Here is a 55,526-nt window from a genome sequence, read left to right as displayed (position 1 = left end):
GACTTCCGGGACCTCAAGATCTCCGTCAAGCACAACGACCCGGTCGTCATGATCGAGGCGTACCGGCAGCTCGCCGAGAGCTGCGACTACCCGCTGCACCTGGGGGTCACCGAGGCGGGCCCTGCGTTCCAGGGCACGGTCAAGTCGTCCGTGGCCTTCGGGGCGTTGCTGTCGCGGGGCATCGGCGACACGATCCGCGTCTCCCTGTCGGCCCCGCCGGCGGAGGAGGTCAAGGTCGGCATCCAGATCCTGGAGTCGCTCGGTCTGAGGCAACGGCGGCTGGAGATCGTCTCCTGCCCGTCCTGCGGCCGGGCCCAGGTCGACGTCTACAAGCTGGCCGAGGAGGTCACGGCGGGCCTGGAGGGCATGGAAGTGCCGCTCAGGGTCGCCGTGATGGGGTGTGTGGTCAACGGTCCGGGCGAGGCCCGGGAGGCCGACCTGGGAGTTGCCTCAGGCAACGGGAAGGGCCAGATCTTCGTCAAGGGCGAGGTCGTCAAGACCGTCCCCGAGTCGAGGATCGTGGCCACGCTCATCGAGGAGGCGATGCGGCTCGCCGAGCCGACCAGCCCCGCAGACAAGTGAGTTGAGGCAGAGCACGGACCGAGAGGGGGCCCTACGTGACCATTCTGGAGAACATCCGGGGACCGCGTGACCTGAAGGCGCTGTCCGAGGCGGAACTCGGCGAACTGTCCGAGGAGATACGCGAGTTCCTGGTGCACGCGGTGGCGCGGACCGGCGGTCATCTCGGGCCCAATCTGGGGGTGGTGGAACTGTCCATCGCGCTCCACCGGGTCTTCGAGTCACCGGTCGACCGCATCCTGTGGGACACCGGCCACCAGTCCTATGTCCACAAGTTGCTGACAGGGCGTCAGGACTTCTCCAAGCTGCGCGGCAAGGGGGGACTGTCCGGCTACCCCTCACGCGAGGAGTCCGAGCACGACATCATCGAGAACAGCCACGCCTCCACCGCGCTCGGCTGGGCCGACGGCCTCGCCAAGGCTCACCAGGTGCAGGGGGAGAAGGGTCATGTGGTCGCGGTCATCGGCGACGGCGCGCTGACCGGCGGCATGGCCTGGGAGGCGCTGAACAACATCGCGGCCGTCAAGGACCGCCCGCTGATCATCGTCGTCAACGACAACGAACGCTCCTACGCCCCGACCATCGGCGGCCTCGCCAACCACCTGGCCACCCTGCGCACCACCGACGGCTACGAGAAGGTCCTCGCCTGGGGCAAGGACGTACTGCTGCGCACACCCGTCGTCGGCGCCACCCTCTACGAGTCCCTGCACGGGGCGAAGAAGGGCTTCAAGGACGCCTTCGCCCCGCAGGGCATGTTCGAGGACCTGGGCCTGAAGTACGTCGGCCCGATCGACGGGCACGACATCAAGGCCGTCGAATCGGCGCTGCGCCGCGCGAAGCGCTTCCACGGCCCGGTCCTGGTCCACTGCCTCACCGAGAAGGGCCGCGGCTACGAGCCCGCCCTCCTCCACGAGGAGGACCACTTCCACACCGTCGGCGTGATGGACCCGCTGACCTGCGAACCGCTCGCGCCGTCCGGCGGACCTTCCTGGACCTCCGTGTTCGGTGACGAGATCGTACGGATCGGCGAGGAACGCGACGACGTCGTCGCCATCACGGCGGCCATGCTGCACCCGGTCGGGCTCGCCCAGTTCGCCGAGCGCTTCCCCGACCGCGTGTGGGACGTGGGCATCGCCGAGCAGCACGCGGCCGTCTCCGCGGCCGGGCTCGCCACCGGCGGGCTGCACCCGGTCGTCGCCGTCTACGCCACCTTCCTCAACCGCGCCTTCGACCAGCTGCTGATGGACGTCGCGCTGCACCGCTGCGGAGTCACCTTCGTCCTCGACCGGGCCGGCGTCACCGGCGTCGACGGCGCCTCCCACAACGGCATGTGGGACCTGTCCATCCTGCAGGTCGTCCCCGGTCTCAGGATCGCCGCCCCGCGCGACGCCGGGCAGCTGCGCGCTCAGCTGCGCGAGGCCGTCGCCGTGGACGACGCGCCCACCCTGGTCCGCTTCCCGAAGGAGTCCGTCGGCCCGGACATCCCGGCGATCGGCCACGTCGGCGACATGGACGTGCTGTACCGCGGCGAGCGCCCCGAGGTGCTGCTGGTGGCCGTCGGCGTGATGGCCCCGGTGTGTCTGCAGGCCGCCGATCTGCTGCAGGCGCGCGGCATCGACTGCACGGTGGTGGACCCCCGCTGGGTCAAGCCCGTCGACCCCGCACTGCCGGGCCTCGCGGCCGCGCACCGCCTGGTCGCCGTCGTGGAGGACAACAGCCGCTCCGCGGGCGTCGGTTCCGCCGTGGCGCTGGCCCTCGGCGACGCCGACGTGGACGTGCCGGTACGGCGGTTCGGCATCCCGGAGCAGTTCCTCGCGCACGCCAAGCGCGGCGAGGTGCTGGCCGACATCGGTCTCACGCCCGTCGAGATCGCCGGGCGGATCAGCGCGAGCCTGGCCGTCAGGGACGCGGACGGCCCAGCCAAGGAGAAGGAATGAGCACGGAGTTCGACCTCGGCGCCCTGCTCGCCGAGCGCGGAGCCGAACGCTACGAGCTGCACGCGAAGTACCTCAACCCGCAGCTCCCGCGCATGCTGCACACCATCGGCTTCGACAAGGTCTACGAGCGGGCCGAGGGCGCCCACTTCTACGACGCGGACGGCAACGACTATCTGGACATGCTCGCCGGGTTCGGGGTGATGGGCCTCGGCCGTCATCACCCGGTCGTCCGCAAGGCGCTGCACGACGTGCTCGACCTGAACCTCGCCGATCTGACCCGGTTCGACTGCCAGCCGCTGCCCGGCCTGCTCGCCGAGCGACTGCTCGCCCACAGCCCGCACCTGGACCGGGTGTTCTTCGGCAACAGCGGCACGGAGGCCGTCGAAACGGCCCTGAAGTTCGCCCGGTACGCCACCGGCAAGCCCCGTGTCCTCTACTGTGACCACGCCTTCCACGGCCTGACCACCGGCTCCCTGTCGGTCAACGGCGAGGGCGGCTTCCGCGACGGCTTCGCCCCGCTGCTGCCCGACACCGCCGTACCCCTCGGCGATCTCGACGCCCTCGCAAGGGAGTTGAAGAAGGGCGACGTCGCCGCCCTGATCGTCGAGCCGATCCAGGGCAAGGGGGTGCACGAGGCCCCGCCCGGCTATCTGCGCGCCGCGCAGGAACTCCTGCACCGGCACAAGGCACTGCTGATCGCCGACGAGGTGCAGACCGGCCTCGGCCGCACCGGCGACTTCTACGCCTACCAGCACGAGGACGGCGTCGAACCCGACCTGGTGTGCGTGGCCAAGGCACTGTCCGGCGGGTACGTCCCGGTCGGCGCCACGCTCGGCAAGGACTGGATCTTCAAGAGGGTCTACTCGTCCATGGACCGCGTGCTGGTCCACTCGGCGAGCTTCGGTTCCAACGCCCCCGCGATGGCATGCGGCCTCGCCGTGCTCTCGGCCATGGAGAACGAGCAGATCGTCGCGGGCGTGCGCAGCACCGGGGACCTGCTGAAGTCCCGGCTGACCGCGCTGATCGACACGTACGAACTCCTCGCCGACGTCCGCGGCCGGGGCCTGATGATCGGCATCGAGTTCGGCAAGCCGTCCTCGCTGAAGCTGCGCAGCCGCTGGACCATGCTGCAGGCGGCGCGCAAGGGCCTGTTCGCGCAGATGGTCGTCGTACCACTGCTGCAGCGGCACCGGATCCTCACCCAGGTCTCCGGCGATCATCTGGAGGTGATCAAGCTGATTCCGCCGCTGATTATCGACGAGGCGGACGTCGACCGGTTCACGGACGCCTTCACCGCCGTGATGGACGACGCACACAGTGGCGGCGGCCTGATGTGGGACTTCGGCAAGACCCTGATCAAGCAGGCGGTGGCGGGCCGCTGAGCGTCACCGGGGCGCCGGCTCTCACGCGACGTAGAACGGAACGAACAGGAAGAGGACCAGGGGACAGGCGAACCCGATCCCGCCCAGCACGGCTCCCGTGGCGGCCATCCACATCCGGCCGATGCCACGGAAGGCGTAGTGGATCCCCGCGAGGCCGAGGGTGAAGGCGAGTGCGCCGCAGATCAGCATCACGGGGATCAGGCCGAACGTGAGCCACGGACACAGGCCCGCTGCCGCTGCGAGGCCCAGCCCGAGTGCGGTGGGGCCCAGTAGGACGGCAGGCGAATCGGCCCCTTGGGATGCGGCGCTCCTCGACATGACGTTCCCCCCTTTTTTTTGAACGTGTTCAAATCCTGGGGCGAGCGTAGCAGGGCAGGGGCGATCGTGTGTTCTTGCCTCTTCTTGCCTCGCAGGCAAAGAAATTGCCAGACGGGCACAGCAGGCGCCTGAATGGAGGCATGAACGCCTCAGACGCCGGACCACCGGCGGGCCCGGACGACGAGCTGCCGGCCGTCGCACCGCAGTTGCGGGCACTGCGCCGGCGCACCGGCCTCACCCTGGAGGCCGCGGCCCGCACCGCAGGGCTCTCACCGGCCCATCTGTCCCGGCTGGAGACCGGCCGGCGGCAACCGTCGCTGCCGCTGCTGCTGGCTCTCGCCCGCATCTACGGTACGACCGTCTCCGACCTGCTGGGCGAGACGGTCGCCGACCGGGACGCGATCGTGCGGGCCGGCGACATGGAGCCGACCCGGGCGGGCGGCTGGACGTACTTCCAGGCCGGGGCGCCCGGCCGAGCCATGCAGGCGCTGCGGGTGCGGGTGCCGCACGGCTCGCAGGGCGACATCGTGCGGGTCCATCCCGGCGAGGAGTGGGTCTACGTCCTGCGGGGCCGGCTGCGGCTGCGCCTCGGTGACACCGCGCATCTGCTCGGGCCGGGCGACAGCGCGCACTTCGACTCACTCACCCCGCACCGCCTCGCCGCCGAGGACCACGACGGCGTCGAGCTGCTGTTCGTCCACACCCTGCTGCAGAGCCCCACGGCCACGCTGTGCCTGGGGCCGCTGACCGGAGAGCTGCCATGAGCAACTTCGAGACGAAGTTCCCCCGTTCCCTGTGGATCCGCCTGATCATCTACATCGCCCTCGGCCATGTCCTGGCCGGATTCCTGTACTTGCTGTTCGCGTTGGGCGCGAAGGGCTGAGACGGCGGGCGGGGCTGCCGATACCGGTCGTCCCCGCCGCCGGCCAGGGACCGGCCGAGACAGCCCCGCAGGTCCCGGGTGACCCACCGCCGTCAGCGCAGCCCGCGCGGTGCGTCCCCGGTTCGCTCAGTCCAGCAGGCGTTCGCGCAGGTGGTCGCGGGCGGTCGGGGTGAAGCCAAGGCCCTGCTCCAAGTAGGTGTCCACGCCGCCCCAGGTCTGCTCGATGGCCTCGAACGCCGCCTGCAGGTACTCGGCACGGGCGTCGAAGAGCGGGCTGAGCAGCTCCATGACCTCGGGGGTGTAGGCGGTCTCGGTGCTGCCGCTGCGGCGGACCTTGTAGCGCCGGTGCTTGGCGTTGGACTCCAGATAGTCGGCGACGATCGCCTCGCGCTCCACGCCCAGCGCGAGGAGCGTCACGGCTATGGAGATGCCCGCGCGGTCCTTGCCCGCCGCGCAGTGCATCAGGGCGGGCACGCTGTCCTCGGCGAGTGCCCGCAGCACCCGGGAGTGCTCGGCGGTGCGCTCCTTGACGATCGACCGGTACGAGGCGATCATCCGAGCCGCGCCCTTGCCGTCGTCGAGGATCCCGCGCAGCTGGTCGAGGTCGCCGTCGCGGACCATCTTCCAGAACTCGGCGCCGTCCGCCGGATCGCTCAGCGGCAGGTTCACGTTCCGCACGCCGGGCAGCTGGACGTCCGGGCCCTCCAGCTTCTGGTCGGCCGCGTTGCGGAAGTCGAAGATCGTGTGCAGGCCCAGCGAGGCGAGGAACGCCGCGTCGTCCTCGGTCGCGTGCGCCAGGTGCCCGCTGCGGAACAGCACCCCCTGCCGCACCCGCCGTCCGTCCATGGTCGGCAGTCCGCCCACGTCGCGGAAATTGCGTACACCGGCCAGCTCCGGCTCGGTCGACGGGACGTGCTGCGTCACGGGGGCTCCTCCCGATAGGACCCCGCCGTCGCGGCTCGTCGGCGGGCGCTCTGTCGACCATACGACATCGGTTTCCTCGGGCAAGGAGTTGTCCACAGGCATTGTCACCAGGAGCGCCGAGCCCGATGATGTTGGCACTTGAGCGGATCTGTTGGCACCTGTGAGGTCTTACGTGGTGGACATCGCCGAAGACGGTCGTACCTGGCTCCTCTCGGGGCCCACCAGCAGTTATGCCCTGCATCTCACCGACGCGGACGAGCTGCTCCACCTGCACTGGGGGCCGCGGATCGCCCTCGCGGACGCGCAGGCCCTGGCCGAGGACCCGCTGCCCGGCTACTGGCCCTTCGAGTCCCCGCTCGACGGCCGCGAGGAGTACCCCGTCGAGGGCGGCCCCCGCTTCGTCCGCCCCGCCCTGTCCGTGCGCACCGAGGAGCGCCGCGGCACCGAGTGGAGCTTCCAGGCGTACGAGACGGAGGGCGACGAACTGCGGCTGCGCTTCGTCGACGACGGCCTCGCCGTGATCCTGCACTACCGGATGCGTGGTGACGTCGTCGAGCGCTGGGTCACCGTGGCGAACGGCGGGCACACGCGCGTGGAGCTGCTGCGGGCCGACGCGGCCACCTGGACCCTGCCCGACCGCGACGGCTGGCGGCTGTCCCAGCTGCATGGCCGCTGGGCCGCCGAGTCCCGTCTCACCACCGCCCCGCTCACCTACGGCGAGAAGGTCATCGGCAGCCGTCGCGGCCACACCGGCCACCAGCACCTGCCCTGGGTGGCCCTCGACACCGACGCCACCGAGGAGCGCGGCGAGGTCTACGGCTGCGCGCTCGGCTGGTCCGGCTCCTGGCGTATCGCGGTCGCCCAACTCCCGGACGCGCGCGTGCAGATCACCGGCGGCGCCGGCTACGACGACTCGGGCCTGTTGCTTCTTCAGCCGGGGGAGTCGTACACCACTCCCGTCTTCGCGGGTCTGTGGAGCGACGGCGGCTTCGGCGGCGCGAGCCGCACCTGGCACGCCTACCAGCGCGCGTACGTCATCCCGGACGCCGAGCGGGACCGGCCGGTGCTCTTCAACTCCTGGGAGGCGACGAACTTCGCCATCTCGGAGGAGCAGCAGCTGACGCTCGCCCGCCAGGCCGCCGACATCGGCGTGGAGCTGTTCGTGGTGGACGACGGCTGGTTCGGCGCCCGCACCGGCGACCGTGCCGGCCTCGGCGACTGGACCCCCAACCCCGACCGCTTCCCGCAGGGCCTCAAGCCCCTCGCCGACCAGGTGCACGGCCTGGGCATGCAGTTCGGCATCTGGGTCGAGCCCGAGATGGTCAACCCGGACAGCGACCTGTACCGCGCGCACCCCGACTGGGTGCAGTACCAGCAAGGACGCAGGCGGACGGAACTACGCAATCAGCTCGTCCTCAACCTCGCCCGCGAGGACGTCCAGGAGTACCTCTGGGAGCAGCTGGACACCCTGCTCTCCAGCGCGCCGATCGACTATGTGAAGTGGGACTTCAACCGCTGCTTCACCGACGCCGGCTGGCCCGGCGAGCCGTATCCGCAGCGCCTGTGGGTGGACCACGTCCGTGCCCTGTACGCCCTGGTGGACCGCCTGCGCGCCGCGCATCCCCAGGTGGCCTTCGAGTCCTGCTCGGGCGGCGGCGGACGGATCGACCTCGGAGTGCTCAGCCGTACCGACCAGGTGTGGACCTCCGACAACACCGACCCGCTCGACCGGCTCGCCATCCAGCACGGATTCAGTCAGATCCATCCCGCGCGCGTGATGGCCGCCTGGGTCACCGACAGCCCGAACACCCAGCTCAACGGCCGGGCCAGCACGCTGCGGTTCCGCTTCGTCAGCGCCATGGCGGGCGTACTCGGCGTCGGCGGCGACCTCACCGAGTGGACCGTGGAGGAGCTCGCCGAGGCCCGGCAGTGGGTCCGGCTCTACAAAGAGATGCGCCCGGTCGTCCAGCACGGCGAGCTGTACCGGTTGCGGCCTCCGGCTGGCGGCCTAAGTGCTGTGCAGTACGTCCGGGGTGAGGAGACGGTGGTCCTCGCCTGGCTCCAGGCGCAGAGCTACGGCGAGCCGGTGCCGGCGCTGCGGCTGCGCGGACTCGACCCGACGGCGTCGTACGAATGCCATGAATCGGGCGAAGTTCACCGGGGAGCCGTCCTGCTGCACCACGGGCTGCGCACCGGACTCACCGGCGACCTGGATGCGACGGTGCTCCGACTGCGTCGCATGGACTGAAGGCATTCAACCCGCCTGAGGTCAGTGCTATTCCTGATGCGCAAACTATTTAAGAGTGTCTCTTCTCACCGTTCGTCAACCCCTCCTTACGGTCGCGTAGGTCACACCCGAAGGTGAATCATGGTGCTTCGTGGTAGACGATTCGAAGAATGACAACAGATCAGTGATCGGGTCGTACGTGGCGGTGGGGGACAGCTTCACCGAGGGCGTCGGCGATCCCGGGCCCGACGGGGCGTTTGTGGGCTGGGCGGACCGGTTTGCGGTACTGCTCGCCGACCGGCGGCCCGAGGGGGACTTCAAATACACGAATCTCGCGGTCCGCGGGAAGCTGCTCGACCAGATCGTGCAGGACCAGCTCCCGCAGGCCGTCGAACTCGCCCCGGACCTCGTGTCCTTCTGTGCGGGCGGCAACGACATCATCCGCCCCGGCACCGACCCGGACGAGGTGGCCGAGCGCTTCGAGCGGGCCCTGGCCCAGCTCACCGGGGCCGCGGGCACGGTCATGGTGACGACCGGCTTCGACACCCGTGGCGTTCCCGTGCTCAAGCATCTGCGCGGCAAGATCGCCACGTACAACGGGCACGTCCGGGCCATCGCGGACCGGTACGGCTGTCCCGTGCTCGACCTGTGGTCCCTGAAGTCCGTGCAGGACCGCCGGGCCTGGGACAACGACCGGCTCCACCTCTCGCCCGAGGGGCACACGCGCGTGGCGCTCCGCGCCGGCCAGGCCCTCGGCCTGGAGGTCCCGGCCGACCCCGAGCAGCCGTGGCCGCCGCTGCCGCCCCGGGGCACCCTGGACATCCGTCGCGACGACGTCCACTGGGCCCGTGAGTACCTCGTCCCGTGGATCGGCCGCCGCCTGCGCGGCGAGTCCTCCGGCGACCACGTCACGGCCAAGGGCGCCCTGTCGCCCGACGACATCAAGCACCGCATCGCCTCGGTGGCCTGACCCGACCCCCCATTACCCCCGTGCCCCGCACCGCGCCGCATACGGTGGGGGCACGGGGGTGTTCGGGGTCAGTGCGTCTCCGCGCGGACGCGCCCTGCACCGGGCTCGGGGTCGGCGTACATCGGCCTCGGGCCGGGCGTCGCGACGGGGCGAACGTTGCCCGTTGGGGCACTAGCGTTCCGTCAACGCCTTCCGGTCCAGGCCCAGTTCCCGGGCGAGCGCGTCGTCGACCCAGTCCTGCGCGCGTGTCCGCGGTACCGAGCCCGGGTACGACGTCAGCTGTACGGCCAGCCCGTCCAGCAGTGCCGTCAGCCGCAGCGCGGCACCGGCGGGGTCGGCGCAGGCGAACTCGCCCGCCGCCACGCCCTCGGCGATGACGTCGGTGAGCGCCGCCTTCCACTGCCTGTCGAGGTCCCGGGTGACCTCCCGGAGGGCGGGCTCGCGCAGTGCAACGGCCCAGCCCTCGATCCACAGCCGCCAGCCCTTGGCCTGTCCGGTCGGCGCGTACCACCGCACCGCGGCCCGCAGCCGGCGCAGCGCGGACGTCCGCCGGCCCAGCAGCTGGCGCAGATGTGCGAGATCGTCCTCGGCCGCATAGGTGAACGCGGCCGCGACCAGCTTCTCCTTCGTCGAGAAGTGGTACAGCACCAGCGCGTTGCTCACCCCGAGCGCGGCGGCCACGTCGGCGATCCTGACCGCCGCCACGCCCCGCGCCTCGATCTGCCCGATGGCGGCCCGCAGCAGCTCCTCCTGCCGCTCGGCCACGCTCAACCGCACTCTCGCCACGCGGTCACCCTACACAGCCGCCCGGACACCCGCTGACGACCTCTTGACACCCCCGTGCGGCCGGGGCCAAAGACAGGTGTGGGTCAACGGTTGTTCGCCATCGAGTGTTTGCCAACCGGTGTTGACCCAACCCCGCCGCCTCCGCGAAGCCCGCCGACCCTGTGCCCGCCGCGTGCGCCGCTGCCAGCACCGGGGCCAGCCCCGGCGGCGGCCGTCACGGAAGTCCTCCATGTAGGCGGCGAGAACCCGGGTGGGGCGTGATCGACGAGCGCCGGAGTTCACTGCCCGTGTCGACCAGGCCCATGCAGTGGGGCCCGAGCAGTCGGGCGCCGTGCGCGAGCGTCTCACGAGCCGGTGCCCGCTCCTCGGCCGGGTCCCCGCCGGAGGTGATGACGGTGAAGCAGTGGGCGCCGGCCGCCAGGCCCTCGGTCACCACGGGCCGTACCTGCGCGGGCGGTACGGTCACCACGACGTGCTCGCGGCCGAGGCGCCCCCGCCCGGCCAACGCCCCCTTGGCCGGCCAGTAGCCCACTTCCCGGGCCGTGTCGACGCACCGACGACGGCGACCGGGGCCGGGTCGAAGAGGGGGGAGAGACCGGAGGGGCCGGAGAGTTCGGGAAGGTGGGGGAGATCGCTGCGCGCGTCCGGGGGTGGCTCCGCCGGACCCGTCACCGGTGCCACCCGAAGCGTTCCGCGATCATCGGGAGGCGGTCGGTCACCAGGGCGTGGGCGGCCGCGCGCGGGGTCGTACCGTCGGCGTCCGCACGGTCGAGCATCAGGTCGGCCAGGGCGCGCATGGAGCGCCGGATGTGGGCGAACGCCTCCTCGGCGTCGGCGCCGATGTCGCCGAACAGGGTCCACCACCACCAGGCGTTCGTCCCGGAGTTGACCACCACGTCCGGCAGCACGGTCACCCCGCGCGCGGCCAGCAACTCCTCCGCCGCGGGCAGCACGGGCATGTTGGCGGCCTCGACGATCCAGCGGGCGCGTATCCGGTCCTGGTTGGTGGTGTCGATCGCGTACGACACGGCCGCCGGGACGAGCACCTCCGCGTCGGCGGACAGCCAGGCGTCGCCGGGCAGTTCGCGGTCACCGGGGCGGAGCACACGGCGGTCGACGGTGCCGTAGCGGTCCCGCGCTGCCAGCAGTGCGTCGATGTCGAGCCCCGCCGGATTGGCGATCGTGCCCTTGATGTCGGCGACCGCCACGACCGTCAGCCCCGCGCGGGCCAGGAAGCGCGCGGTGGCGCCGCCCATCGTGCCGAGCCCCTGCACGGCGACCCGGGTGCCCGGGTACGGCACGCCGGCCCGGTCCAGCGCCGCGAGCAGCGACTCGGCGACCCCGCAGCCGCCGGCCAGTTCGTCCAGGCCGATGCCGTCCACCTCGACCGCGAAGGCGTCCGCGAGCCGCTTGCGGGCCGTCGCCTCGTCGTCCAGCAGCGGGTAGACCGCCTGGACGGTGGAGACCAGGCCCGCCTCGGCCGCCGCACGATCGATCAGGTCCTGGGTGAGGCCGAGGTCCTCGCCGGTGGTCCAGAAGCTCTCGATGTACGGCCGCATGGCGCGCAGATAGCGCACCAGCAGCCCGTACGCCCCCGGGTCCCGGGGATCGCAGTCGATGCCGCCCTTGGCGCCGCCGAGCGGGACGTAACGTGCCTCGGGGTCGTAGTGCAGAGCCTCCTTCATCGTCATGCCGCGGGCGAGCCCCGTCACCTCCTCCAGCGTGCAGCCGGGGCGCATCCGCAGCCCGCCGCTGGCCACGCCGCGCACCAGCCGGTCCACGACCAGGAAGCCCTGGCGGCCGGTGACATGGTCGGTCCACACGAGCGACATCAGGGGAGCACGGGCGGTCATGGGGTCTCCTCGGGGACGGTGATCAGGGTGGAGCCGGCCCGGTCCGGGGCCGCGGTGAGGGCACCCGCCGGCGCGGCGGGACCGCACGCGCGCGTGCCGTGTCCTCCGTAGGCGCGGGCCAGGGCGGTCAGATCGACCGGTGGGAGGTCCACCGTGGCCGGGACGTCGCCCCGCGCCCGCGCCCGCATCTCGTCGCGGATCTCGCCATAGCCGCCGTTCGCGAACACCACTATGGGCAGCGGAAGTTGAAGCCGCACGGCGGTGGCCAGTTCCTGCACCGTGAACTGCCGCCCGCCGTCCGAAGGCGCGGGCGAGATCGACGATGTCGCGCTGTTCGGGGTGCAGCGCTCTTCTGGTGGATCTCTTCTGGTGGGTCGAATTACTGAATCGCGAGTCAGTATCAGGAGTCGGTTCGCGCCCTGTCAACGTGCTGTACGGAGATTCAGTAGCGCGGGCCGGGGCTGCGATGGCACCCCGGCGGACCCGGGCTGTCGGAGGGGCCGACCATAATGGGGAGCCTCACCCACTCCACCGGGAGGTACCGTGACCGGATTGCGTTCCTCGGGCTCCGGGCTCCGCGCGCTGCGGCCGACGGCGTTCGGCGCGGACCCGAGCGGTGAGCGCCTGGCACGCATCCGCCGCTCCCCCCACTTCAAGGACGGGGTCTTCCAGAACCCGGGCGGTGCGGCCCGCACCCGCCCCTCCGGCTCACCGCTGGACCTCGCCAAGGCGTTCCTCGACAAGGACACCCGGCCGCTGCGCGCCCCGGAAGGCACCGTCCCGGTGCACCCCACGACCTTCGCCGACCTGGCCAGACCGCCCGCCACGGGACTGCGACTGACCTGGATGGGCCACTCCAGCGTCCTCGCGGAGATCGACGGCCACCGCGTGCTGTTCGACCCGGTCTGGGGCGAGCGCTGCTCCCCGTTCCCCTTCGCCGGCCCCAGACGGCTGCACCCCGTGCCGCTGCCGCTGGCCGCGCTCGGCGAGGTCGACGTGGTCGTCATCTCGCACGACCACTACGACCACCTGGACCTGCCCACGATCAAGGCGCTGGCCGGCACGGACACCGTGTTCGCCGTGCCGCTCGGCGTCGGCGCACACCTCGAACACTGGGGCGTCTCCGCGGACCGGCTGCACGAGGTGGACTGGCACGAGTCCACCCGGATCGGCGGGCTCACCCTCACCGCCACCCCGGCCCGCCACTTCTGCGGTCGGGGCCTGCGCAACACCCAGCACACCCTCTGGTCGTCCTGGGTCGTCGCCGGCGAGGAGCACCGGATCTACCACAGCGGTGACACCGGCTACTTCGACGGCTTCAAGGAGATCGGTGCGGCCCACGGCCCGTTCGACGCCACGATGATCCAGATCGGCGCTTACAGCGAGTTCTGGCCCAAGAACCACACGGATTCCACGCCGCTGCCGGGCGCGTGGCCGGACATCCACATGAACCCCTCGCAGGGCGTCCAGAGCCACCTTGACCTGCAGCAAGGCCGGCCGAGCGGGGTCATGCTGCCGATCCACTGGGGAACATTCAATCTCTCGATCCATCCCTGGGCCGAGCCGGGGGAGTGGACGCTGGCCGCAGCCGGCGCGGTCGGACAGGCGGTCGCCGTCCCTACTCCGGGCCAGCCCTTCGAGCCCGCTGGGGTTCTCCCCGCGCACCCCTGGTGGCGGGATGTGTCCCAGCCGCTGAACCGCAAGTGGCCCGTTCCGGAGGTCACTCCGGTGGCGCCCCGGGACGACCTCGACCTTGTGGGCGAGGGCTGACCGCGGACGAGCTGAAGCGGGCGACGCTGGCAGTCAGGATGTGTTCAGGTACCCGATGGCACAGTCGGGCAGCATGACCTATGAAACGTCTGAGAGTCCTGTGATTCCAGGGGCAGGCACCCAGCAAGGAGACCAACAGCGAGCCGGCCGGCAGCCTGGCGGGGCGGCCTCTCATCGCCGCCACTCCGGGAGTCCTCGGACGCCTGCTGGGCAGATGCTGAACAAGGTTCCCGAGGTCACGATCTGGTTCTGGATCATCAAGATCTTGTGCACCACGGTTGGCGAGAGCTTCGCCGACTGGATCAACATGAACCTCGGTGTCGGCCTGATCAATACGGCACTGATCTTCACCGTCGTTCTGGCAGGCGTCCTGGGCTGGCAACTCGGCACCAAACGCTACATTCCGTTCGTGTACTGGCTCACCGTCGTGGTCGTGAGTGTGACCGGCACTCTCTACACCGACATCCTCACCGACAGCCAGGGCGTTCCCCTCGCACTGAGCAGTAGCGTGTTCGCCGGCGTCCTCGCCCTTGTCTTCGGAATCTGGTATGCGCGCGAGCGGACCCTGTCGGTCCACAGCATCACCACCCGTCCCCGCGAACTCTTCTACTGGCTCGCGATCCTGGTCACTTTCGCCCTCGGCACCGCCACCGGCGACTGGACCCTGGACCTGACCGGCTGGACCCCGGGCGTCTCCGTGCTCCTGCCTCTCGGGTTGATCGTCGCGATCGTCCTCGGATGGCGCCTCGGCGCCAACGCGGTGCTCTCCTTCTGGCTGGCCTACATCCTCACTCGCCCGCTCGGCGCCAATCTCGGCGACTGGCTCGGCTCGCCCAGCGGCGACGGCGGCCTGGCCCTCGGCACCGCGGTGACCAGCGTGATCTTCCTGGCCGCCATCCTCGCCACGGTCGTGTACCTCACGCTGAGCCGGAGCGATGTCATCGAAACCCAGGACGCGACCGATGCCTCACGAGCGCTGAACCCGGCGCGTGAGCGGATCATGCTCGGCTACTACGTCGTCGTAGCGGTCGCGACTGCGGCGCTTCTCGTCTGGGCACACAACCAGCCCCACGCGGCCGCGGCCAGCGAGTCCGACGCGCCCGCACCTGTCACCACCCACCTCACCCCGAAGCAGGCGACGGCACCCTTCCCGCCAGCTGAGATCGCGAAGTTCCGCACGATCACAGCTGACACCCTGGCCAAGCTCAACTCGGGCAACCAGTCGGCCGCGACCACCCGAGTGACCGACCTGGAGACTGCTTGGGACGACGGCCAGCCCACTCTCGAGCCCAAGAGCGAGCAGTCGTGGCACTTCCTCGACAGCGAAATCGACCAGGTCCTGAAGGCGCTACGTGCCCCGAACCCCGACAAGGCCGCCGAGGTCAAGGCACTCAACACGCTCCTCACCTCGCTCGGCTGACCAACCGAGACGACGGACTGCCCCGACACATCCCCTATGTCGGGGCAGTCGGCATTCCCGAGTTTCACTCGGCTCGCCGACTGCCGCGGTCGTCAGGTCGGCCAAGTGGCTGACCGCGATTGCCGATGGGCCGCCACCGAAGCGGGTGTGGCTGTCAGGCAGGGGCGCACCAGTGTGCGGGATCGCATCATGAGGCCCCGACCGCGCCGGCCGCTGACCGGGGCGCAGGTGGTGGCCGGCTGTGGAATCGCGCGGTCGTAGTCCGTGGGGGCGCTCGGCAACCGGCCCACGGCGCCGAGCCGGCCTCGGTGCCGTCGTCCGTCGGCGGTCCTGCCGCCGGACAACGCGCTCTCCCGGCCTGGCCGGCGCAGCAGGCGCGAAACGCCACACGCACACCGACTCTGACGAACTCCTCGCACGCCCGAGGAGGTACTGGCCGGATGCCGGATGCCCGAGTGCCGGGCGGCCGCACCAGCCGGAAGGGCACGCCGCGTTGGCCAGGGACTCTGCGCAGCTCTCCAGAGGTCTTGGCAAAGTCTTTAAACAGGGTGCAGGCGTGCGGAGCCTGGTACTGGCGAGCAGCCCGGCAGATGACCGAACGGCTCTCTCGTCGCCTGTCGCAACGATGTAGCAGCGGCGACCGTTGTGCCCATCAGTCGGAACGGTGAAGAGTTCGGCCTGCGGGTTGGTCGCTGCCCTTCCAGGTAGCAGCCGATCCGGCGGAGCCGTGCACAGCGCCGCCCTGACGCATACTGCCGCGCCCGCAAGGTGATTCCAGGGATCGTCCGTGCGCGGAAGAGCCATGACCGAGTACGACTCAGAGGCTGACCTTGACGACTGACAACGACGGATGGGTTCTTCGCCCTGCGGGCCGAGGCAGGGCGGCCGCATACGGGGTTCGAACCGAAGACGGAGAGCCCTGGCCCCGCGCAGCCCTGTCGATGGCCGGGGCAAGCGTCCTTCTGTTCGGGCTGGTCGGTGCGAGCGCGCCCAACCGCAACACCCTGAGGACGCCGATCACCTGGTTCCACCTGCCTTCGATGTCCGGAGCCGTCTCCGAGGCAGTCACGTCGGTCGCCATAGTGCTGTCCTGTGCGGGAACACTCCTTCTGCTCCACGCCCACACCCAAGGATGGCGGCCTGACCCGCGCACTCTGTTTCGTGCCGGAGCATGCGCCGTGCTCCTGGTCGCGGACCTCACCCCGATCGGCTCCTCCGACACGGCCAGTTACGCCGCATACGGCCGTATCGCCGCTCTGGGCGGTGATCCGTACGTGACGACGCCCGCCCAACTCGGCGGGGTATATGCGCATCTGGTCAGTGACGCGTGGCGGAACACCCCGTCGGTGTACGGGCCGGTCGCCACGTGGTGGCAGGCCGCTGCGGCGTTCGTCGGCGGTGACCAGCCCTGGCTGACGGTATGGGCACTGATGCTCACCAACGCAGCTGTGTTTCTCGGCACCGGCTACCTGTTGATCCGCACCGCCGCCGACCCGGTCCTGGCGGCGCTCCTTTGGAGCGCGAATCCCTTGCTGATCGGCGTGTTGGTCGGGGGCGGGCATCTGGACACCCTCGTAGCGATCCTGGCCGTCAGCGCTGTCCACTTGGCGCGCAAGGCACGCGGATGGCACGCGGACCTGGCGGTCGGCGGACTGGTCGGCCTCGTCTGCGCCGTCAAGATCAGTGCCGCTCTGGTCGGTGTGGGGCTGGTGTGGCCGTTGCTGCGCGGCGGCGCCTGGCAGCGGGCCGTTCGGGTGGCGGGCACGGCCGTGCTCACATCGACCGTCCTGTACGCCGCGTACGGTCTGCATGCCCTTGCCCCGCTCACCGCGGCCTCGCACATGGTGTCCAAGCCTTCGTTGTGGGCCGTGTTCGACGACTTCGCCACCGCCCTCATGGGGCCTGGTGGGGCTGCGGCAGTCGTCAGCATCCTCTGGCCCACGCTGATGCTGGGGCTGGCCGTGGTGCTGCACAGGCACGTCCCCGCGGATGCCTCTCCCCTGGTCACCGTTCCGTTCGTGCTCACCTTCGCCTGGATTCTCACGGCACCGTGGTCGATGCCGTGGTACGCAGCGCTCGCCTGCGCGCTGACGGCGCTGTGCTGCCAACTCCGCCTCACCCAGGCGCTCATCGCGACCACCACCGTCCTGGCCCTGTTGCACAACAGTGGCGGCCATGGCTGGTGACAGCGCGGAGACACATGCCTGCATACACTGCGCTGTCGGCCGCCGGGCCAGCCGGGGCGGGAAACCGCGCAGTGCATCGGGCTCTTGCGGCAGCTTCTTGAGGTGGGAAACGTGACGTCGAGCGCGGCATCTCTGGTACCGGTCAACACGACCCTTGGCATCCTGCTCACCGCTCTGCTGTTGCTGGCGGCGGCGGTCGCGAGCTGGTGCCATCTCGATCCGCACCCCTACAAGAGCCGCGCTCGGGAACTCCTCGTCGCCGGCTTCCGCGCCGCCGTCCAGCTTGCCTTGGTGTCCATGGTCATCGCCTGGGCCGTTGAGTCGATGGCGGGGCTGCTGGTGTTCCTCGTCGTGATGTTCACGGTGGCTGTTCGCACCGCCGGACGGAGAATCACCAGCAACCACACGTGGTGGTTGACGGCCGCCCCGATCGCCGCCGGTGTGGTGCCGGTCGTCGCGGCGCTCCTCCTCACCGGTCTCGTCCCTTTGCAGGGCATCGCCCTGATCCCCGTCACCGGCATCCTCATCGGCGGCGCACTCACCGTGACGGTCCTTGCCGGACGTCGTGCCCTGGACGAACTGACACAGCGACGAGGTGAGGTGGATGCCGCGATGGCACTCGGACTGTCGGACCGGGACGCGCGGATGGAGATACTGCGCCCCGCCGCCTCCGACGCTCTGCTGCCCGGCCTCGACCAGACCCGTACGGTCGGACTGGTCACGCTCCCCGGGGCGTTCGTCGGCATGCTCCTCGGAGGGGCCGGTCCCGTGCTGGCCGGGGCGGTGCAGTTGTTCGTCCTCATCGCGCTCATGGCCGTGCAGGCCATCGCCGTGGCAGTGACGCTTGAACTCGTGGCACGCCACCGCCTCCATCGACCCGCGTGGGACGCGCACACAAGTGCCCCGCGCAAGGCGAGAAGGTTCTCCAAGGCGCAGGCACCGAATCGGAAGCCCGAGTAGGGGGCCATGACTCCGGAACATGCTGCATGTGCGGGACGCGTGAGCCGGCTGGTCCACGGCGGCGGTCAGGATGTGTTCAGGCGCCGGGTGGCACGGTCAGGCAGCATGACCTATGAAACGTCTGAGAGTCAGGTGGTTCCGGAGGTCGGCCAGGCAGGTCATGCCCGTCACTGGCTGCACTGGAACAAGGTGCCGGAACTCACCATCTACTTCTGGATCATCAAGGTGCTGTGCACGACGGTCGGCGAGACCGCGGCCGACCTGCTGAACGAGAAGGCCGGTCTGGGGCTGACCGGTGTGTCGCTGCTGATGAGTGCCCTGCTCTCCGTCGCCCTGGTGGTCCAGTTCCGCTCCACGGGTTACCGCCCGGGCGTGTACTGGCTCGCCGTCGCGCTGATCAGCATCGTCGGCACCCTGGTCAGCGACAACCTCACCGACACCATGGGCGTGGCGCTGGAGACCACCACCACGGTCTTCGCGATTGCCCTGGTGATCGTCTTCGCGCTCTGGTACCGCACCGAGCGCACCCTGTCGATCCATCACATCGACACCACCCGCCGCGAGGCGTTCTACTGGCCGGCCGTCCTGTTCGCCTTCGCCCTCGGCACCTCCGCCGGCGACCTGCTCGCCGAGAGGATGGATGTCGGATTCTGGCTGTCCGCCGTCCTGTTCGCGGCCGCCATCGCAGCGGTGGCCCTCGCCCACTTCGCGCTGGACCTGGACGCGGTGTGGAGCTTCTGGATCGCCTACATCCTCACCCGCCCCCTCGGCGCCTCCATCGGTGACTACCTCTCCCAGCCCACCGGCGACGGCGGCCTCGGCCTGGGCACCGTCATCACCAGCGCCCTGTTCCTGGCGGTCATCCTCGGGCTGGTCATCTACCTCTCCGTCACCCGCAAGGACGTCACCGAACCGAAGCAGATCGGACTTACGGCCTGAGCTGCGGCAACAGCGGCGAACTGCGCGTCATCGCAGCCTGCCGCGCAGAAACGCGCAGAAACGCGCAGAAAGAAGCGGTCAGGCAGCAGGCAGACTGACCGTGAACCGTGTCCCGGACGTGTGTGCGGGGTCGTACGACACGTCGCCGCCGACCGCGCGGGCCAGGCGTCGCGCGAGCGGCAGCCCGAGGCCCGCGCCGTCGTGCCCGTCCTGCTCGTCGGCGCGCCTGCCGGGCTGGAACAGCTCGGCGACGAACGACTCGGGCACGCCCGGGCCGTCGTCGACCACGTCGATGCGCACGGTGCCGGACACCCGGAGCGCGGCTACGGTCACGCCGGAGCGGGCGTAACGGACGGCGTTGGCGAGCAACGGGCTGAGGATGCGTTCCAGGAGGGCGGGGGCGACCCCTGCCTCAAGCTCCGTTGCTCCGGGCACGACGGTGGCCTTGACGTCGTCCGGTGTGTCGAGGCGCTGCATCATACGGTCGAGGACGGGGACGACGTCGGTCGTTCCGGGCGCCGTGGGCTGGTTCAGCGCGTTGTCGCGGGCATCGTTCAGGAGCGTGTCGCAGATCGTGCGCATCGACTGAGCGGCCTCGGCGATCACTTCGTGGGTGGCGTGCGTCTCGGCTCCCGAGCGGGGGCGGGCCCGCCACCAGTCGAGTTCGATGACGATCCGGGTGAGGGGGGTGCGCAGTTCGTGGGACAGCTCGCCGGTGAGCTGCCGTTCGTGGCGCAGCACGGTGCGGATGCGGTCCAGGAGCGCGTCCAGGGAGGCGCCCAGGCGCGCGAGTTCAGCCGGGTGTTCCTCGGCTCCGAAGCGGTCGTCGGAGCCCACGGCACTCCACTGGGTGGCCTGGTCGGTCATCGTTCGCACCGGGCGAAGTGCCCGTCCGACGGCCAGACGTGTGAGCACGTAGGTGCACGCGAGCATCACCGCGTCCAGGATCAGTGATCCCAGCAGCAGGGTGTTGGCCGAACTGCGGTAGGGGCCCAGGTCCAGGGCGGTGACGACCGTCGCGGCGGCGTGACGGCCGTGCAGGGGCCGGGAGCACAGGCGGACGAGCTGGTGACCGTGGCCGTCGAAGGTCGTGCACGCCGCAGTGCGCCGTGCGGCCAGCCGGTCGGCGGCCTGGCTCAGCGGGCTGCCGGCCATGGGCGACGGAGGCTTTTCGAGCAAGCGGGAGCCGGCGTAGATCCACACGTTCGCGTCGAGGAGACCGTCGTTGCTGGTCTCCAGGACGCGCGCCCGGGAGCCGCTGGTGTCGACGGTCGTGGCGACGGCGGCGGCCCTGTTGCGCAGTTCGTCGTCCGCCTGATGCTGCAGATGCCTGTCCATCACGACGTTGAACACCACGGTCAGGACGGTCATCAACAGGGCGGCGGTGGTCAGCGCCACGAGGGAGAGCCGGCCGCGCAGGGTGCGGGGCGCCAGGCGGCGCAGGGCACGGTCGGGGTTCATGACAGGTGGTGTCCGATCCCGCGTGCCGTGCCGATCGTCAACGAGCTGCCGGCCTCGCGCAGCTTACGACGCAGCCGCGTCAGGTACTGGTCCAGGGCGTTGTCACTCACCTGCGCTCCTTCGGGCCAGGCCGCCCTGATCAGCTCGCGACGCGGCACATGGGAGCCCGCCGCAGCGACGAGCGGCGCGAGCAGCCGGAACTCCGTCGGGGTCAGGGCAACGCGGACACCGTGCACAGTTGCGCTGTGTCCGACCGGGTCCAGGACGAGGTCCCCGACCGTGGCCGTCGAAGCCGGCGCGCCTCGTTTGAGAGCGGCTCTCAGCCGCGCGGCGAGCTCGGCGAGGTGGAAGGGCTTGGGCAGATAGTCGTCGCCACCTGCGGAGAAGCCGGACAGCCGGTCGGTGAGCTGGTGCCGGGCGGTCAGGAAGATCACGGGAGCGAGGAAGCCGTTGGCGCGCATGGCCTGGCACACGTCCCGTCCGTCCGCGTCGGGCAGCCCGATGTCCAGGACTGCCGCCGCGACATCGGCGGTGGCCAGCCGCAGGGCCGTTGCGCCGTCGGAGGCGAGGACCGGCTCGAAGCCTTCCTCGGTCAGGCCCCGACGCAGCACATCGCGCAGGGCGTGATCGTCCTCGACGACAAGGATCTTATGGCGCATGATCTTCCAGAGGTCTCTCGGTCACATGGCGGTCGGGCGGGCGACGGGCTGTCGGTTCACGGGGCAACGAGCAGTGGACGCAGTCGCCCGGATGCGATCCACCGGGCCGGCGTCTGCGACCGTCTGCGCATCACGGTCATCAGTATCGGCGAGGTGAGGGCGCCGACGGCGACCCCGGCGAGGACATCGAACGCGGTGAGCGGCGATCGGGCGTCCAGCATGTTGACAGCCGGCTGCGAGGCCAGATGCAGCGGTGTGGTCATTGACGCCGGGCCCTCCTAGGAATGACTACAAGCTAGTAGACGGCTCATGAACCGTAGACGAATGGCGAGCCAGGAGTGTTCCCGGTGGCCTGACGGCTGTCAGTGACCTGAAGCACTGGCCTCCCCCCGGCACCTGACCGGCATGGCCTCGGAGAGGGGGCTCCGCCGCCCTTAAAGTCAGGCCAAGGTAAATACTCTCCGTGATGCACAGCTGGTCGGTGTCGCCGGTCGAGGGGTGTGGCGACGGGGGAGGGCGGACCGGCGACTTTCGGAAATCGGGCGTGAGGCGAGGGCTGGGGACGGCGCCGGTCCACTGCCCACCGTCGACCGGTCATGACGGGTTTTGACCAGGGTTTATCGATCCCCTTCGGATCGAATGCACCGTACCCGGCCGGGTTATCGGTCTGTCGTACGACGCTTCATACCAGAGCGGGACGCTCCTCGATGGAGTTTGTCAACTGCCCACCGCACATGATGCGCAGGCGACTACTGTGAGTGGCCGTCGCGTCGCGGCCGGGTTCACCGGTTCCGCCCGCCGACACCGCGATGACGCATGCCCGCCGCGCACCGCATGAGAAGCACCGCATGAGAAACAGGCCCGACGGACCAGTACGAGGACGCAGATGTCTCACCTCCGAGCACCGGCCGGCCGTGCCGACCGCCGCGAGGGTGGCCGGCACGGGCGACCGGTCGCCCGCCCCGCTCCCGCACTGCCCGAAATGCGCATACGGCCCCAGCTCATGCGGCTCGCCGTGCTGCCGCCCCTCGCGGTCGCGCTCAGCGCCACCGCCGCGGTCCTCTTCAGCATCCGCTCCACCGGCGCCCGTACCGGCCCCATGCTCTGGGCGGTGCTCGCCGGAGCGGTCACCGTGACCATGGCCGCCATCGTCATCGCCGCCGTGGCCGCCGACCGCGCCGCCCGCGCGGTCTCCGACCGCGTCGACGCGCTGCGCGGTATCGCTGCGCGCGGCGAGGCCGACCTGCATGCCCTGGTCGACGCGCTGCGCCAGGGGGAGACCCCGCCGCAGCACCCGTCACGCCGTCGGCCGCCCGCGGACGCCGACGACTTCGAGCTGCTCGCGGCCGATCTGGCCCGCGCGCACGACGGCGCCGTCACTGCCGTCGTGCGCGCCGCCCAGCTCTCCAGTCACGCGGGCAGCGAGCAGAAGCTGGAGGTCTTCGTCAATCTCGCGCGCCGGCTCCAGTCGCTCGTCCACCGGGAGATCTCGATCCTCGACGACCTCGAGAACGAGATCGAGGACCCCGACCTGCTCAAGGGCCTGTTCCACGTGGACCACCTGGCCACCCGCATCCGGCGGCACGCCGAGAACCTCGCGGTGCTCGGCGGCGCCGTCTCCCGGCGGCAGTGGAGCAACCCGGTCAGCATGACCGAGGTGTTGCGCTCTGCCATCGCCGAGGTCGAGCAGTACTCGCGGGTCAAGCTGGTGCCGCCGATCGACGGCGAACTGCGCGGCCACGCCGTCGCCGACGTCATCCATCTGCTCGCCGAACTCATCGAGAACGCCTCGGTGTTCTCCGCCCCGCAAACCCAGGTGCTGCTCCGCGCCAACCTCGTCACCTCCGGGCTCGCCGTGGAGGTCGAGGACCGAGGGCTCGGCATGCCCGTCGGCGAACAGAACCGGATGAACGCCCTGCTCGCCGACCCCGACCAGGTCAACGTCGCCAGCCTGCTGGCCGACGGCCGTATCGGCCTCTACGTCGTCTCCCAGCTCGCCCGCCGGCACGGCATTCACGTACGGCTGCAGACCAACATCTACGGCGGTGTGCAGGCCGTACTCGTCGTCCCGCAGGCGCTGTTGGGAACGGCGTCCGGGGTGCCCGGAGCGGCCGCGGGGGCCGGGGCGGCGGGCGTACCGCAGTCACAGAATCCCGCGGACACCGGTGCGTCATCGCAGGTGCGGCCCCAGGAGCAGGCCGCTGCCCATGTTCAGGTGCCCGGGCAGGGGTATGGGGCCGGGCAGATGCGGGGGTCTGTGCCGACGTCCGTGCCCGCGGCAGGGGCCGCCCCGGGAGCGAGGTCCGCAGGCGACGACGGAGCCGCCCATGGCGGTGTCCGGTCGGGAGACGATGCCCCGTCCGCCTCGGGGGCCGACGCCGTGTCCGGGGCTGTCGTCGCTGCTGGAATCGACGCCGGCATCGATGCCGCACAGACACAGGCGCAGACACAGGCACAGGCGACCGGGCGCCGACGGCACGCCCAGCGCGGGAACGGGCGGCGCGGTGCCGAGGGCGGGAGTGGGTGGCCTGGTACCGAGAGTGGGAGCGGGCGGCCCGGTGCCGAGACCTGGGGCGGGCAGCGTGGTGCGGAGAGTGGTGACGGCGGGCGCAGGGAGGATGCCCTGGCACCGCTTCCCGTGCGCGGTGCGCGACAGGAACGGCCCACCCCCGCCGATGCGGTGCCCGGCATCAGCCCCGAGGACCGCGCGGCGGTCGAGGCGCACGCGGGCGTGCTGCCCACGCCACGGGTCGGCACCGTGCACGGCACCATGGGCAAGCCCCAGCTGCCCCGGCGCCGCGCCCAGCAGCACATCGTCCCCCAGCTGCGCGGCGGCCCCGCACCCCGTCAGGACGACGACACCGTCCCGGGCCACGACCCCGGGCTGATGGCGGCCTTCCAGCGTGGGATCGGGCTCGCCGAGGCACAGCAGCACCTGGAGAGCCAGGAGCCATCCCCGCTGGACCCCGAATACCCGTACTCCAGCTCCCTGGAGTCCAGCCATCTGCACTCCAGCCCCCTGAGCTCAAGCCTCCTCGACTCCAGCCCTCAGGACTCCACTTACCTGGGCTCAGCACACACAGACGCGGCCCACATGGGTGCAGCGCGCACGGACCGGGCCCGCACGGACGCGGACCACATGGGTTCAGCCCATACGGACGCAGCGCACCTGGCGCCCGCACACATGGATGCCACGCACATGAGTGCCACGCGCATGGACGCCGCACACTTGATGGACCGTCACATCCGGCCCACCGCATCGGAGTTCACCGAGCCACCGCGCATGCAGCCTGACCACATGGGCGTCGACTACACAGGCTCAGCCCATACGACCACCGCAGACCACCCGGGCTCGGACCACACGGACCCGCCCCCCATATCGCAGCGGCGCGCCCACGCGCCCGTATCCGACGGTGTCCGCGGCGTCGGCCGGTCCGACGGGAGCGCCCCGGCCGGTTGACCGCCCGCACCGTATCCAACCCCCACCCCGACGACCACTCCCCCCCAACCCCGCGCTCCCGCAGATACCCCAAGGAGTCGATCCACCATGGCGAGCGACGCGCCGACCGCCCACGCATCCGACCTCGACTGGCTGCTGAGCGGCCTCGTGCAGCGCGTACCGCACACCAACAGCGCGGTGCTCCTGTCCTGCGACGGGCTGGTGAAGTCCGTACACGGCCTCGACATCGACAGTGCCGACCACATGGCGGCCCTGGCCTCCGGCCTGTACTCCCTCGGCCGCAGCGCGGGCGTCCGGTTCGGCGACGGCGGGGACGTCCGCCAGGTCGTCGTCGAACTCGACTCGACCCTGCTGTTCGTCACCACCGCCGGCTCCGGCACCTGTCTCGCCGTGCTGGCGGGGCGGGAGGCCGACGCGGCCGTCCTGGGCTACGAGATGGCGATGCTCGTCAAGAGCGTCCGCCCCTACCTCGTGACCGCACCCCGGCAGCACGCCGTCGAATCCACGGTGACGAGGCCTTGAGCGTGACCGCAGCCGGCGACGGGCCCTGGCTGGACGACGCGGCCGGACGGCTGGTGCGCCCGTTCACGGTCAGCAACGGACGCACCAAGCCCAGCGTCGCCCTGGACCTGATGTCGCAGGTGATGGCCACCGGCGTCACCCCGCTCGGCTACCTCGGCCCCGAGCACGCCCAGGCGCTCGACCTGTGTCGGGCGCCCGTCTCGGTCGCCGAGGCCGCCGCCCATCTGAAACTGCCCGCGGTGGTCACCAAGGTCCTGCTCTCGGACCTCGTCGACTGCGGGGCGCTGACCACCAAGCCCCCCGTCTTCCACCACACACCCACTGACCGGTCTCTGCTGGAGGCAGTGCTCGATGGACTACGACGACAGCTCTGACCCGTTCCCCACCGCGCTGAAGATCCTCGTGGCGGGCGGATTCGGGGTCGGCAAGACGACCTTCGTGGGCGCGGTCAGCGAGATCGCGCCGCTCAGTACGGAGGAGCTGCTCACGACGGTCAGCGTCGGCACGGACAGTCTCGACGGCGTCGAGAACAAGATGGAGACCACGGTCGCCATGGACTTCGGCCGGATCACCCTCGATCCGGACCATGTGCTGTATCTGTTCGGCACACCGGGCCAGGAGCGGTTCTGGTTCATGTGGGACGAGCTGTCCGAGGGCGCGCTCGGCGCGGTGATCCTCGCCGACACCCGCCGGCTGCAGGACTGTTTCGCCGCCGTGGACTTCTTCGAGGAGCGCGGACTCGGCTTCATCATCGCCGTCAACGAGTTCGACGGCTCCCACCGCTACGACCCCGACGAGGTACGTGCCGCCATCGACCTCGACCCCGAGGTCCCCGTCGTCCGCTGCGACGCCCGGATCTCCAGTTCCGGTGTGCAGACCCTGCTCACCCTCGTACGCCACCTGCTCGCCCACGTCCCGGCACCCGCGCCGAGCCACGGCGCCCACATGTGATCCCGTCCTACCTCCCATGGAGCCGCCCTATGAGGTACGCCCACAGCGCTGGAGCCCGGCCATGACGTACGAGCCGCCCCGGCCGGTCCGGGGTCTGCTGCTCACCCCCGAGGACAAGGAGGCCCCCGCCCGCGTCCACCGGTTGCGGCTGCTCGGTCTGGTGGACCGTCCCGAACCCGCGCTGGACACCTTCGCCGACCATCTCGCCCGCTTCACCGGCGCCCCCTACGCGATGGTCAACTTCATCGGAGAGGAGCACCAGTTCTTCGCGGGCCTGTGTGTCCCCGCCGCCGCGCCGGTCCTGCGGGCGGACGGCAGCAGGCCGGAGCTCGGCCGGGTGCTGCCGCGCGACCACGGGTTCTGCCCCCATGTGGTGGTCCGCCGCAAGGCACTGGTGCTCGAGGACGTCCGCGACTATCCGCGGTTCGCCGGGAACCCGGTCGTCGACGAGTACGGCATCCGTTCCTATCTCGGTGCCCCGCTCATCGACAGCTCCGGCATGGCGCTCGGAACCGTGTGTGCGGCCGACACAGAGCCACGGGCCTGGGGCAGGTCCGGCCTGGAGACCATCAAGGCGCTGGCCGCCGATCTCGTCGTACGCCTCGAACGAAGCGCCGAGGACGGGCTGCCCCTGTGACGGACGACGGCATGGCGCCCCCGGGGGGACCAGGGGCGTGAAGGAAAGCTGAGGCGGCGGTTAAGAAAAGCTCGATGGACCCGCGGCCCGCACATACGGCAGATTGCAGGGTGATTTCACCCCTCTGACCCGGTGCGGGCTCCTTTTGGCATGCCCGTGGGCCGGGACTTCACCCACAGGAGCCGCAGTCGTGAAGGCGCTGGTCAAGGAGAAGGCGGAGCCGGGGCTCTGGCTGACGGACGTCCCGGAGCCCGCAATCGGCCCCGCTGACGTACTGATCAAGGTCATGCGGACCGGTATCTGCGGCACCGACCTGCACATCCGGGCCTGGGACGGCTGGGCGCAGCAGGCGATCCGCACCCCGCTCGTCGTCGGGCACGAGTTCGTCGGGCAGGTCGTCGAGACCGGCCGGGACGTGACCGACATCCGCATCGGCGACCGAGTCAGCGGCGAGGGCCATCTGGTGTGCGGCAAGTGCCGCAACTGCCTGGCCGGCCGCCGCCATCTGTGCCGGGCCACCGTCGGCCTCGGGGTCGGCCGCGACGGCGCGTTCGCCGAGTACGTCGCCCTGCCCGCGAGCAATGTGTGGGTGCACCGGGTGCCCGTCGACCTCGACGTCGCCGCGATCTTCGACCCGTTCGGCAACGCCGTGCACACCGCGCTGTCCTTCCCGCTGGTCGGCGAGGACGTCCTGATCACCGGCGCGGGCCCGATCGGCCTGATGGCCGCCGCCGTGGCCCGGCACGCCGGCGCCCGCAACGTCGTCGTCACCGACGTCAGCGAGGAGCGCCTGGAGCTGGCCCGCAAGATCGGCGTGAGCCTCGCCCTGAACGTCGCGCAGTCCACCATCGCCGACGGCCAGCGCGAGCTGGGTCTGCGCGAGGGCTTCGACATCGGCCTGGAGATGTCCGGCCGCCCCGAGGCCATGCGGGACATGATCGCCAACATGACGCACGGCGGCCGCATCGCCATGCTCGGCCTGCCGGCACAGGAGTTCCCGGTCGACTGGGCCCGGATCGTCACCTCGATGATCACGATCAAGGGCATCTACGGCCGCGAGATGTTCGAGACCTGGTACGCGATGTCGGTGCTGCTGGAGGGCGGCCTGGACCTCGCCCCCGTGATCACCGGCCGGTACGGCTACCGCGACTTCGAGGCGGCCTTCGCCGACGCCGCGAGCGGCAAGGGCGGCAAGGTCATTCTGGACTGGACCGCGTAAGCCGTAGAACGCGTAACTCCCCTACCGCGTAAGTACCTTAGGAGCTTCTTCGATGTTCGACACCGTCCGCGACGACCTGCGCGCCACCCTCGACGAGATCCGCGCCGCCGGACTGCACAAGCCCGAGCGGGTCATCGGCACCCCGCAGTCCGCGACCGTCGACGTCACCGCCGGCGGCCGCCCCGGCGAGGTCCTCAACTTCTGCGCCAACAACTACCTGGGCCTCGCCGACCACCCCGAGGTGATCGCCGCCGCCCACGCCGCCCTGGACCGCTGGGGCTACGGCATGGCCTCCGTCCGCTTCATCTGCGGCACCCAGGAGGTGCACAAGGAGCTGGAGGCCCGGTTGTCGTCCTTCCTCGGCCAGGAGGACACGATCCTGTACTCCTCCTGCTTCGACGCCAACGGCGGTGTCTTCGAGACCCTGCTCGGCGAGGAGGACGCGGTGATCTCCGACGCCCTGAACCACGCCTCCATCATCGACGGCATCCGCCTGTCCAAGGCCCGCCGCTACCGCTACGCCAACCGCGACCTCGCCGACCTGGAAGCGAAGCTCAAGGAGGCGTCCGGCGCACGTCGCCGGCTGATCGTCACCGACGGCGTCTTCTCCATGGACGGCTATGTGGCCCCGCTGCGCGAGATCTGCGACCTCGCCGACCGCTACGACGCGATGGTCATGGTCGACGACTCGCACGCCGTCGGCTTCGTCGGCCCGACCGGCCGCGGCACCCCCGAGCTGCACGGCGTCATGGACCGCGTCGACATCGTCACCGGCACCCTCGGCAAGGCCCTCGGCGGCGCCTCCGGCGGCTATGTCGCCGCCCGCGCCGAGATCGTCGCCCTGCTGCGCCAGCGCTCCCGGCCGTACCTGTTCTCCAACACCCTCGCCCCGGTGATCGCCGCCGCCTCCCTGAAGGTCCTCGACCTGCTGGAGTCGGCCGACGACCTGCGCGTCCGGGTGAACGAGAACACCGCGCTGTTCCGCCGCCGGATGACCGAGGAGGGCTTCGACATCCTCCCCGGCGACCACGCCATCGCGCCCGTGATGATCGGCGACGCGGCCGAGGCGGGCCGCATGGCCGAGCTGCTGCTGGAGCGGGGCGTGTACGTGATCGGCTTCTCCTACCCGGTCGTCCCGCAGGGCCAGGCCCGCATCCGCGTCCAGCTGTCCGCCGCGCACTCCACGGACGACGTCAACCGCGTGGTGGACGCGTTCGTCGCGGCGCGCGCAGAACTGGCGGCCTGACCAGCGCGGACCGCTTGCGATAATTGACGGCATGATCGAGGCACGGCGGCTCCACATCCTCCGTGCGGTGGCCGACCACCGCACGGTCACCGCGGCGGCCGCCGCCCTCTATCTCACGCCCTCCGCCGTCTCCCAGCAGCTGACGGCCCTGGAGCAGGAGACCGGCCACCGGCTGGTCGAGCGCGGCGCCAAGGGCGTACGGCTCACCCCGGCCGGCGAGATCCTGCTGAACCACACCAACGCGGTCCTGGCCCAGCTGGAGCGGGCCGAGGCGGAGCTGGCGGCCTACGGCTCGGGCGAGGCGGGCACGGTCACCGTGGCCGCCTTCGCCACCGGCATCGCCCAGGTCGTGGCCCCGGCCGTGGCCCGGCTCGCGGACACCGCGCCCGGCATACGCATGCGCGTCCAGGACGCGGAGGGCGACGCGAGCCTGCCCATGGTGCTGGACCGGCAGGTCGATGTGGCCGTCGCCGTGGAGTACCGCGGCGCCCCGCCCGCCGACGACCCCCGGCTCACGCATGTCCCGCTGTACGCCGAGCCGTTCGACGCGGTCGTACCGGTCGGCCATCGTCTCGCGGGCGCGGCGGAGGTCCCGCTCGCCGAGCTGGCCAAGGACCCCTGGATCGGCCCGTACCCCGGCAATCCGTGCCACGACGTGGTCGTCCTCGCCTGTGAGAGCGCCGGCTTCCAGCCCCGGCTGGAACACTCCTCCGACGACTTCCGCGCCGTCGTGGCCCTCGCCTCGGCGGGCGCGGGTGTGGCTCTCGTACCTCGCTCGGCCCTGAACGGTATGGACCTGACTCATGTGGTCGTCCGCCCTGTCGACGGCGTGGCTCCGACTCGCCGCGTCTTCGCCGCGGTGCGGCGGGGAGCCGAGGGGCACCCGCTGATCCGCCCGGTGCTGGAGGCGCTGGGGAGGGCGGCACAGGAGGCGTGAGGCCTCCGTAACCCGCCTGTCTCATATCCGGGATAGCGTCCCGGACATGAGAAGCCCGGAGGATTCGCTCGACACCCGCATCGGCGCCCGGTTGGCCGAGCTGCGCACTCAACACGGCTGGTCCTTGGGGGAGTTGGCCGAGCGCAGCGGGATCAGCCGATCGACGTTGTCGCGCGCCGAACGCGCGGAGATCAGCCCCACCGCCGCCCTGCTGAACCGGCTCTGCCATGTCTACGGCCGTACCATGTCCCAGCTGCTCAGCGAGGTCGAGGCGGCACCCGCGCCGCTGGTCCGGGCCGCCGACCAGCAGATCTGGCAGGACCGCGAGGCCGGTTTCGTCCGCCGGTCCGTCTCCCCGCCGCACACCGGACTCCGCGGCGAACTGGTCGAGGGCCGCCTCGCGCCGGGCTCCGACATCTCCTACGACCGTCCGCCCGTGACCGGTCTGGAACAGCATCTGTGGGTCCTCGACGGCGCCCTGGAGGTGACCGACGGGGAACAGGTCCATCACTTGGACACCGGCGACTGCCTGCGGATGCGGGTCTTCGGCCCGACCCGCTTCCGCTGCGCCGGCCCGGTCGAGACGCGGTATGCGCTGGCGGTGGTGCGACCGTGAGGGTGGAGCGCTGGAACGCCGCTCAAGTGCGGGAGCGGGCCGGGCAGTTGGCGCGGCTGCTGACGGACGCCGTGGCCGGCGGCGCCTCGGTCGGCTTCCTCGCCCCGCTCGCCCAGGAGGAGGCCGTCGCCTGGTGGCGGGAGCGCGCGGAGGCGACGGCGGCGGGCCGGTTCGCCCTCTGGGCGGCCCTCGACGCCGTCGGCCGGCCGGTCGGCACCGTGAGCCTGGCCCACCCCGACAAGCCCAACAGCCGCCACCGCGCGGAACTGGTGAAACTGATGGTGCACCGCTCCGCACGCGGGCGAGGTCTCGGCCGCCGCCTCCTCGCCACTGCCGAGGACGCGGCCGCTGCCGTCGGCATCACCCTGCTCCACCTCGACACCGAGACCGGCAGCCCTGCCGAGCACCTCTACCGCTCGGCCGGCTGGACCGAGGCCGGCACCATCCCCGACTACGCGGAGAGCCCGGCGGGCGATCTGCGGCCGACGACGCTGTACTACAAGCGGCTGGGCAGGTGACTGTCAGTGGCACGGGCTACCGTGCGTTGCATGCCGGATGCTGAAGACGTACGCCGTATCGCTCTGTCCCTGCCGGACACCACGGAGAAGATCGCCTGGAGCATGCCCACGTTCCGGGTGGCCGGGAAGATGTTCGCGACCCTGCCCGAGGACGAGACGTCCATCGCCGTGCGCTGCCCCAAGGAGGAGCGCGACGAACTGGTGATGGCCGAGCCGGGGAAGTTCTGGATCGCCGATCACGAGGCCCAGTTCGCCTGGGTCAGAACACGGCTCGCCGCGCTGGAGGACGAGGACGAACTGCGTGACATCCTCGCCGACTCCTGGCGGCAGGCCGCGCCACCCCGACTCCTAGAAGCCCACCCCGAGTTGGGGCTGCCGCCCGCGCAGTGAAATCCCCCGTGCGCGCAAGCCGGGCGCGACATGATCCCGCTCGCCGCGGAGGGGGTGGGACACCGCGCGGCTCGGTGGGAGTGGGACAGCGGGCTGCGAGGACGGGATGGGGGCACCGCGCGGCGCGGACAGAGTGGGGACACCGCGCGGCGCAGACGGGGTGGGGCGGCGGTTGGCCTGCACGGACAGCAAGTGATGCGCGACCACCGAGCGGAATGCGGTATTGTTTTCTTGCGCGTTTCGACCAGGGAAACCCCAGGTCAAACGGCACCGGGACGTGGCGCAGCTTGGTAGCGCACTTGACTGGGGGTCAAGGGGTCGCAGGTTCAAATCCTGTCGTCCCGACTTGCGAAGATCGCAGGTCAGGGGTCGTGTCAGAGCAGTCTGCACGGCCCCTTTTCCATGTCCTACGGCCCCTTGTCCATGGCCTCCGGCGCACGCCGCAGTGCATCGATGAGGCACGTCGGCCGGTTTCGGTTTCGCCTGGTGCAACGTCAAGGCGAGGTCAGGAACGTGGGGTTGGCGGTCCGGACGAGGAGACGCGCAACACGAGGGGGCCTGCCGGCGACCGGAGAGCGGCTCCCGGCAGGCCGGGCGGATCTCGTCAGCGCCCCGGCTCGGTGTCCCGTCGGGACAGCGCCAGGAACGTCACGAACCCGACGATCGCCACCGTCCAGGACAGCGTCACCGGCCCCAGCCCCCACGCCAGGCCGCCGCGCTTGGTCGGCAGGGCCATCCAGTCGGCGAGGGAGGCGCCGAGCGGGCGTGTGATGACGTAGGCCGTCCAGAAGGCGGTCACCGCGCCCAGCAGGCGCATGCGGTGGGTCAGGGCGGGCACGCAGATCGCCACGGCGAACAGGACGATCGAGCCCAGGTAGCCGAGGCCGATCGTCGCGGTGAGGTCGCCCGCGGCGGTGCCCAGGGCGAAGGTCGCGAGGACGGCCGCCCAGTAGAAGAACTCGCGGCGCCGGGTGCGGATGGAGTGGATCGACAGGGTGCGCTCGGACTTGTACCAGAGGACGAAGACGGCGGCCAGGGCGATCATGAACAGCGGGGTGGACAGGGTGTACGGGACGCCGACGACCACGTGGAGCGCGTCCGCGGCCATCGTGCCGAACACGCTGACCATGACGATCGCCGTCCAGTAGATCCAGGCCACGTACCGGCGGACGGCGAACTGGAGCACCAGCGACGCGACGAAGGCGAGACCGCCGAGGCCGACCGCGGGGATGTTGCCCAGCGTGTGCGCCAGGAAGTCGGAGGCGGTCTCGCCCATGCCGGTGGTGAGGACCTTGATGATCCAGAAGTAGACGGTGACCTCCGGCACCTTGTTCGCGCTCTCGCGTATGCGCGCGCGAGCGCTCGCGCGGGGCCGGTCGTCCAGGACGTGCTCTGTGCTCATGACCAGCACCCTTGCATGCGCAACTGCCGTTTCCCCAGCCCTCTTTGCCGTTGTTTTGGGGCTTCTGGTGCAGCTGTTGCCCCGGGGCGCCGCGAACCTGACCGCAACCTGAACGCGTCGACGAAACCCCTGGTCAGCGAGGTGACCGGCCTGATAAACAGGCCGGTCAGGCGGCCGCCCGCGGCAGTGCCGTCAGTACGCCAGACCCATGTGCGCCAGCGCCTGCTTCAGCAGCACCCCGTGCCCGCCCGGCATCTCGCTCTGCACGGCCGGGGAGGCGGCCTCCTGCGGGCTGAACCAGACGAGGTCCAGCGCGTCCTGGCGGGGCCGGCAGTCGCCGGTGACCGGGACGACGTAGGCGAGGGAGACCGCGTGCTGGCGCGGGTCGTGGTACGGGGTGATGCCCGCCGTCGGGAAGTACTCCGCGACGGTGAAGGGCTGCAGGGAGGTGGGGATGCGGGGGAGCGCGACCGGGCCGAGGTCCTTCTCCAGGTGGCGCAGCAGGGCGTCGCGGACCCGTTCGTGGTGCAGGACGCGGCCGGAGACCAGGGTCCGGCTGACCGTCCCGTCCGGGCCGATCCGCAGCAGCAGTCCGATGCTGGTGACTTCGCCGCTGTCGTCCACGCGGACGGGGACGGCCTCGACGTACAGAATCGGCATCCGGGCCCTGGCTGATTCCAGCTCGTCCGTGGACAGCCAGCCGGGCGTCGTCTCGGTCATGTCAGACATTGCTTGATCATACTTTCCGGGTGGGGCGACCGCTGGGATCACGGGCCGGGGCGGTTACGAGGGGTCCGTACAGGCGTCGGGCATTGTCGCGACCGGTCCAGGCCGCGATCCTCAAGGCGTCGGGCAGGCTCAACTCGTCCGCGTCCACACGGTCTTGGAGCAGTTCGGCGAGCCCCTGCCGGAAGCACAGGGCGCCGAGGTGGTGGAATTCGGCCACCCCATAGGCGTCGGAGCTGTACAGCATCTTGCGGAACGGGGTGATCTCCAGTGCCTCCTCCAGAACGGCCCGGCAGCGGGCCGGGCCCGTGTGGTGCAGGGCCAGGCCCACGTCCAGGTACACCCGCTCGAACACCGCGGCCAGATAGGCGGCTTGGCGGTGATACGGCCAGCAGTGCAGCAGGAGCACCGGGACCGTGCCGGAGGCCAGCCGCAGCCAGTCGGTCAGCAGGGCCGGGTCGGCGAGGTGCAGCCGCAGGTCGGCGTCCCCGAAACCGGCGTGCAACTGCAGGGGGAGGCCGAGGTCCACGGCGGTCCACAGCAGGTGCCGTATCAGGACCGGGTCGGCCAAGCGGCCGCCGGCCGCGAGCCAGTGCCGGGCGGCCCCGGTCACCTCGGCGTCCGCCGGGCGCGCCGGATCCAGCGCGAAGCCGGTGCGATACGCGGCCACCGACTTCACCGCCACCACACCCGGTCGCCGTACGGCTTCCTCGGCGGCCGTCCGGAACGCGGCCGCGTACGCGTCCGGCTCGACGCCCCGCGCCGCCACCGCCTCCGCCACCTGCTCCAGGCGTACGACCTCACAGGCCACAGCCCCGGACGCCGCCGCCAGGTCGGCGGGGGAGGTGAGCGGGTGGGCGGTGTGGCCGGTGTCGACGAAGAACGCCTCGGCTCCCGCGGCGCGCAGGAAGCGGCGGTTGACCTCCCGCCAGCCCAGTGCCGAGCGGCGCGCCGTGTAGTCGGCCGGGGGCGCGTGCCGGGGAAGGTCCAGCAGGGGTGCGCAGTGGCGGCGTACGGCCACGCCTACGGGGCTGTCGAAGGGCGACACGCCGGGCCAGGCCGTGCCCTCGGTGAGCAGGGAGGCGAACTCCCCGGGCGCGAGGTCGGCCGTCACCGCGCCGTGGCAGTGATGGTCCACCAGCTCCAGCTCGGCGAGGGCCTCGTGGACCGGTCCCGGCGTGGCCATGGTCAGTACACCCAGCGGTAGGCCGCCGCCACCCGCGCATCGTCCAGACCCTCGACGGCCGCCGCCTCGCCGAGCCGTACGGCGGTCACCGCGTCCGCCAGGACCGGGCCCAGCGCGGTCCGCAGCACCTCGTCCGCCCGGAACTCCTCGACGGCCTGCGGCAGTGACCGCGGCAGCCGCCGGACCCCGAGCGCCGCGGCCTCGTCCGGGCCGTAGCGGGCCGGGTCGCCGGTGATCTCCCCGGGCAGCTGCAGCGCCCCGGCCAGACCGTCGAGGCCGGCGGCGATGACGCAGCCGAGGGCGAGATAGGGGTTGGCGGCCAGGTCGACCGGCTTCACCTCCAGGTTGGCGTCCCGCTCCTGGCGGCCCGTCGTGCCGGTGACCAGCCGCAGTCCGGCCTCGCGGGTCTCCCGGCCCCAGCCGGTGAACACCCCCGCCCACTGGGCGGGCTTGAGCCGCAGATAGCTGGCGGGGCTCGGCGCGGTCACCGCCGTCAGCGCGGGCAGCCGGGCCAGGATCCCGGCCGCGAAGGACTCCGCCTCGGGCGTCATGCCGTACCGGCGCGCACCGCCCGCGTGCAGATTCGTACCGGCACGCCAGCAGGACAGGTGCAGATGCCCGCCGTTGCCGACGCCCTCGGCGGACACCGCGGGCGCGAACGACACCCGCAGGCCGTGCCGCTGCGCGACCGCGCGGACCGTCTGCCGGACCAGCACGCTGCGGTCGGCCGCCGCCACCGGGTCCAGCGCGCCCACCGAGACCTCGAACTGCCCGGCCGCGTACTCGGGATGGAGCTGTTCGACGGCCACGTTCTGCGCGGCGAACGCGGCCAGCAGATCGGCGGTGTAGTCGCTCAGCTCGACCTGCCGGGTCGCGCCGTACGCAGGTCCGGACACCGCCGGCACGAACTCCCCGGCCGGCGCCGAGCCCAGCCCGATCGCCCACTCGACCTCGATCGCCGCCTGGAAGGCGAGGCCGTGCCGCTCTGCCGCGTCGGTGACGATCCGGCGCAGAAAGGTTCTGGCGCAGCCGGGGTGCCGGGCGCCCTCCTGGGTGATCCGGTCCACCGGCGCCCACGCCCAGCCGGGCTGCCCGGCCAGCGCCACCAGCTGGTCCAGGTCCGGATAGAGCCGCAGGTCACCGTCGGGCGAGCCGAGGACATCGGTGCTGACGATCGAGTCGCCGGCCAGGAAGGTGTCGAACACCGGGGACATGCCGATGCCCCAGGACACGGCCGCCTCCAGCCGGGCCGTCGGGACCGTCTTCACCCGGCAGACGCCCGCGGTGTCCACATAGGCCAGCACGATCCCCCGCACACCCCGCGCGGCCAGGTCGGCCGTGAGCCCGGCGACCCGGCGCAGATCCTCCGGACGCCCGCCGGGCACGGGGTCGGCAAGGGTGGTCATACGTCCTCCTCGGCGGGGCGGCGGGTCGGCGCGGCGCCGGCGTCAGGGTTTCACGGCCACCGCGCCGAACTGCGGAACCGGAGCCGCGGACGCCGGCTCGGCGCGCCACTGCGAGCAGGGCACCAGGCCCGGCTCGACCAGTTCGAGGCCGTCCAGGAAACCGGCGATCTCCGCGCGGCTGCGGGCGGTGATCGGCGGGGTGGCGTTGGCGTTCCAGAACTCCATCGCGGCCACATTGCCCTCGCCGCCCACGTCGGCGTCGTAGGTCGGGTGGGTGAGGACGAGATGGCTGCCCGAGGGCAGCGCCGCCATGAGCCGCCGGACGACGTCCCGGGCCTCGGCGGTGTCCAGGACGAAGTTCAGGATGCCCAGCATCATCAGCGCCACCGGCCGGGTCAGGTCCAGGGTCTCGGCGGCGCGCTGCAGGATGGCGTCCGGGTCGCGCACATCGGCGTCGACGTAGTCCGTCACGCCCTCGGGAGAGCTGGTGAGCAGCGCGCGGGCGTGTACCAGCACGATCGGGTCGTTGTCGACGTACACGATCCGGGACTCGGGGGCGATGCGCTGGGCGATCTCGTGGGTGTTCTCCACGGTCGGCAGGCCGGTGCCGACGTCCAGGAACTGCCGTATCCCGCGCTCGGCGGTCAGGAACCGCACCGCCCGGGCCAGGAACTCCCGGTCCGCGCGGGCCACCGCCCGGATCACCGGGAACATCCCCGCGACGTGCTCACCGACCCGCTGGTCGACCTCGTAGTTGTCCTTGCCGCCGATCCAGTAGTTCCACACCCGGGCGTTGTGCGCCACGGAGGTGTCCAGCCTCGCCGGTCCGGCCGGAGGGGAGTCGCCCTCGGTCACGTCGCCGCCCTTCTGAAGGTTGCGGTCCTCCGCCGTCATTGTGCCGCCCGTTGATCGCGCTGTCCCGGGAAACGCGCACCGTGGGCGGTTCGGGGCGGTTCCGGTGCGTTCCGGTGCGTTCCGGTGCGTGAGGAACACCGGTCCGGGCGTTCCGGTGCATGAGGAACACTGGACGGGTACGCCGTCCCCGACCGGAAGCAGGACATGCCCGCCACGCCCACGCCCCTCCTGGACCTCCCCGGCCTGCCCGCCGGCCCCGCCGACATCCGGCTGATCGTCACCGACATGGACGGCACCCTGCTGGACGACACCAAGCGGATCCCCGACGGGCTGTGGCCGATGCTCGCCGAACTGCGCCGGCGCGGCGTGCTGTTCAGTCCGGCGAGCGGCCGCCAGTACGCCACGCTGGCCCGGCAGTTCGCGGACGTCGCCGAGGGCATGGTGTTCATCGCGGAGAACGGCACGTACGTGGTCCGCGACGGCGTGGAGCTGAGCTCCGACATCCTCGAACCGTCCGTGGCCGGCGGGATCGCCCGTACGGCACGGCGGCTGGTCGCGGACGGCGTGGACGTCGGCGCCGTGGTGTGCGGCAAGCGGTCGGCGTACGTCGAGCGGACCGACGAGGCGTTCCTGGCGGAGGTGCGCAAGTACTACGTCGAGCACCGGATCGTCGAGGACGTCACCGCCGTCGACGACGACGTGATCAAGGTCGCGCTGCTCGACTCCGGGCGCGCCGAGCACTCCACCGCCCCGGCCCTCGCCCCCTTCGCCGACACCCACCAGGTCGTCGTCTCCAGCGAGCACTGGGTGGACGTCATGAACCGCACCGCCAACAAGGGCACCGCCCTGCGGGGCCTGCAGCGGGCGCTCGGCATCACCCCGGCGCAGACCATGGTCTTCGGCGACTACCTCAACGACCTGGAGATGCTCGACGCCGCCGAGTGGTCCTTCGCCATGGCGGGCGCCCATCCCGAGGTCGTCCGCCGCGCCCGCCACCTCGCCCCGTCCAACAACGACAACGGCGTGCTGCGGACCATCTCCCGCGTCCTCGGCCTGTGACGCGGCTGCCGGGTCTGGCATGACCGTGCCGCCGGGCCCAGCCCTCGATCTCGGCGTTGGTCCGGCCGACCGCGACCAGGCGGACGACGCCCGGTTCGCGGTCGGTCAGCGGTTCCGTCACCGGGGCGGCAAACGGTGACCACGACCACCCGCAGCGGGGCGGCGACGTCCCTCCCGGCCGGCATCCGGGCCGTGGCCAGGCCGTCCGGCCTCGGCAGCCGGATGTCCGGCAGGCACACGTCCGGGCGCAGCCGGCGGGCCGAGGCCACCACCTCCTCGCCGTCGGCGATCCCACCGACCACGGTCATGTCCGGCTGCGCGTCCAGGAAGAACCGGAACCCGGTGCGGACCATCGCCTGGTCGTCGCCGATCAGGACCCGCAGGCGCACGCCGGCACGGCCTGCCGTCCGGGAGCCGGGAAGTGGCCGGACGCCCCGGCGGCTGGACTGCGCCCGGCGGCCGGACCGCGCCTGACGGCCGGACCGCGCCCGATCGGAGGCGGCGCCGTCGTCGATCATCGGCCGGTCGGCTATCTCGCGGCGGTCGCCGAACTGGCCGACCGCTTCCAGGCTCCCGGACAGCAGGCCGTCCTCGACCGCGTTCCCGCGCTCACCGACGCCGCCTTGATCTCGCACGAGGTGCAGGCGGCGGCGCTCCGCGTGGTGCAGGAGGCGCTGACCAACGTACGGCGGCACGGGGCCGACGCCGATGAGATCCGCATCGGGCGGCGCCGGGCCGGGGACGGCCTGGAGGCGACGGTCACCGACGACGGAAACGGCGGCACCCGCCTTCCCGACGCGGCACACGGCGGCGGCTTCGGCCTGGTCGGTCCGACCGAACGGGTCACCGCCCCGGCGGCACCCTGCCCGCGGGCCCCGCACGGGGCACGGCCCGGGGGGCGGTGTTTCCCACGAGGGAGGAGTGACGCGGTCCTGGGTCAGGGCTGTCAGGGCTGTCAGGGCTGTGAGGGCTTGCGGCCCACCGCGCCGTACAGCGAGACGGGTCCCGCGCCGTCCGGGGCCTCGTCGGGGCGCCAGTCGGTGACCGATACGACGCCCGGCTCCAGCAGGCCGAGACCCGTGAAGAAGGCGGCCGCCTCGTCCCGGGAGCGGGCGACCAGGGTCACGCCGCCCGCCGCGTACGCCGCGATGCCCCTCTCGACGTTCTCCCGTTCGAAGTCGGCCGTCATCGTCGACAGCACCAGGCAGCTGCCCGGCGCCAGCGCGTCCAGGAGCGTGGACACCACCGCGTGGGCACCGTCCTCGTCGGCGACGAAGTGCAGCAGCGCGATCAGGGACAGGGCCACCGGACGGCCGAAGTCCAGGACACGGGCGGCCTGTTCGAGGATGGCGCGCGGATCGCGGGCGTCGGCCTGGACGTACTCCGTCACCCCCTCCGGAGTGCCGCGCAGCAGCGCGCTCGCATGGGCCAGCACGATCGGGTCGTTGTCGACGTACACCACCCGGGCGTCCGGGGCCACCGACTGGGCGATCTGGTGCAGATTGGGCTCGGTCGGTATGCCGGTGCCGATGTCGAGGAACTGGTGGACGCCGTTCTCGGCCAGGGCGCGGGTGGCGCGCCGCATGAACGCGCGGTTGGCGCGCGCGGCCCGGGCGGCGCCCTCGTCGATCGCCATGATCTGGCGGCCCAGCTCCTCGTCGACCGGGTAGTTGTCCTTGCCGCCGAGGAACCAGTCGTACACCCGGGCCGGATGCGGCCGGGTGGTGTCGATGGGCACTGCGGCAGGCTCGGTCCCCGTCACGTGCTGCTCCTCCGCTCGGCCGGCCCCGGCACCGTCACGCCGGGACATGCGGGCAGCAGTCTGACACGATCATGCCGCGCGGCGCAGGGGCCCTGGACACGCGCCTCGGCCTCAACAGGGCGGCCGGACCGGTGGGTTGGCGGTCTCAGCGGGGCAGCGTACGGTCCAGGAAGCGGATCACCTCCGCGAACGCCTCCTTCTTGTCCGTCTCGTGGAACACCTCGTGCCGCGCCCCGGCGAAGATCCGCTCGGTCGGCCGGCCGCCCGCGAGCCGCTCCACGCCGGTCCGGCTCCCGGGCAGCGGCACCAGCCGGTCGTCGTCCCCGTGCAGCCACAGCAGCGGCAGCGCGCCCACGTCACCGCCCCGGGCGACGGTCTCCAGGGTCCGCGCGAACGCCTCCAGCGTCGGCCGCTTCATCGGCCCGTGCCACACCAGCGGATCGGCGGCGTAGGCGGCGCCGACGGCCGGGTCCCGGGAGAGCGCGGCCGGGCTGACCGGGGTGTCCGGGATCTCCGGAAGGGCCAGCAGCCGCTCCGGCAGCTCCCAGGCGCCGATCACCGGCCCGGACAGGATCAGCGCGCTCAGTTCGGCGCCGTACCGCTGGGCGTAGCGGGCCGAGATCAGTCCGCCCATCGAGTGCCCGACCACGACCAGGGGCAGGCCGGGGTGCGCGGACCGGGCCAGCTCCGCCACGGCGTGGACGTCGGTGACCACGTCCTCGAAGTCCTCGATCACCACCCGCTCCCCGCCCGACCTGCCGTGCCCGATGTGGTCCGGCCCGTACACGGCCGCGCCGTGCCCGGTCAGGACGGCGGCCAGCTCGTCGTACCGGCCCGCGTGCTCGCCGTAGCCGTGCACGACCAGGGCGATGTATCTCGGTGCCGGGTGCGGCCACTCGCGTACGGCGACCGGGCCGCGGGTGCCGTCGAGGGTGTGCTCGTGGACGTGGGGCATGCTTCCTCCGGCTGTCTCGTCCGGCTGACTCGGGGTGGCTCCGGGGGGATCTTCCCAGCGGGCCGGTCCGGGGGCTATAGTCCAAAACTAGCAGTGCTAATTAAGTATCCGGAGTCCCGTGTGGTCCGCTGATCGACAGTGTCGTGGATCAGTCGTAGGTCAGGAGTCGAAGCCGTGCGTCCCGTCCACTTCGCGGCCGCCCGCCGCACCCCCATCGGCAAACTGCGCGGAGCCCTGTCCGCCGTCCGCCCCGACGACCTGGCGGCCGGCGTGATCCGCCGGCTGGTGGCCGAGGTGCCCGGCCTCGACCCGGCCCGGATCGACGACGTCTACTGGGGCGCGGCCAACCAGGCCGGCGAGGACAACCGCAACGTCGCCCGGATGGCCGCCCTGCTCGCCGGCCTGCCCGAGTCCGTGCCCGGCGCCACCGTCAACCGGCTGTGCGCCTCCGGCCTCGAAGCGGTCACCACCGCCGCCCGCGCCGTCGCCGCCGGGGAGGCCGACATCGTGATCGCGGGCGGCTCCGAGTCCATGAGCCGCGCCCCCTTCGTGCTGCCCCGCCCCGACGAGGCCCTGCCCCAGCGCATCGAGACCCATGACACCCGGCTCGGCTGGCGCCTGGTCAACCCGGCGATGCGGGAGCTGCACGGCCTGCTGTCCATGGGCGAGACCGCCGAGGAGGTGGCCGAACGGTACGGCATCTCCCGGGAACGGCAGGACGAGTTCGCGCTGCGCAGCCACCGACTCGCCGCCGCCGCGCGCAAGAACGGGCACTTCGACGACGAGCTCCTGCCCGTGGAGCGCCCGGACGGCATCACCGTCGAGCAGGACGAGTGCGTCCGTGAGGACACCTCGCTGGAGAAGCTGTCGCGGTTGAAGCCGGTCTTCCGGCCGGGGGGTACGGTCACGGCCGGCAACGCCTCGCCGATGAACGACGGCGCGGCCGGACTGCTGCTGGTCAGCGAGGAGGCCCTGAACGAGCTGGGCCTGGAGTCCCTGGGCCGCTATGTCGCCGGCGCCTCCGCCGGGGTGCACCCCGACGTGATGGGCATCGGGCCGGTCCCCGCCACCCGCAAGGCGCTGGCCCGGGCCGGCTGGGACGTCGCCGACCTGCAGGAGGCCGAGTTCAACGAGGCGTTCGCCGTGCAGGCGCTCGCCTGCGTCGATCAGCTCGGCATCGACCCCGACCTGGTCAACCCGACCGGCGGTGCCATCGCCCTCGGCCACCCCCTCGGCTGCTCCGGCGCCCGCATCCTGACGACCCTGCTGCACCGGATGCGGCGCACGGGCGCGGAGCGGGGGCTGGCGACCATGTGCGTGGGGGTGGGGCAGGGGAGCGCGGTGCTGGTGGAGAGGCACTGACACATCACCAACGGGGGCTTCCCGCAAGGGAATTCGTCCGACGAGCCGCAGCAAGGAGTACTGGTCCATGGCAACCCTGTCCGTAGCCGCCATCCTCGCCGAGAACGCCCGGCGCCGCCCCGACAAGACCGCGCTGGTCGAGGGCGAGCTGCGGCTGACCTTCCGCGAGATCTGGCGGCGGGCCCTGGCCCGGGCGGGCGCCCTCACCGGCACCCTCGGCGTACGGCCCGGCGACCGGGTCGCCCTCATGGCCCCCAACACCGCCGAGTTCCCCATCGCGTACTTCGCCGTCGCCGCGGCCGGCAGTGTCGTCGTCCCCGTACACCTGCTGCTGTCGGCCTGTGAGGTCGAGCACGTGCTGAAGGACAGCGGGGCGACGCTGCTGCTCGTGCACCCCGCCCAGGCCGAGACCGGGCGGGCCGCCGCCGAAGCCCTGGGGGTCCAAGTCATCACCCTGGGCGAGGAGTTCGACAAGCTCGCGGCCGACGCCGAGCCGTTGCCGTCGTACGTCACCCGCACCGCCGACGACCCGGCGGTGATCTTCTACACGAGCGGCACCACCGGCGTCCCGAAGGGCGCGGTCCTCAGTCACTTCAACATCGTGATGAACGCGACCGTCAACGCCTTCGACGCCAACGACATCCGCGCCGACGACATCGCCCTCGGCGCGCTGCCGCTGTTCCACGCCTTCGGTCAGACGGTGTCGCTCAACTCCACCTGGCGGGCGGGCGCCACGCTCGTGCTGCTGCCCCGCTTCGACGCGGCCCGCGCCATCGAGCTGATGGTGCGGGAGGGCGTGAACACCTTCCATGGCGTGCCGACCATGTACGTCGCCCTCGCGGCGGCGGCCGCGGAGGCCGCCGCGCTGCCCGACCTGCGCGTGTGCGTCTCGGGCGGGGCCTCTCTTCCGGTGGCCGTACTGGAGCGGTTCGAGGAGGCGTTCGGGGCGAGGATCTACGAGGGCTACGGGCTGTCGGAGACCTCGCCGACCGCCACCGTCAACCAGCCGCTGTTCGGCACGAAGGCCGGCACCATCGGCCACCCGCTGTGGGGCGTCGACGTGGAGATCGCGCGTGCCGAGGCGGAGGGCCGGATCGAGCTGCTGCCGCCGGGCGAGCTGGGCGAGGTCGTCATCCGCGGCCACAACGTCTTCTCCGGCTACCTCGGCCGGCCCGAGGCCACCGCCGAGGCGCTCGTCGACGGCTGGTTCCGCACCGGCGACCTCGGCACCAAGGACGACGAGGGCTTCCTCCGGATCGTCGACCGCAAGAAGGACGTCATCATCCGCGGCGGCTACAACGTGTACCCGAGGGAGGTCGAGGAGGTCCTGATGCGCCACCCCGGCATCGCCCAGGTCGCGGTCATCGGCCTGCCCGACGAGCTGCACGGCGAGGAGGTCTGCGCCGTCGTCGTACCGGCACCCGGCACCGCCCCCGACGCCGGCGCGATCACCGAGTGGTCCAAGGGGCACCTGGGCCGGTACAAGTACCCGCGGCGCGTGGAGTTCGCGGACGCGCTGCCGCTGGGCCCCAGCATGAAGGTGCTGAAGCGGGAACTCCGGGCGAAGTACGTGGAAAAGTGAGCTGACGGGGCACAGCGGGCGGCAGGGATCACCTGGCGAGACGGTCCTTACGCCGGAGGCTTGTCAGGACATAGCATCGGTCCCCGCATGAACACGATGACGCTCTGGCACATATCCGGCTGGGGGTTCGCCGCGCTCGCCTGCGCGGCCCTGCTCGTGGGCTTCTCCAAGACCGCGGTGAGCGGGGCCAACACGGTGAGCCTCGCGATCTTCGCGGCCGTCCTTCCGGCCCGCGCCTCCACCGGCGTGCTGCTGCCCGTCCTGATCGCCGGCGATGTGCTCGCCGTCCTCACCTACCGGCGGCACGCCCACTGGCCCACCCTGTGGCGGCTGTTCCCGGCCGTCGCGGCGGGTGTCGTGGTGGGCACGCTCTTCCTGATGTGGGCGGACGACGGGATCGTACGCACCTCGATCGGCGCGATCCTGCTGCTGATGGCCGGCGTCACGCTGTGGCGGCGGCGCAGAGTCGAGCCTGAGGAAGCGCCGGACTCGGTCACCACCCGGGCGGGCCGCGCCAAGGCCCGCTCGTACGGTGTCCTCGGCGGATTCACCACGATGGTCGCCAACGCGGGCGGCCCGGTGATGTCGATGTACCTGCTCTCCGCCGGCTTCCGAAAGCTCGGCTTCCTCGGCACCTCCGCCTTCTTCTTCCTGATCGTGAACGTGTCCAAGGTGCCGTTCAGCGCGGCCCTCGGCCTGATCGACGGACGCTCTCTGCTCCTCGACGCGGCGCTCGCGGTGTTCGTCGTGCCCGGTGCGCTGTTCGGCACGTGGGCCGTGAACCGGATCAACCAGCGACTCTTCGAACAACTCGTGATCGCGGCGACGATCGTGGGCGGAGTGCAGCTGCTACTGCGCTAGCCCGAGGGTTACGACAGCCCCAGCAGGGCGGGGAGTGCCGCGAAGGAGTCGAGGACGTGGTCGGGGGTGCCGCTCGCGCCGTCCAGCGTCTCCTGCTGGAACTTCCCCGTGCGCACGAGCACCCCGGTGAGCCCGGCCCGTTGCGCCGCGAGCACGTCGGACTCGACGTCGTCGCCCACCATCAGCGCCTGCTCCGCACCCACCCCCAGCCGGGCGAGCGCTGCCTCGAAGAACGCCCGCGAGGGCTTGCCCGTCACCTCCGCCTCGACCCGGGCCGCCTTCTCCAGCCCGAGCAGGAAGGCCCCCGAGTCGAGCTGCAGGCCTGCGTCCGTCCGCCAGTACAGATTGCGGTGCATGGCGACGAGCCGCGCACCGCGCTGGAGGTGTCCGAAGGCCCGGTTGAGCGCCGCATAGTCGAACTCCGGGCCGGCACCGCCCAGTACGACCACGTCGGGATCGTCGTCCACGAGGACGACCTCACCCAGATCCTCCGCGATGTTCCCGCTGTTGAGCAGCGCACAGCGGGCGCCCGGGAAGTGCTCCGCCAGATGGGCGGCGGTGGCCGAGGGCGCGGTGAGGACGTCCTCGGCACACACGTCGAATCCGGCCCCGGTCAGCGTCCCGGCGATCGAAGCCCGCGTCCGGGACGTCGTGTTCGTCACCAACGCCACGCCGAGCCCGGCGGCCCGGATGCTCCGCAGCGCCTCCACCGCGCCCGGCAACGCCCGCCAGGAAACGGTGAGCACACCGTCGATGTCGATCAGTACGGCACGCACCGATTCCCTGGTCTCCACGACCTCCACGACCTCCACGGTCTCCATGACCGAGACCGTAGCGACCCGCACGCCGGACCGGCCCGTACGACCTCGTACGCTCACCCCTATGCCCGCGCACGTCCTGATCCTCGGCGGTACCACCGAGGCCCGCCGTCTCGCCGCCGACCTGGCCGCCCGGCCCGGCGTCCGGGTCACCACGTCCCTGGCCGGCCGGGTCGCGCGGCCGGGAGCGGTGGCGGGCGAGGTGCGGATCGGCGGATTCGGCGGCGCGGCGGGCCTGGCCGACTGGCTGCGCACGCACCAGGTGGACGCCCTGGTCGACGCCACCCACCCCTTCGCCGAGGCGATCACGGCCCACGCCGCGCAGGCGGCGGCGGTCACCGGAGTACCGGCGGTGGTGCTGCGCCGCCCCGGCTGGCGGCCGGGCCCCGGCGACCGCTGGTACGACGTCCCGTCCCTGGCCGCGGCCGCCGAGACGCTGCCCGCTCTGGGCCGACGGGTGTTCCTCAGCACCGGACGCCTGGGCCTGGCCGCCTTCGCCCCTCTGACGGACCTGCACTTCGTGGTCCGCTCGGTGGAGCCGCCCGAGCCGCCCATGCCGCCCGACACCGAAGTGATCCTCGCCCGCGGCCCGTTCACCCTGGCCGAGGAGACGGAACTGCTGCGCGTCCACCGGATCGAGGTCCTGGTGACCAAGGACAGCGGCGGCGCGGCCACGTCCGCGAAACTGACGGCCGCCCGCGCGCTCGCCGTGCCGGTGGTCGTCGTACGCCGCCCTCCGCTGCCGCCGGGTGTGACGGCGGTGCCCGATCCGGCGGGGGTGCTGGAGCGGCTGGGCCTCAGCCCGGAGTGAGGACCGACGCCCGGATCCGGTCGACGGTACGCAGCACCTCGCCCCGGTTCTTCGAACCCTTGATCCAGACCGGGAGCCGGGCGACCAGGGTCAGTGTCGGCCCGGTGGCGTGCCGGCCGCCGCGCTCGGGACGGTCCGCCCGAGTGCCGCCCCCTACTGGTCGCCGGGGTTCCTGCGCAGCAGATACGTGTCCATGATCCAGCCCTTGCGCTCGCGCGCCTCGGCCCGCACCCGCTCGATGCGCGGACCGACCTCGGCGATCGGGCCGGAGACCAGGATCTCGTCCGGGGTGCCGAGGTACGCGCCCCAGTAGATGTCGATGTCGTCCCCGGCGTACTGCCGGAACGCCTGGTGCGCGTCCAGCATCACGACCACGTCGTCCACGCCCTCGGGGAAACCCTCGGCCAACCGCCGTCCGGTGGTGATCTGCACCGGCCGGGCCACCCGGTTCAGGCCCGTGCGATGCCGGGCGACCAGCGTGGAGACACTGCTGATGCCGGGTATGACGTCGTACTCGAACGCGACCGCGCCGTGCGCCAGCACCTCCTCCAGGATCCCGAGCGTGCTGTCGTACAACGCCGGATCGCCCCAGACGAGGAAGGCGCCCGTGCCGTCCTCGCCCAGCTCCTCGGCGATCAGCCGCTCGTAGATCCCGGCGCGGGCGCTGCGCCAGTCCTCCACGGCCGGCGAGTAGGCCGACCCGCCCGCCTTGCGGTCCCGCTCCGGATCGCGGGCCTCCACCACCCGGTACGACCCCTCGGGCAGATGCGCGTCCAATATGTCCCGGCGGAGCTGCGTGAGATCGCTCTTCACCTCGCCCTTGTCGAGCAGGAAGAACACGTCCGTGCCCCGCAGCGCCCCGACGGCCTGCAGGGTCAGCTGCTCGGGGTCGCCCGCGCCGATACCGATCACATGAATCTTTCGCACGTCCCGAGTCTGCCGCATGCCACTGACATCACGGTCATCACCTCTGCTCTCCAGGGGCAGGCCGTCGCGTTCAGACTCCGCGCCCACCGAGTCGGGGCGCTTCGGTACGTGCGTCCACCGGGCCTGAGCCGTCAGCCACCCGGTCCGCCAGCTCCCGCGCCCAGCGGGCGAGTCCCCGCAGGTCCATGCCATAGGGACCGTCCGCGCCACAGGGACCGTCCGCGTCGCGTGCGGCCGCCCACTCCTCGATCGCGGCCGCGCCCCGCCGCAGCAGCCGCGGCCCGCCGACGGCGTTGCCGCGGGCCGCGTGGGTGAGACCGACCGCCAGCTGGGCCAGGCCCCGCCACAGTGCGCGCTCGTCCTCCGGGCCCGACTTCCAGGCGTCCTCGAACACCTCGTGCGCGTGGAACGGCTTCCCCGCGTCCAGCAGCCCCTGTGCCTCGGCGACCGTCTCATCAGGCGTCCGTACGACCCCTTCCGGCTGCCGGGCGACGCCCTCCGCACCGTACGGCAGTGGCCGCCCCAGCCCGTCCCGGGGCCGCGCGCTGCGTGCCCGCCCCTCCGTGTCCCGGTCCCTGGCATCCGATGCGTCCGCGTTGGTCATACGGCCGATTGTCCCCCGCGCCTCGAGCCCTCTTCGGCCCACCCCCGCACGTGAGGTAAAGTGCTCTTCGCGCGATCAAGCGGGCCACCGCGAGTGAGCGCATCGGGACGTGGCGCAGCTTGGTAGCGCACTTGACTGGGGGTCAAGGGGTCGCAGGTTCAAATCCTGTCGTCCCGACTGGGAAACACAGCGTGATCGAGGGGCCGTACCGGAGCAGTCCGGTACGGCCCCTCGGCCATGTGCGCCGACCGGGAGTGGGAGGGAGTGCCTCTGTTCGATGTGCCTCGACCCGAGGTAACGCGTCTATCGTGGAAGTGCACCTGACCACGGCACTCGGGAGGCCTCGTGCTGACGCTTGCGATCCTGGGCTTTCTCGCCGAAAGGCCCATGCACGCCTATGAGTTGAAGAAGCGCATCGCCGGACTGGCCGGCCATGTGCGTACGGTGAGCGACGGAGCGCTGTATCCGGCCGTCTCCCGGCTGGCGGAGTCCGGCTGGCTCACGCGCCACGAGGAGCCTGGTCAGGGCGTGGCACCCCGGCAGGTGATCACGCTGACCGGGGCGGGACGCGAGGAACTGCTGCGCCGGCTGCGCAACCCGGCCGCGCAGGACATCACCGACGGCAGCAAGTGGGTCGTCGTCCTGTCGTTCCTGGCGCAACTGCCCGACCCGCGGGAGCAGATCGCCGTCCTGCGCCGGCGGTGGGACTTCCTGTCGGAGCCTGCCAGTTTCTTCTACGACGGGGGCAGGCCGCTGCGGGCCGACCAGATGACCGACCCGTTCCGGCGAGGCGTCCTCACCGTGGCCCGGGCGACGAAGATCGCCGAGAAGACCTGGCTGGAGGAGATCCTCCAGGAACTCGAGGACAAGGCCGCCGGCTGACGCGGACAGCCGTGATGCGGATGCGAGGGAGGCGTCCGCCTGAGTGCCTCTATTCGAGTGCCTCTATTCGTGGCATGCTGCGGGACGTACGGTTCGGGAAGAGTGTGCGGCGTCACGAGACGGGGGCAGCAGGCATGACGGAGCGGACGATGCGAGCGGTGGTGGCCGAGCGTCCCGGCGGCCCGGAGGTGCTGCGCCTGCGGGAGGTGCTTCGGCCGTCGGCGCGGCCGGGCTGGCCCCTCGTGCACATCACGGCCTTCGGGCTCAACCGCTCGGAGCTGTTCACCCGGCGCGGCTGGTCGCCCGGCGTGGAACTGCCCCGCATCCTCGGTATCGAAGGCGTCGGCGTGGTGGCCGAATCCCTCGACCCGCGGCTGCCGGAGGGCACCGCCGTCGCCGCCGCCATGGGCGGACTGGGCCGCAGCTTCGACGGCGCCTACGCGGAATACGCCCTGATCCCGAGCGCGCAGCTGATGCCGATCCGCACCGACCTGCCCTGGCCGCTGGTGGCCGCCCTGCCCGAGGCCTACCTCACCGCCTACGGCTCGCTGGAGGCCCTGGAGATGCGGCCTGGGCAGCGCCTGCTGGTCCGCGCGGCCACCTCGGGCGTCGGCATGGCCGCCCTCGACCTCGCGCGCGAGCGGGGACTGGAGGTGGCCGGCACGACCCGCGATCCCGCCAAGGCCGCGGCCGTACGTGCCGCCGGCGCCCAGCACGTCGTACCGGACGAAGGAGACGCGCTGCCCGATCGGGTCAAGGAGGTGTGGCCCGACGGCGCCGACCGGGTCCTGGACCTCGTCGGCGGCCCCGCCCTGCTGGACTCCCTGCGCTCCCTGGCGCCGCGCGGACGGGTGTGCTGCACCGGCTGTCTGTCGGACGAATGGATCATCCCGGACTTCGAACCGCTGGAGCACATCCCGTCCGGTGCCGCCCTGACCACCTTCTCCAGCAGCACCGTCAACAGCGGCGACTGGGCCGCGCGAGCGCTGCAGGAGGTCTTGGACCGGGTCGCGGACGGCTCGCTCCGTCCGGCCCTCGACCGGGTCTTCCCGCTGGCCGAACTCCCCGACGCCCACCGGTACATGGAGGAGAACCGCGCGGCCGGCAAGGTGGTGGGAAGCAACGTGGCGGGCGCATGAGTCAGCCCTTGCTGGAGCCGAGGGTCAGACCGCTGACGAACTGGCGCTGGAGGGCGAAGTAGACGACAAGGGTGGGGATCGCCGTCAGGAGGGAGCCTGCCGCCACCAGGTTGGGGTCGGTGAAGTACTGGCCGGAGAGGTTGTTCAGGGCCGAGGTGATCGGCATGTTCTGACCGGTCGAGATCAGGACGAGGGCCCAGAAGAAGTCGTTGTAGATCCAGATCGACAGCAGGGTCGCCAGGGCCGCCATCGCCGGCTTGCACAGCGGCAGTGTGATCTGCCAGTACAGCCGCCACACCGAGGCGCCGTCGACCAGCGCCGCCTCCGTCAGCTCGTGCGGCAGCGAGCGCATGTAGTTGCTCAGCACGAACGCGCAGAACCCGGACTGGAACGCCACATGGATGAGGACCAGGCCGAGCGCGGAGTCGTACAGCTTGCCGCTCGCCGTGATGCCCGGCAGGTTCGTCAGCAGGTACAGCCGGTACAGCGGGGTGATGATCACCTGCTGCGGCAGCAGGTTGCCGGCCGTGAAGACCAGCAGCAGGGCGAGGTTGAGGCGGAAGTCGAAGCGGCTGACGTAGAACGCCACGCAGGAGGACAGGACCAGGGTCAGCAGCACGGCCGGCACCGCGATGAGCAGCGTGTTGCCGAAGTAGTGCAGCATGTCCGACTGCTGATACGCGTTCGTGAAGTTCTCGAAGGTCAGCTTGTCCGGCCAGGAGACATAGCCCTTGGTGCTGGTCTCGCTGTACGGCCGTAGCGCCGAGAAGACCGCCCACAGCAGGGGGGCCAGCCAGGCCAGGGCCGTACCGGCGAGGAAGACGTGCAGCACGATCCGGGCCGGGCGGATCGGGGCGCGCCGCTTCAGCGGGAGAGTGGTGCTGCTCATGCGCGGCGCTCCTTGCGGAAGGTGGCGATCAGGTACGGGATGATCACCGCTAGGGAGATCGCCAGGAGGACCACGGCGATCGCCGACCCGTACCCGATGCGGCTGGACTCGCCGATGATGTTGTTGGTGACCAGGATCGACAGCAACTCCGTGCCCTGGGCGCCCTTGTTGAAGACGAAGACCAGGTCGAAGGCGCGCAGTGCCTCGATGATGGTGACGACCAGGACGACCGTGTTGGTCGGGCGCAGGGTGGGGAAGATGACGCTCTTGAACGTCTGCCACTCGTTCGCGCCGTCCAGCGCGGCGGCCTCCCTGAGCGAGGGGTCGACGCTCTTCAGGCCGGCCAGGTAGAGGATCATCATGTAGCCGGTGTGCCGCCAGGACGCGGCGATGAGGATCGCCCACAGGTTCAGATGCGGGTCGCCGATCCAGTCGATGTAGTGGCCGGGCTTGTTGGCGCCGATGATGCTGTTGATCAGGCCGGTGTCCGGGTTGTAGACCAGCTGCCAGACGAAGCCGATGCAGGCCATCGAGATGACGACCGGCAGGAACAACGCGGTCTGGTAGACCCGGCTGAAGCGGATCCGCTTGTCCAGCTGTACGGCCAGGAACAGGCCGAGCGGCGTCGGGATCAGGATCAGCACGACGAACCAGATGACGTTGTGCTGGACGGCCGGCCAGAACTGCGGGTTGTCGTTGAAGAGTTGTGTGAAGTTGTCCAGGCCCACCCACTTGATCGAGTCGAACCCGATGCCGTCCCAGGTGGTGAAGGCGAGGAAGATCGAGGCGATGGCGGTGACCCAGACCAGCGCCACGTGCAGGAGGGTCGGCACGCCCGCCATCAGGGCGAGCGTGATCCGGTCACGGCGGGTCAGCAGGCGGCGGTGGCTGTGCGTGGCCCGCGTTCGCGCGGGCGAGACGCCCGGCGGCGGCGCGGCGGCCGCCTCCGGGGTCTGCGTCGTCGTATCGGTCGTCATCGGGTCGCTCACTCGGACGCGAAGATCGTCTTCTTCTGGCGCTCGATGGATGGCAGCAGGCTGTCCACGTCCTTCGGGTTCTGCAGGAACTTCTGCAGGCCCGGCTGCATCACGGTGGAGGTGAAGTCGGGCCGGGAGTCGCGGTCCATGAACTGGGTGAGGCTCTTGGCGCTGCCGATCATCTCGAACGCCTTCTTCTGCAGCGCCGAGTACGCAGAGGTACTGGCCTTGTCGGAGGCGGCGACCACGCTCGGGTCGGTCTTGAGGTACATCTCCTCGGCCGCCGGGCTGCCCAGGTACTCCAGCAGCTTCAGGACACCGTCGTGGTTCTTCGGGGCCTTGCTGACCATGAAGCCGTCGGTCGGCGCCTCGACCGTCTCCTGGCCGTACGCGGAGTTGATCTCCGGGAAGGGGAAGAAGTCCAGGTCGTCCAGGTCGGCCTTGTTCGTGAACTGCTGGGCCACGAAGGAGCCGAGGAGGTACATGCCGGCCTTCTTCGAGACCAGCGTCTGCGCGGCGTCCTCCCAGGTACGGCCCATGAAGCCGTCCTGGTGGTAGGGGAGCAGCTCGGCCCAGTGGTCGAAGACGGCCTTCACCTTGGCGTCGGTCCATGAGGCCTTGCCCGCCATCAGCTGGACGTGGAAGTCGTAGCCGTTGAGGCGGAAGTTGATCTGGTCGAAGGTGCCCATCGCCGGCCAGGCGTCCTTGTCGCCGAAGGCGAACGGGATCAGGCCGTCCTTCTTCATCTGCTTGCACAGGGCGACGAGTTCGTCCCAGGTGGCGGGGCTCTTGTACCCGTGCTGCTGGAAGACGCTCTTGCGGTAGAAGATCGCCCAGGGATACGTCGTCAGCGGCACGAAGTAGTACTTGCCGTCCTCGCCCTTGCTGAGCTTCTTCATCGCGTCCGGGAAATTGCCCCCGATCTTCTGCCACACGTCGTCGATCGGGGTGGCCAGCTTCTTCGCCGCGAAGAACTGCATGCGGTATCCGGCGAACCAGTTGAACACGTCGTCCGGCGTGCCCTGCAGATACGAGTTGATCTGCTCCTGGAAGGTGTTGTGGTCCTTCGTGTTCACGTCGACCGTGAGACCGTACTGCTTCTTGAAGTCCGCGTACACGGAGGCGAAGGCCTTCTTCGGCACGGCGTCCGAGGCGTTGGAGCCGAGCGTGACGGTCTTCGGGTCGGAGGAGGAACCGCTGCCTCCGCAGGCGGACAGCAGGGGGATACCGGCACCGGCGAGCAGGGCGGCACCGCCCGCTCCACGGAGCAGCGAGCGACGGCTGGGACCGGGGACGGACACACCGGAGGGCGAGAGGCGCATGGCGGCTCCTGAGGAATGCAGGGCTCGGTCAAGGGGATGAGTTGATCACCGAAAGGTCGCCGAAACCGCTCAGAAATCAACTCGACCGAACATCGTGGGCGTAATAACAGCCCCAAGTCCGCTCATGCGTCAATAGGTCGGCCTCCACTGGTCTGTCTCTTGCCCGAAACGTAATCGTCATCGTTACCTGCGAGTTCGCCCGGGTGCGGAGCCGACGGCCCGCACGGCGCGGGCGGCCTTGGGGGCTGTGTGAACACGGGTGATTCCGTTTTCGGTTCTGACCAGCGGTTCAGGTCCTGACGAGCAGCTGGAAGTCGAAGGTGTAGCGCGAGGCCCGGTACACATGGCTGCCGTACTCCACCGGGCGTCCCGTGACGTCGTACGCGGTGCGCCGCATGGTGAGCAGGGCCGCGCCCGCCTGCTCGTCCAGCAGGGTGCCCTCCGCGGCCGTCGCGCTGCGGGCGCCGATGGACTGGCGGGCGCTGTGCAGGACGATCCCGGCGGACCGCATCATGCGGTACAGGCCCGTCGACTCCAGCCGCTCCGTGGGGAGTTGGAGTAGATCGGCCGGCAGGTAGTTGCACAGGAACGCCACCGGCCGGTCATGGGTGCGGCGCAGCCGTTCCAGCACGGTGACCTCGGCGCCCTCCGCGAGCGCGAGGGCCGCGGCCACCTCCGGGGGTGCCGGGATCCGTTCGTTGCGCAGCACCCGGGTGGTCGGCTCCTGTCCGGCCGATTCCAGGTCGTCGTAGAGGCTGCTGAGTTCCAGCGGCCGTCTCACCTTGCTGTGGACGACCTGGGTGCCCACTCCGCGGCGGCGCACCAGCAGCCCCTTGTCGACGAGGGACTGGATCGCCTGGCGCACGGTGGGCCGGGACAGGCCGAGCCGTTCGGAGAGGCCGACCTCGTTGCCCAGCAGATGGCCCGGGGCCAGCGTGCCCTGTTCGACGGCCGCCTCCAGCTGCTGGGCGAGCTGGTAGTACAGCGGCACCGGACTCGTACGGTCCAGGGTGAAGGTGAGCGAGTCGAGCGCGCGATCACCCGGTGCCGTTCGCTGCACGGTGCGGTGTACTGGGCTCATGCCTCTCAGGTGTAGGTCCGGGGAGGCGAAGGTGTCAATGGTTTGTACTTACATTCGGACCTGCTTGTGAAATGATGTCTTAACAAAGTATTGACAGCGGGCTCGCCAAGGACTTGTATCCCGTCCCAACGCAACAGCGTCCCTTCCCCCCGTCGCACGCACAGTGAGGTGCTGGAAAGATGGACCGCTCTTCTCCCTCCCGCTCCCGGAGACTGGCCCCGATGGTGGCCGTCGCCGCCGCGGCCGCCCTGACGCTGGCGGGCTGCGCCAGCGCCCACGGCGGCAAGAAGGCCGAGGAGGCGGCACAGAACGCCTCGGCGGGCAAGGCCAACACCCCGCGCATGACCGTCGCGCTGGTCACGCACCAGGCCCCCGGTGACACCTTCTGGGACACCGTCCGCAAGGGCGCCGAGGCCGCCGCGGCCAAGGACAACGTCAAGCTGATCTACTCCGCCGACCCCAACGCCGGCAACCAGGCGAACCTGGTGCAGAACGCGATCGACCAGAAGGTCGACGGCATCGCCGTCACCCTGGCCAAGCCGGACGCGATGAAGGGCGTCATCGGCAAGGCGGAGCAGTCCGGCATCCCCGTGGTGGGCCTGAACTCAGGACTGAGCGACTGGAAAAAGCTCGGCATGCTGGAGTTCTTCGGACAGGACGAGAGCGTGGCGGGCGAGGCCTTCGGCGACAAGCTGAACACCACCGGCGCCAAGAAGATCGTCTGTGTCGTCCAGGAGCAGGGCAATGTGGGCCTCACCCAGCGCTGCGACGGTGTGCAGAAGACGTTCAAGGGCACGACTGAGACGCTGTACGTGAACGGCACGGACATGCCGTCCGTACGGTCGACGATCACGGCGAAGCTGAAGCAGGACAACGCCATCGACACGGTCGTCACCCTCGGCGCGCCGTTCGCGCTGACCGCTGTGCAGTCGGTGGGCGACGCGGGCAGCAAGGCCAAGGTGGCCACCTTCGACCTGAACAAGGACCTGGTGAAGGCGGTCCAGAACGGCTCGATCGAATTCGCCGTCGACCAGCAGCCCTATCTGCAGGGCTACCTGGCGGTCGACGGACTGTGGCTCTACAAGAACAACGGCAACTACAGCGGTGGCGGGGTGCAGCCGGTGCTGACCGGCCCGGCCTTCGTCGACAAGTCCAACGTCGACAAGGTGG

General features: G+C 71.0%; 54 protein-coding genes, 2 tRNA genes and 1 pseudogene (2 of these 57 only partly in view). 33 read left to right on the top strand and 24 right to left on the bottom strand.

All coding sequences use genetic code 11. The features are described 5' to 3' along the window. The 3 genes in view from ispG to AB5L52_RS07185 are tightly spaced (at most 35 nt apart) and all read left to right on the top strand, a layout consistent with a single transcriptional unit that may run on beyond the window. Positions 1-582, top strand: partial view of a flavodoxin-dependent (E)-4-hydroxy-3-methylbut-2-enyl-diphosphate synthase gene (gene ispG / locus AB5L52_RS07195; RefSeq protein ID WP_369363032.1) — the 3' portion only. 546 nt of this gene lie to the left of the window's left edge; 582 of the gene's 1,128 nt are visible here — the last part of the coding sequence; its start codon lies off the left edge, out of view; it ends in the stop codon at positions 580-582. A 35-nt stretch (positions 583-617) separates the two neighbouring features. Next, positions 618-2,516: a 1-deoxy-D-xylulose-5-phosphate synthase gene (gene dxs / locus AB5L52_RS07190; RefSeq protein WP_369363031.1), complete on the top strand. Its 1,899-nt coding sequence runs from the start codon at positions 618-620 to the stop codon at positions 2,514-2,516. Further along, a complete protein-coding gene (locus tag AB5L52_RS07185; protein WP_369363030.1) occupies positions 2,513-3,898 on the top strand; it encodes an aspartate aminotransferase family protein in 1,386 nt (461 codons plus the stop codon). The genes dxs and AB5L52_RS07185 overlap by 4 nt, the downstream gene beginning before the upstream one ends. Before the next feature lie 21 nt (positions 3,899-3,919). Here the strand turns inward: AB5L52_RS07185 and AB5L52_RS07180 are convergent, their stop codons facing one another. Next, a complete protein-coding gene (locus AB5L52_RS07180; protein ID WP_351563735.1) occupies positions 3,920-4,216 on the bottom strand; it encodes a hypothetical protein in 297 nt (98 codons plus the stop codon). A 140-nt stretch (positions 4,217-4,356) separates the two neighbouring features. On the opposite strand from AB5L52_RS07180, the gene AB5L52_RS07175 reads away from it, so the two are divergent. Beyond that, a complete protein-coding gene (locus AB5L52_RS07175) occupies positions 4,357-4,980 on the top strand; it encodes a helix-turn-helix domain-containing protein (RefSeq protein WP_369363029.1) in 624 nt (207 codons plus the stop codon). Next, positions 4,977-5,099 carry a DUF6126 family protein gene (locus tag AB5L52_RS07170; protein ID WP_369363028.1) on the top strand — a complete coding sequence of 41 codons (123 nt, stop codon included), beginning with the start codon at positions 4,977-4,979 and terminating at the stop codon, positions 5,097-5,099. The genes AB5L52_RS07175 and AB5L52_RS07170 overlap by 4 nt, the downstream gene beginning before the upstream one ends. A 126-nt stretch (positions 5,100-5,225) precedes the next feature. Here the strand turns inward: AB5L52_RS07170 and AB5L52_RS07165 are convergent, their stop codons facing one another. Next, positions 5,226-6,023: a tyrosine-protein phosphatase gene (locus AB5L52_RS07165; RefSeq protein WP_369363027.1), complete on the bottom strand. Its 798-nt coding sequence runs from the start codon at positions 6,021-6,023 to the stop codon at positions 5,226-5,228. 172 nt (positions 6,024-6,195) lie between these two features. Between AB5L52_RS07165 and AB5L52_RS07160 the strand changes: the two genes are divergently transcribed. Further along, positions 6,196-8,271, top strand: coding sequence for an alpha-galactosidase (locus AB5L52_RS07160; protein ID WP_369368831.1), 2,076 nt, complete (start codon positions 6,196-6,198; stop codon positions 8,269-8,271). A gap of 163 nt (positions 8,272-8,434) precedes the next feature. Continuing rightward, the gene (locus AB5L52_RS07155; protein ID WP_351029760.1) at positions 8,435-9,220 is read left to right on the top strand and encodes an SGNH/GDSL hydrolase family protein; all 786 of its coding nucleotides are present in this window, start codon (positions 8,435-8,437) and stop codon (positions 9,218-9,220) included. A gap of 171 nt (positions 9,221-9,391) precedes the next feature. Here the strand turns inward: AB5L52_RS07155 and AB5L52_RS07150 are convergent, their stop codons facing one another. The 4 genes from AB5L52_RS07150 to AB5L52_RS07135 form a co-directional block, all read right to left on the bottom strand. Continuing rightward, on the bottom strand, positions 9,392-10,006 hold the full coding sequence (locus tag AB5L52_RS07150) for a TetR/AcrR family transcriptional regulator (protein WP_369363026.1): 615 nt from the start codon (positions 10,004-10,006) through the stop codon (positions 9,392-9,394). Positions 10,007-10,220: 214 nt separating this feature from the next. Then, positions 10,221-10,538, bottom strand: a complete 318-nt coding sequence (locus AB5L52_RS07145) for a hypothetical protein (protein WP_369363025.1) — start codon at positions 10,536-10,538, stop codon at positions 10,221-10,223. Positions 10,539-10,674: 136 nt separating this feature from the next. Then, on the bottom strand, positions 10,675-11,859 hold the full coding sequence (locus AB5L52_RS07140; RefSeq protein WP_369363024.1) for a Glu/Leu/Phe/Val dehydrogenase dimerization domain-containing protein: 1,185 nt from the start codon (positions 11,857-11,859) through the stop codon (positions 10,675-10,677). After that, positions 11,856-12,176, bottom strand: a complete 321-nt coding sequence (locus tag AB5L52_RS07135; protein ID WP_369368830.1) for a thiamine pyrophosphate-dependent enzyme — start codon at positions 12,174-12,176, stop codon at positions 11,856-11,858. The genes AB5L52_RS07140 and AB5L52_RS07135 overlap by 4 nt, the downstream gene beginning before the upstream one ends. 226 nt (positions 12,177-12,402) lie before the next feature. Between AB5L52_RS07135 and AB5L52_RS07130 the strand changes: the two genes are divergently transcribed. From AB5L52_RS07130 to AB5L52_RS07110, 5 genes are all read left to right on the top strand, one after another. After that, positions 12,403-13,629 (top strand): MBL fold metallo-hydrolase, encoded by a 1,227-nt coding sequence (locus AB5L52_RS07130; RefSeq protein WP_369363023.1) that lies wholly within the window; start codon positions 12,403-12,405, stop codon positions 13,627-13,629. 214 nt (positions 13,630-13,843) lie between these two features. Beyond that, positions 13,844-15,049, top strand: a complete 1,206-nt coding sequence (locus tag AB5L52_RS07125) for a hypothetical protein (RefSeq protein WP_369363022.1) — start codon at positions 13,844-13,846, stop codon at positions 15,047-15,049. A 1,178-nt stretch (positions 15,050-16,227) separates the two neighbouring features. Continuing rightward, positions 16,228-17,235 (top strand): hypothetical protein, encoded by a 1,008-nt coding sequence (locus tag AB5L52_RS07120; RefSeq protein WP_351029750.1) that lies wholly within the window; start codon positions 16,228-16,230, stop codon positions 17,233-17,235. 111 nt (positions 17,236-17,346) lie between these two features. Further along, a complete protein-coding gene (locus AB5L52_RS07115; protein WP_369363021.1) occupies positions 17,347-18,195 on the top strand; it encodes an ABC transporter permease in 849 nt (282 codons plus the stop codon). Positions 18,196-18,300: 105 nt separating this feature from the next. Next, positions 18,301-19,134, top strand: a complete 834-nt coding sequence (locus tag AB5L52_RS07110; protein ID WP_369363020.1) for a hypothetical protein — start codon at positions 18,301-18,303, stop codon at positions 19,132-19,134. 78 nt (positions 19,135-19,212) lie between these two features. Here the strand turns inward: AB5L52_RS07110 and AB5L52_RS07105 are convergent, their stop codons facing one another. The 3 genes from AB5L52_RS07105 to AB5L52_RS07095 are packed head-to-tail and all read right to left on the bottom strand — an operon-like array spanning position 19,213 to position 21,517. Then, positions 19,213-20,595 carry a HAMP domain-containing sensor histidine kinase gene (locus AB5L52_RS07105; protein ID WP_351029744.1) on the bottom strand — a complete coding sequence of 461 codons (1,383 nt, stop codon included), beginning with the start codon at positions 20,593-20,595 and terminating at the stop codon, positions 19,213-19,215. Further along, a complete protein-coding gene (locus AB5L52_RS07100) occupies positions 20,592-21,254 on the bottom strand; it encodes a response regulator transcription factor (RefSeq protein WP_351029743.1) in 663 nt (220 codons plus the stop codon). The genes AB5L52_RS07105 and AB5L52_RS07100 overlap by 4 nt, the downstream gene beginning before the upstream one ends. A 56-nt stretch (positions 21,255-21,310) precedes the next feature. Further along, positions 21,311-21,517, bottom strand: a complete 207-nt coding sequence (locus AB5L52_RS07095; RefSeq protein WP_369363019.1) for a hypothetical protein — start codon at positions 21,515-21,517, stop codon at positions 21,311-21,313. 623 nt (positions 21,518-22,140) lie between these two features. Here AB5L52_RS07095 and AB5L52_RS07090 point away from each other — a divergent pair. The 12 genes from AB5L52_RS07090 (at position 22,141) to AB5L52_RS07035 (ending at position 32,095) form a co-directional block, all read left to right on the top strand. Further along, a complete protein-coding gene (locus tag AB5L52_RS07090) occupies positions 22,141-24,714 on the top strand; it encodes a sensor histidine kinase (protein ID WP_369363018.1) in 2,574 nt (857 codons plus the stop codon). Positions 24,715-24,801: 87 nt separating this feature from the next. After that, the gene (locus AB5L52_RS07085) at positions 24,802-25,236 is read left to right on the top strand and encodes a roadblock/LC7 domain-containing protein (protein ID WP_351030610.1); all 435 of its coding nucleotides are present in this window, start codon (positions 24,802-24,804) and stop codon (positions 25,234-25,236) included. A 2-nt stretch (positions 25,237-25,238) separates the two neighbouring features. Beyond that, positions 25,239-25,610 carry a DUF742 domain-containing protein gene (locus AB5L52_RS07080; protein WP_351030774.1) on the top strand — a complete coding sequence of 124 codons (372 nt, stop codon included), beginning with the start codon at positions 25,239-25,241 and terminating at the stop codon, positions 25,608-25,610. Continuing rightward, a complete protein-coding gene (locus AB5L52_RS07075) occupies positions 25,588-26,187 on the top strand; it encodes an ATP/GTP-binding protein (RefSeq protein WP_351030612.1) in 600 nt (199 codons plus the stop codon). Before AB5L52_RS07080 ends, AB5L52_RS07075 begins: the two co-directional genes overlap by 23 nt. A gap of 61 nt (positions 26,188-26,248) precedes the next feature. Then, on the top strand, positions 26,249-26,824 hold the full coding sequence (locus AB5L52_RS07070) for a GAF domain-containing protein (protein ID WP_351030775.1): 576 nt from the start codon (positions 26,249-26,251) through the stop codon (positions 26,822-26,824). A gap of 190 nt (positions 26,825-27,014) precedes the next feature. Then, positions 27,015-28,043, top strand: coding sequence for an L-threonine 3-dehydrogenase (tdh, locus tag AB5L52_RS07065; RefSeq protein ID WP_351030614.1), 1,029 nt, complete (start codon positions 27,015-27,017; stop codon positions 28,041-28,043). Positions 28,044-28,095: 52 nt separating this feature from the next. Then, the gene (locus AB5L52_RS07060) at positions 28,096-29,289 is read left to right on the top strand and encodes a glycine C-acetyltransferase (RefSeq protein ID WP_369363017.1); all 1,194 of its coding nucleotides are present in this window, start codon (positions 28,096-28,098) and stop codon (positions 29,287-29,289) included. A gap of 31 nt (positions 29,290-29,320) precedes the next feature. Beyond that, positions 29,321-30,226 carry a LysR family transcriptional regulator gene (locus AB5L52_RS07055; protein WP_351030619.1) on the top strand — a complete coding sequence of 302 codons (906 nt, stop codon included), beginning with the start codon at positions 29,321-29,323 and terminating at the stop codon, positions 30,224-30,226. Positions 30,227-30,272: 46 nt separating this feature from the next. After that, positions 30,273-30,842, top strand: coding sequence for an XRE family transcriptional regulator (locus tag AB5L52_RS07050; protein WP_351030622.1), 570 nt, complete (start codon positions 30,273-30,275; stop codon positions 30,840-30,842). Beyond that, positions 30,839-31,360, top strand: a complete 522-nt coding sequence (locus AB5L52_RS07045; RefSeq protein WP_351030623.1) for a GNAT family N-acetyltransferase — start codon at positions 30,839-30,841, stop codon at positions 31,358-31,360. Before AB5L52_RS07050 ends, AB5L52_RS07045 begins: the two co-directional genes overlap by 4 nt. Positions 31,361-31,390: 30 nt before the next feature. Next, positions 31,391-31,750, top strand: a complete 360-nt coding sequence (locus AB5L52_RS07040; protein ID WP_351030625.1) for an MmcQ/YjbR family DNA-binding protein — start codon at positions 31,391-31,393, stop codon at positions 31,748-31,750. 271 nt (positions 31,751-32,021) lie between these two features. Continuing rightward, positions 32,022-32,095, top strand: a tRNA-Pro gene (locus AB5L52_RS07035). 259 nt (positions 32,096-32,354) lie between these two features. On the opposite strand, the gene AB5L52_RS07030 is transcribed toward AB5L52_RS07035, so the two are convergent. The 5 genes from AB5L52_RS07030 to AB5L52_RS07010 form a co-directional block, all read right to left on the bottom strand. Next, on the bottom strand, positions 32,355-33,152 hold the full coding sequence (locus AB5L52_RS07030; RefSeq protein WP_351030626.1) for a hypothetical protein: 798 nt from the start codon (positions 33,150-33,152) through the stop codon (positions 32,355-32,357). Positions 33,153-33,344: 192 nt separating this feature from the next. Beyond that, positions 33,345-33,872, bottom strand: coding sequence for an NUDIX hydrolase family protein (locus AB5L52_RS07025; protein ID WP_351030777.1), 528 nt, complete (start codon positions 33,870-33,872; stop codon positions 33,345-33,347). A gap of 16 nt (positions 33,873-33,888) precedes the next feature. Further along, positions 33,889-35,064, bottom strand: a complete 1,176-nt coding sequence (locus AB5L52_RS07020) for an amidohydrolase family protein (protein WP_369363016.1) — start codon at positions 35,062-35,064, stop codon at positions 33,889-33,891. 2 nt (positions 35,065-35,066) lie between these two features. Next, positions 35,067-36,470, bottom strand: coding sequence for a glutamine synthetase (locus tag AB5L52_RS07015; protein WP_369363015.1), 1,404 nt, complete (start codon positions 36,468-36,470; stop codon positions 35,067-35,069). A gap of 42 nt (positions 36,471-36,512) precedes the next feature. Beyond that, entirely contained in the window at positions 36,513-37,325 is an 813-nt protein-coding gene (locus tag AB5L52_RS07010; RefSeq protein ID WP_351030779.1) for an SAM-dependent methyltransferase, read from the bottom strand. Between the two features lie 204 nt (positions 37,326-37,529). Here AB5L52_RS07010 and AB5L52_RS07005 point away from each other — a divergent pair, with 204 nt between their 5' ends. After that, on the top strand, positions 37,530-38,384 hold the full coding sequence (locus AB5L52_RS07005) for a Cof-type HAD-IIB family hydrolase (protein WP_351030632.1): 855 nt from the start codon (positions 37,530-37,532) through the stop codon (positions 38,382-38,384). 194 nt (positions 38,385-38,578) lie between these two features. Here the strand turns inward: AB5L52_RS07005 and AB5L52_RS07000 are convergent. The 3 genes and pseudogenes from AB5L52_RS07000 to AB5L52_RS06990 all read right to left on the bottom strand — a co-directional run. Beyond that, positions 38,579-38,737, bottom strand: a pseudogene (locus AB5L52_RS07000) (DNA-binding response regulator); the annotation flags it as partial. A 602-nt stretch (positions 38,738-39,339) separates the two neighbouring features. Beyond that, positions 39,340-40,146: an SAM-dependent methyltransferase gene (locus tag AB5L52_RS06995; protein WP_351573058.1), complete on the bottom strand. Its 807-nt coding sequence runs from the start codon at positions 40,144-40,146 to the stop codon at positions 39,340-39,342. A 145-nt stretch (positions 40,147-40,291) separates the two neighbouring features. After that, a complete protein-coding gene (locus tag AB5L52_RS06990) occupies positions 40,292-41,101 on the bottom strand; it encodes a lysophospholipase (protein WP_351573055.1) in 810 nt (269 codons plus the stop codon). A 174-nt stretch (positions 41,102-41,275) separates the two neighbouring features. On the opposite strand from AB5L52_RS06990, the gene AB5L52_RS06985 reads away from it, so the two are divergent. The 3 genes from AB5L52_RS06985 (at position 41,276) to AB5L52_RS06975 (ending at position 44,906) form a co-directional block, all read left to right on the top strand. Continuing rightward, positions 41,276-42,463, top strand: coding sequence for an acetyl-CoA C-acyltransferase (locus AB5L52_RS06985; RefSeq protein ID WP_369363014.1), 1,188 nt, complete (start codon positions 41,276-41,278; stop codon positions 42,461-42,463). 67 nt (positions 42,464-42,530) lie between these two features. Next, positions 42,531-44,045: a long-chain fatty acid--CoA ligase gene (locus AB5L52_RS06980; protein WP_369363013.1), complete on the top strand. Its 1,515-nt coding sequence runs from the start codon at positions 42,531-42,533 to the stop codon at positions 44,043-44,045. 87 nt (positions 44,046-44,132) lie between these two features. Next, positions 44,133-44,906, top strand: coding sequence for a sulfite exporter TauE/SafE family protein (locus AB5L52_RS06975; RefSeq protein ID WP_351573047.1), 774 nt, complete (start codon positions 44,133-44,135; stop codon positions 44,904-44,906). A gap of 8 nt (positions 44,907-44,914) precedes the next feature. Here the strand turns inward: AB5L52_RS06975 and AB5L52_RS06970 are convergent, their stop codons facing one another. Further along, entirely contained in the window at positions 44,915-45,727 is an 813-nt protein-coding gene (locus tag AB5L52_RS06970) for a TIGR01458 family HAD-type hydrolase (RefSeq protein WP_351573045.1), read from the bottom strand. Between the two features lie 61 nt (positions 45,728-45,788). On the opposite strand from AB5L52_RS06970, the gene AB5L52_RS06965 reads away from it, so the two are divergent. Beyond that, a complete protein-coding gene (locus AB5L52_RS06965; protein ID WP_351573043.1) occupies positions 45,789-46,535 on the top strand; it encodes a cobalt-precorrin-6A reductase in 747 nt (248 codons plus the stop codon). A 153-nt stretch (positions 46,536-46,688) separates the two neighbouring features. On the opposite strand, the gene cobF is transcribed toward AB5L52_RS06965, so the two are convergent. Continuing rightward, entirely contained in the window at positions 46,689-47,462 is a 774-nt protein-coding gene (cobF, locus tag AB5L52_RS06960) for a precorrin-6A synthase (deacetylating) (RefSeq protein WP_351573040.1), read from the bottom strand. Between the two features lie 70 nt (positions 47,463-47,532). After that, the gene (locus AB5L52_RS06955) at positions 47,533-48,066 is read right to left on the bottom strand and encodes a DUF309 domain-containing protein (RefSeq protein ID WP_351030646.1); all 534 of its coding nucleotides are present in this window, start codon (positions 48,064-48,066) and stop codon (positions 47,533-47,535) included. A gap of 103 nt (positions 48,067-48,169) precedes the next feature. On the opposite strand from AB5L52_RS06955, the gene AB5L52_RS06950 reads away from it, so the two are divergent. The 3 genes from AB5L52_RS06950 to AB5L52_RS06940 all read left to right on the top strand — a co-directional run bounded on the left by AB5L52_RS06950 (position 48,170) and on the right by AB5L52_RS06940 (position 50,087). Then, positions 48,170-48,243: transfer RNA gene (locus tag AB5L52_RS06950), tRNA-Pro, on the top strand. Between the two features lie 168 nt (positions 48,244-48,411). Continuing rightward, on the top strand, positions 48,412-48,948 hold the full coding sequence (locus AB5L52_RS06945; RefSeq protein ID WP_351573036.1) for a PadR family transcriptional regulator: 537 nt from the start codon (positions 48,412-48,414) through the stop codon (positions 48,946-48,948). 134 nt (positions 48,949-49,082) lie between these two features. Further along, positions 49,083-50,087 (top strand): zinc-binding dehydrogenase, encoded by a 1,005-nt coding sequence (locus tag AB5L52_RS06940; protein WP_369363012.1) that lies wholly within the window; start codon positions 49,083-49,085, stop codon positions 50,085-50,087. Position 50,088: 1 nt separating this feature from the next. Here the strand turns inward: AB5L52_RS06940 and AB5L52_RS06935 are convergent, their stop codons facing one another. From AB5L52_RS06935 to AB5L52_RS06920, 4 genes are all read right to left on the bottom strand, one after another. Continuing rightward, on the bottom strand, positions 50,089-50,976 hold the full coding sequence (locus AB5L52_RS06935) for a carbohydrate ABC transporter permease (protein WP_351573030.1): 888 nt from the start codon (positions 50,974-50,976) through the stop codon (positions 50,089-50,091). Then, positions 50,973-51,953, bottom strand: coding sequence for a carbohydrate ABC transporter permease (locus AB5L52_RS06930; protein WP_369363011.1), 981 nt, complete (start codon positions 51,951-51,953; stop codon positions 50,973-50,975). Before AB5L52_RS06930 ends, AB5L52_RS06935 begins: the two co-directional genes overlap by 4 nt. An 8-nt stretch (positions 51,954-51,961) precedes the next feature. Continuing rightward, positions 51,962-53,275: an ABC transporter substrate-binding protein gene (locus AB5L52_RS06925; RefSeq protein ID WP_351030655.1), complete on the bottom strand. Its 1,314-nt coding sequence runs from the start codon at positions 53,273-53,275 to the stop codon at positions 51,962-51,964. 289 nt (positions 53,276-53,564) lie between these two features. Continuing rightward, positions 53,565-54,356, bottom strand: a complete 792-nt coding sequence (locus AB5L52_RS06920) for a GntR family transcriptional regulator (protein WP_369363010.1) — start codon at positions 54,354-54,356, stop codon at positions 53,565-53,567. A 179-nt stretch (positions 54,357-54,535) separates the two neighbouring features. Between AB5L52_RS06920 and AB5L52_RS06915 the strand changes: the two genes are divergently transcribed. Then, positions 54,536-55,526, top strand: the 5' portion of a protein-coding gene (locus AB5L52_RS06915) for a substrate-binding domain-containing protein (protein WP_351030660.1). The gene runs 29 nt beyond the window's last position; only the first 991 of its 1,020 coding nucleotides appear in the window; the start codon lies at positions 54,536-54,538; the stop codon falls past the right edge of the window.

Origin of the sequence: Streptomyces sp. CG4 (genome assembly GCF_041080655.1) — a bacterium.
GTDB lineage: Bacteria > Actinomycetota > Actinomycetes > Streptomycetales > Streptomycetaceae > Streptomyces.
Note: the sequence above shows the minus strand (reverse complement) of the source record. Positions and strands in the feature narration are given on the sequence as shown.

What these genes read in the sequence shown, in the direction of transcription:
- AB5L52_RS07125 (WP_369363022.1), top strand. Translation starts at nt 13,844, where the DNA reads ATGCTGAACAAGGTTCCCGAGGTCACGATCTGGTTCTGGATCATCAAG.
- AB5L52_RS07170 (WP_369363028.1), top strand. Translation starts at nt 4,977, where the DNA reads ATGAGCAACTTCGAGACGAAGTTCCCCCGTTCCCTGTGGATCCGCCTG.
- AB5L52_RS07025 (WP_351030777.1), bottom strand. Translation starts at nt 33,872, where the DNA reads ATGACCGAGACGACGCCCGGCTGGCTGTCCACGGACGAGCTGGAATCA.
- AB5L52_RS07055 (WP_351030619.1), top strand. Translation starts at nt 29,321, where the DNA reads ATGATCGAGGCACGGCGGCTCCACATCCTCCGTGCGGTGGCCGACCAC.
- AB5L52_RS07085 (WP_351030610.1), top strand. Translation starts at nt 24,802, where the DNA reads ATGGCGAGCGACGCGCCGACCGCCCACGCATCCGACCTCGACTGGCTG.
- AB5L52_RS06920 (WP_369363010.1), bottom strand. Translation starts at nt 54,356, where the DNA reads ATGAGCCCAGTACACCGCACCGTGCAGCGAACGGCACCGGGTGATCGC.
- AB5L52_RS06935 (WP_351573030.1), bottom strand. Translation starts at nt 50,976, where the DNA reads ATGAGCAGCACCACTCTCCCGCTGAAGCGGCGCGCCCCGATCCGCCCG.
- AB5L52_RS06990 (WP_351573055.1), bottom strand. Translation starts at nt 41,101, where the DNA reads ATGCCCCACGTCCACGAGCACACCCTCGACGGCACCCGCGGCCCGGTC.
- AB5L52_RS06930 (WP_369363011.1), bottom strand. Translation starts at nt 51,953, where the DNA reads ATGACGACCGATACGACGACGCAGACCCCGGAGGCGGCCGCCGCGCCG.
- AB5L52_RS07175 (WP_369363029.1), top strand. Translation starts at nt 4,357, where the DNA reads ATGAACGCCTCAGACGCCGGACCACCGGCGGGCCCGGACGACGAGCTG.
- AB5L52_RS07015 (WP_369363015.1), bottom strand. Translation starts at nt 36,470, where the DNA reads ATGACCACCCTTGCCGACCCCGTGCCCGGCGGGCGTCCGGAGGATCTG.
- AB5L52_RS07100 (WP_351029743.1), bottom strand. Translation starts at nt 21,254, where the DNA reads ATGCGCCATAAGATCCTTGTCGTCGAGGACGATCACGCCCTGCGCGAT.
- AB5L52_RS07020 (WP_369363016.1), bottom strand. Translation starts at nt 35,064, where the DNA reads ATGGCCACGCCGGGACCGGTCCACGAGGCCCTCGCCGAGCTGGAGCTG.
- AB5L52_RS06925 (WP_351030655.1), bottom strand. Translation starts at nt 53,275, where the DNA reads ATGCGCCTCTCGCCCTCCGGTGTGTCCGTCCCCGGTCCCAGCCGTCGC.
- AB5L52_RS06975 (WP_351573047.1), top strand. Translation starts at nt 44,133, where the DNA reads ATGAACACGATGACGCTCTGGCACATATCCGGCTGGGGGTTCGCCGCG.
- AB5L52_RS06965 (WP_351573043.1), top strand. Translation starts at nt 45,789, where the DNA reads ATGCCCGCGCACGTCCTGATCCTCGGCGGTACCACCGAGGCCCGCCGT.
- AB5L52_RS07030 (WP_351030626.1), bottom strand. Translation starts at nt 33,152, where the DNA reads ATGAGCACAGAGCACGTCCTGGACGACCGGCCCCGCGCGAGCGCTCGC.
- AB5L52_RS07060 (WP_369363017.1), top strand. Translation starts at nt 28,096, where the DNA reads ATGTTCGACACCGTCCGCGACGACCTGCGCGCCACCCTCGACGAGATC.
- AB5L52_RS07140 (WP_369363024.1), bottom strand. Translation starts at nt 11,859, where the DNA reads ATGACCGCCCGTGCTCCCCTGATGTCGCTCGTGTGGACCGACCATGTC.
- AB5L52_RS07095 (WP_369363019.1), bottom strand. Translation starts at nt 21,517, where the DNA reads ATGACCACACCGCTGCATCTGGCCTCGCAGCCGGCTGTCAACATGCTG.
- AB5L52_RS07090 (WP_369363018.1), top strand. Translation starts at nt 22,141, where the DNA reads ATGTCTCACCTCCGAGCACCGGCCGGCCGTGCCGACCGCCGCGAGGGT.
- AB5L52_RS07050 (WP_351030622.1), top strand. Translation starts at nt 30,273, where the DNA reads ATGAGAAGCCCGGAGGATTCGCTCGACACCCGCATCGGCGCCCGGTTG.
- AB5L52_RS07040 (WP_351030625.1), top strand. Translation starts at nt 31,391, where the DNA reads ATGCCGGATGCTGAAGACGTACGCCGTATCGCTCTGTCCCTGCCGGAC.
- AB5L52_RS07110 (WP_369363020.1), top strand. Translation starts at nt 18,301, where the DNA reads ATGACCTATGAAACGTCTGAGAGTCAGGTGGTTCCGGAGGTCGGCCAG.
- AB5L52_RS07185 (WP_369363030.1), top strand. Translation starts at nt 2,513, where the DNA reads ATGAGCACGGAGTTCGACCTCGGCGCCCTGCTCGCCGAGCGCGGAGCC.
- AB5L52_RS06970 (WP_351573045.1), bottom strand. Translation starts at nt 45,727, where the DNA reads ATGGAGACCGTGGAGGTCGTGGAGGTCGTGGAGACCAGGGAATCGGTG.
- AB5L52_RS07005 (WP_351030632.1), top strand. Translation starts at nt 37,530, where the DNA reads ATGCCCGCCACGCCCACGCCCCTCCTGGACCTCCCCGGCCTGCCCGCC.
- AB5L52_RS06955 (WP_351030646.1), bottom strand. Translation starts at nt 48,066, where the DNA reads ATGACCAACGCGGACGCATCGGATGCCAGGGACCGGGACACGGAGGGG.
- AB5L52_RS07075 (WP_351030612.1), top strand. Translation starts at nt 25,588, where the DNA reads ATGGACTACGACGACAGCTCTGACCCGTTCCCCACCGCGCTGAAGATC.
- AB5L52_RS07070 (WP_351030775.1), top strand. Translation starts at nt 26,249, where the DNA reads ATGACGTACGAGCCGCCCCGGCCGGTCCGGGGTCTGCTGCTCACCCCC.
- AB5L52_RS06980 (WP_369363013.1), top strand. Translation starts at nt 42,531, where the DNA reads ATGGCAACCCTGTCCGTAGCCGCCATCCTCGCCGAGAACGCCCGGCGC.
- AB5L52_RS07105 (WP_351029744.1), bottom strand. Translation starts at nt 20,595, where the DNA reads ATGAACCCCGACCGTGCCCTGCGCCGCCTGGCGCCCCGCACCCTGCGC.
- AB5L52_RS07180 (WP_351563735.1), bottom strand. Translation starts at nt 4,216, where the DNA reads ATGTCGAGGAGCGCCGCATCCCAAGGGGCCGATTCGCCTGCCGTCCTA.
- AB5L52_RS06940 (WP_369363012.1), top strand. Translation starts at nt 49,083, where the DNA reads ATGACGGAGCGGACGATGCGAGCGGTGGTGGCCGAGCGTCCCGGCGGC.